Here is a 57671-nt window from a genome sequence, read left to right as displayed (position 1 = left end):
TATCGCGTTGAGGATGCCGGCGTCCCGGTTGAAGATGAGCTTCCACATGATCGCCATGGCCACCACCGGCACCACCGAGGGCAGGAAGAAGATCGTCCGGAACAGACCGACGGCCTTCAGCCGCCGGTTGAGCAGCACGGCCAGGCCCAGCCCGCCGCCCACCATCAACGGCACCGTGATCGCCGTGTACGCCAGCGTGCGGACCAGGCTGGCGATGACGTCCGCGTCGCGTACCAGCTCGGTGTAGTTGCGCAGGCCGACCCAACGCCACCGGCTGTTGCGGCCGTTGAAGTTGGTGAAGCTGACCAGCAGCGCGTACCCGAGCGGCAACGCGGTGAGCAACGCGAAACCGAGGACCCAGGGCGAGACGAACAGGTAGAAGGTCCGGCTGGGATACCGCGACCAGCGCCGCCGCCCGCGTCCCGCCCTTTCCGCTTCCATGGCGACCACTATCCGATCTGATCCTTGCCCTGCTTGAGCAGTTTGTTGATCTCGTCGGTGATCGCCTTGCCGGCGGCGTCGACGGTGATCTCCTTCTTGATCGCGCGGGTGATGTGCTTGTCGAGCACGGGCAACCAGCCGCCCCCCGTTATGTATGGCGAGTCCGGCAGTTGCGCGACGTGCGGCAGTTCGGCCTGCGTGGTCTGGTAGGCCTGCTTCTGATACGGCAGATCCTGCGGCAACAGCGACAGTTGCGACTTCAGGCCCGGCAAGCCCCACCCACTCCCGGCCCGCTCCTCCGACGGTGGCCCGGCCATGAAGTACTCCATGAGCTTCCAGGCCTCGTCCTTGTGCCTGGCCTTGGCCGGGATCATGGCCCCCCAACCGACGTACGTTGGGCTGATCCGCTTGTCGCCCATCACCGGCGCCGGCGCCATCGCCACGCTGTTCTTGATTTCCTCGGACTCCTTGACGAAGTTGCCGCCGTACCAGTAGCCGTCCTGGGTGATCGCCATCCGCTTGGCCAAGAACAGCGACAGGTCGGCGCCGTCCGGGGCCGGGTCGAGGGTGGTCGGCCCGACGCCCGCCTGCCCGAAGTCGACGTACCACTGGATGGCCCGCCTGGCCTCCGGCGTGGTCATGTCGGTCTCGGTCAGGTCGGCGTTGTAGACCTGCCCACCTTGCTGAAGGATCATCATGAAGATCGGTGAGGACAGTCCCCACGCCCACTCCACGCCGAGGCCGTACACCTGGGTCTTGCCGCCGCTCTTCTTGGTCAGCTTCTTGGCGATCTCCAGCAGTTCGTCGTACGAGATGGGCTCGGTGGTGCTCAGCGGCGGGATCTTGGCCTGCTCGAACAGCGCCCGGTTGTACCAGAGCGTCGCGTCCTGGCTCCAGTCCTTGGTGATGCCGTAGTACGGACCCTGGCCGGTGCGCGTGCCGTCCCAGCGGAAGCTCTCGTTGACCGCCATCAGGTTGTCCTTCTTCAGCACCGTGCTCTTGTCCAGGTACGGGTCGAGCGCGGTGGTCAAGCCCTGGGCGTTGCTGGCGGCGCTGCCCACCGCCGGCGCGCGGACGAAGTCCGGCGGCTCGTTGGAAGCCAGCATCGCGTTGAGCCGCGTCTCGTCGTACTCAATGAAGCTGATCTTGATACCGGGGTGCTTCGCCTCGAAATCGGCGATGTGCTCCTTGGTCAGCTCGTTGTTCTTGTACATGACGGTGAGCGTCACGGTCTTGCCGTCACCGGACGAATCACCACCCGAACTCGCGTCACACGCGCCGAGCAGCGGCACACCGAAGGCGCCGCCCGCGACGAGCGCCGAACCGGTGAGGAAGCGGCGCCGGCTGATGTCTCTATCGAGCATGGAGCTCTCCTCCGTTAACCCGGCGGAAATATTTTGTGAGCGTTCACAATGTTCGCCTCACCTCGCGCGTGTGTCAATACGCACACCTGTCGGTCCCGTAAGCGTTGAGTGTTGTGTCATGATGACGGGCATCTCTGTGGGCGCGCAGAACCTGGAGGCCTACGAACGGCGGCACGCGGGCGCTGCCCCGCCTCGGGAAGATCGGGTATGGCGGGACCACAACCCCGAGCAGTGGCCCGAGCCGGTGTGGCGCGAGGACGTGCGGCGACCACCCGGCACTGGTCTTGTGGCACGCGCACAATGAGTACGGCTGAGCCACCTCGTCCTGCTACTGCGAGACCTCGGCAACCGCCTTCCGCCACTGGCTGCGCGCGCGCTCGACGCGCTCAACACCGCGTGGGGCACCACCTTCTGGGGCCAGCGGTACGGCGACTGGACCGAGATCGACCCGCCCCGCCTCGCGCCGCCTGGCGTCAACCCGACCCAGCAGCTCGACTTCCTTCGGTTCTTCTCCGACGAGTTCCTGGCGTGCTTCCGCGCCGAGCGCGACGTGCTGCACCGGATCGCACCGGGCGTACCTGTGACGACCAACTTCATGGTGCCCAACTGCAAGTGGATGGAGTACTGGCGATGGACGGCCGAGGTGGACGTCATCTCCAACGACCACTACCTGCAGGCCGAGCGGTCCGACAACCACATCGAGCTCGCCATGGCGCCGACCTCACCCGGTCCGTGGCCCGGGGCCGGCCGAGGCTGCTCATGGAACACTCGACCGGCGCGGTCAACTGGCAGCCCCGCAACATCGCTAAGGAACCCGGTGAGATGCGCCGCAACAGCTTTGCCCACATCGCCCGCGGCGCCGACTTCGCCCCCTTCTTCCGATGGCGGGCGTCCCGCTTCGGCGCGGAGAAGTCTCACTCCACGATGCTTCCCCACTGCGGCACCAGCGCCCGGATGTGGCGCGACGTCGTGCGCCTGGGCACAGACCCGTCTAATCAGGACGAGCTGGTCGGCACCAGGGTCGTGCCGGACATCACCATCGTCTGTGCGCGGGCACCGCCTGGTATGTATCCACCCGCCTGAACGGCCGCGACCACGACGCCGTGCTGGCCGAGGCCGGGCTGGTCCCCCGTGACGGCGTGCCGGACGACGTGGAGCTGGTCCACCGGGCAGGCGACTCCGCCAGTTACATCATCGCCATCAACCACATCGACCGCGACGTAAAACTGGCCGCGACCGGTAAGGAATTGATCACCGGCGCCCCGTGCCACGAGGACAGTACCGGTACCACCGGAGACGACCGCGTCCTGCGCACTGCTTCGTGAGCTTGGGCCCGCGCGCAGAACGCGCGCGGGGCCCGGACGCGACCGAACCGGCACGACGACCAGGGCAGCCGCGCGGTGAGGACGATGGCCCTGGCTCCGGCGCGGCGGGTGAGCGTTTGCCGAGAAGGGTGCACCTCATCGCCTCCTGCGATGCGGGGGCGGCAGGGCGGATCCCGTGATACGGCTGTCAGAGTCGCCGGAGCGTCCGCGGCGCCGCTTGCCCGGATCCAGCGGTGCCGCGGACGCTCCGGCCTTACCAGTGGATAGGTCGGGTTTCGTTGGCGGTGGTCAGGTCACCGTGCCTGCGGACAGCAGGTCAGGCGGCGCCCACGTGGAGGTGGTCGATGTTGGGCAGTCCGTCGGCAACGGTTGGACTCAGCTGGATGGTGTTGCTGCCGGCGTTGAGCGAGGCGGTCAGCGTCTTGGTAGCCCATGTCGTCCACCCTCCGGTGGTCTCGAACGAGACCGTCGCTACGGTCGAACCGTTGATGATCAGGTTCGCCGTCCGCAGCCCGCTGGCACCGTTGGCGAACCGGACCCCGAGCGTCGCGGTGCCGGCCGCCGCCGCGGTGGCCGTGAATTGCGCGTACGCGCCGATCGCGGCGCTGGCGTTGCAGAATCCGGTGCCGGTGAAGCCGGCATGGTTGGAGTCGATCGTGCCCTGGCACACCGCCGGCGCCGTCTCCGCCTCGTACCGCTGCCCCGGTGTCGGAACGCCGGACGTCCTGACCAGTGCGAGGTCGTCGACGGTGAGGGTTCCGCTGCTGGTGCGGATGGTGACGGTGGCGGCGCCAGCGGCCAGCTGGAATTCCGCGGAGTCGCGCCGGGTCCAGCCGCTGGACGACGGGATGCTCAACGTACGCGTGGCGCCGCTCGCGTCGGTGACCGACAGCTGCGCGCCGCTCACCGAGCCGGAGGTCTTGGCGTACGTGGACAGTCGGTAGGTGCCGGCCGGCACGGTGATTTGTTGCCGGACGCCGGCCGATCCGGAGCCGAGCTGCAGCGCGAAGCGGCTGCCGTTCGCGCCAGGGCTGACGTTGGTCACGCCCCCGCCGGTGTTGGTCCACCCCCGCACCTGCGACACAACAACCCGGTCGGCCTGGAAGTTCGGGTTCAGGATGTAGTTGTTGGCCGGACCGACCCGCCACTCCCCGGTCGTGGCGTTGAACTGCCACTGGCTCACCGAGTGGAACTGCGGCCGCGAGCCGGTCCTGGTGATCGGCACCCACTGGTTGTAGCCGATCCCGTTCCACGCGAAGTCCGCCCACCGGTCACCGGCGTAGATCACCGTCGTCTGCTTGGTGCCCTTGACCGTCACGAAGAACCCGGTCTGGGTCACGTGGCTGTAGTCCATCTCAGTGCCGGCGAGAACGTACTCACCCGAGTAACCGCTCTGGACGCTGCTCGACTCCATCACGTAGTTGACTGAAGTGTTCCAGCCGTGCAGGTCCGACGCCGCGTGGTAGTACTTGCCGTCGAGCTTGAACATGGCGTTGCCCTCGCGTCCGGAGGAGTTGCGACCGATCTCCGCTCCCGGCTCGATCCGCAGCGAGTCGGACTCCCTGAACTTGCTGACAAAGGCGCGAGAACGTCCTTCTCGGTTGGAGAAGATCAGATAGTCCTTGCCGTCCTCGTCGGTGAACACGGTCTGGTCCCCGGTGCCCGTCGTCGGCGAGTTGACGACCTGGGTCTGGAAGTAGGCGTAGTCGAAGGTGTCGGTGGGCGAGTCGCCCTGCAGGAACAGGACCCCGTGCCCGCCTCCGACATAGGCCTGGGTGGCCAGCACGTACTTGCCGGTGTTCTCGTTGTACGAGACCCCAAGCCGCCCGACCCATCCTGCCTGACCAAGGGTGGCGCCGTTGTTGATCGGGGTCGAGCGCGTCGCGACCCGGTTCTCGAACTTCCAGTTCACCAAGTCCCTTGAGGAGTACACGGGGATCGAGACGAACGAGACCTGGTTGTCGTACTTCCTGGTCGGGTTGGCCCGGTAGCTCTCAGCGCCCAGGTAGTGCACGCCGTACCAGTAGTAGGTGTCGCCGAACTTGAAGACGCCCCCGCCTTGCGAATAGATGGGGTTGCCGCTGGTGTCGTTCCAGAAGGTGTTGTTCGTGATGGTCTGGAAGGTGCCCTCGTCGGCCGCCTCCAGCTCGCCGGCGGCGCTCATGAGCGCCGTCTTCGCGGCGGCGATTTCCGGCGCGGTCGCCGATGCGTCGGCGGCGACATCGGTTGCGGTTTTCAACGCCTTGGCGAAGGGCGCCCAGGAGTCGCCGGTGTACCTGCTCGCGGAGCGGGTCTTGTAGTCCGCGACCAGACTCCCCAGGCCCCCCACCTGTTCTGCTGAGACGGCATCGCCGCTGGGCGTGCTCTCCGCGGCGGCGCCGCCAGCTGCCACCGCCACCGCCACCGCCACCGACATGAACAGCATCGCGGCGGCGGCCAGTGCCCCGCGTTTCAATGTCTCGCGCGTGGTATGGATCATGACGCTGCCTTTCACTTGTCGTCGTCTGTGCTGGTCGCCGCGCGCAGGGCGCTGCGGCGTAGCCACGGCCAGCGAGGGCGAACGGTGTCGTCGGCGCGTGCCGTAGGGCACCGTCCGCGGCGGCGTTCGCCTGCCGGGTAGCGAGCAGGGCCACCTTCGCCTCGATGTGCCCGCTGTGTGCCATGTGAGCGCTCCCACATAAATGTATCGATGAGTGTTACCGTCGGACGCACACTTGTCAATCGATAGGCATCAACGTGCAACGTGGTTCTGGCAGCAGAGCCCGCACGGGTTAGGAGAAGGTATGGGGGTCAGGAACCCCGCTCGCACAGCCGTGGCGGTGACCGCATTCGCTGCCCTGGCGAGCGCGGGGATGCTTGCGGCGCCCACTCCGGCGCACGCCGTCTTCGGCACCGCGGACATCAAACCCATCGAAAGCAACATCGCCGCCAAGTCCTGGGCCTCGGCGACGGCCAGCAGCGGCGCGTCCACCGCTCGCCTGGCCACGGATGGCGACCCGATGACGTCCTGGTACGCGGACAGCCCCGGCGCCCACCAGCGGCTGACCGTCGACCTTGGCGGCACCTACGACAACCTCCGCAAGGTCAGGGTGGTCTTCCCGGACCGCGGCGCGGTGTACCGGTACGTCGTCGAGGCCTCGTCCGACGCTCGCCGGTGGAAGACGATCGCCAACCGATCCCGCAACCGAACCGCCTCGCGGGGGGCGGTGCACCTGTTCACCCGGCCGGATACTCGCTTCGTCCGGCTCACCATCACCGGCGCGTCCCGGCACGCCAAGGTCGGCGTCAGCGAGATACAGGTCTTCAACTACCTACGCGACGACCTCACCCTCGGCGCCGACATGTCCTGGGTCGACGACTTCCAGACCCGGCAGTACTGGGTCAGCCCTCTGGCCGCCGACCGGGGCGCCGGGCCCCACCTACTCGACGTGGCCAAAGACCGCGGCATGGAGTACGCCCGGCTGCGGATCTTCAACGAGCCGCGAGACGAGACCACCGGCCAACTAACGCCGATCCCCCGCCAGGGCCCGGAGCGGTCCCTGCAGTCAGCCCAATGGATCAAGGAACGAGACATGGGCCTCGGCATCGACTTCCACTACGCGGACTCCTGGGCGGACCCGAGCAAGCAACCCAAACCACGCGCCTGGGCAGAACTGGACTTCGACGACCTCACCGAGTCCGTGTACGACTTCACCGCCGACTACCTGCGCCGGCTGATCCAACAGGGCACCAGACCGGACAAGGTCGCCGTCGGAAACGAGATCATCAACGGCTTCATGTACGGCAGCGAGGCAGCCCTCATCGGCACCACCAACCCGCCGTACTTCGCCAACGAAGCCGACGTCTACCAGTCCAAGCCCGGCGGTGGCCTGCTGTGGCGGTACTGGCAGTCCACCGACCCGGTCGAGCAGCGGCTCTACAACGAGGCGTGGGACCGGTTCACCACCCTGGCCGCGTCCGGGATCGAGGCCGTCCGCGACGCGTCCCCGAAGTCCAAGGTCGAGATCCACGTGATCGTCGACAGGAACCGCCTCGCCAAGACCATGGAGTTCTGGCACCAATTCCTCACCCGGGTCAAGGCAAAAGGCCAAAACCCCGACGTGCTGGCCATCTCCTACTACCCGGAGTGGCACGGCACACCCGAGGCACTGGACTTCAACCTACACACGATGGCGACCACCTACCCCGACTACGAGATCGACGTCGCCGAGACCTCCTACCCCGCCTCCGGCGGCGACGGCTCACCGCTGCCCAACTCGCCCTACCCGCGCACCGTCCAAGGCCAGGCGGACGCGATCCAGCGGGTCTTCCAGGCCGCCAACGACGTGGTCAACAACCAGGGCAGCGCAGTGCTGGTCTGGGAACCGGCGGGATGGCAGACAATGTTCCGGGCCGTGCCCGAGTTGCCCAACACCTGGGAGCCGCACGCGTCCATCAACGTGTTCAACGCCAGCCGAGCCAAGCACATCCTGGAAGACACCGTCTACACCGCCACCAGGATCGGCACGATTCCGGCGCTACCCACCGCAATCCGCGTACTCACCACCGCGCGGGATACCCTCACCACCGTCCCCGTCCGATGGCAGGCGCTGCCGGCCAGAGCGACCGACGCGCCTGGTGAGGTGCTCGTCACCGGCATGACCAGGTTCGGTGCCGTAACGGCGGTCATCGACGTTGTCGAGCGTCCCGGGGCGCTTCCCTGACATCGGCCCTGTGACCGACTGTAAACGAGCGGGCCGCCGCGCCCAGAGACGCGGCGGCCCGCATGCTGACCGGGTAATACGCGTCAAGGGCATCTGAGCCCGTCCGCCGTCTAGCTGTGGACCGCTCAGTCCGGGCCGTGGCGAACCCCGGCGGCCATGTGCGCGACCGTGTGTGCCTGGATGTCGGGCCAGGGCCCGTCCGCGACACGGGCAACCACCGAGCGGATGTGATCCTGCGCCGGTTCGAGCAGTCCGTCGTAGATCGCGACGAACACTGCCCGGGCACGTCTGCGTGGCCAGTCAGGCGGCATAAGGGCAACCGGCAGCATCGGGTCGAGCACCGGAAAGCGTCGGTAGACGTCCATCACCTCGGTACGCGTCCGGACCGCGGCCGCACCGGTCACCTCGCCGGCGGCTATCCGCGGCAGCAGCGGCCACCATCGATCGATGAACGTCTCGTACGCTTTCGCGATGCCCGGCAGGTCCCAGGCCTCAACCGGACTGCGGTCAGCCTCCGCCTGCAGCTCCTGATGCTGCGCGCGGAACACCGTCACCGAGCCGCGCGCCGCAGCCGCCAGCTCCGCCCGCCCTGCCGGCGGCAACGGATCTGGCGAGATCCACACCCCGTCATACAACGGGGCATAACCATTCCAACGCAAGTGATCCCGTAGCGCACGCCGTCGCGTGCTCTCCTGCTCCGGCACGGAGAAGACCACGACCGTCCATGATCCGTCCCAGGCTTCGGACTCTGCGCCGACAGCGCCGATGGCGGTGCCGCCTTTCGTCAGATCACTGGCGGCGCCCTCGGTCAGGCGGTACGAGCTGTGACGCCCCTGCCGACTGCCCTCCAGGATCCCCCGGCGGGCCAGCCTGCTGATGGCCGTGCGGGCGGCGCCACTGGTCACCCCGAACTCACCCAACAGCGCCACGATCGCCGCTGAAGGCAACCAGGCCCGGGTACGTACGGTGTAGTCGGCGATAAGGGTGACCGCCACGCCCTGGGCCGAGCTGCCCGACTGTCGGCGCCGCCGACGCTGCGATCCAGCGGCGACCTCGGGGAAGACCTCCTCGATATCAAACGGGCGTACCACTACGCGCTCCCGACGCCGGTGGGTGCAAGGGTCGTACCGACTGTATCGGGTGCCGCAGTCCACGCTGGTCAGGCGGCGAGGCTCCGGCCGTGACGGGTACCGGACTCTGCTCGGGTCGGCCAGCGCCATCCATCCGGTCGAGTTGACCCTTATCGATTGACAGTTACAGGTTCGGCCGGGAGACTGTCTGATACATCATCGGCTGGGAGCGCTCACAGGGACCGTGGCCGAGCGGCCGCCCACCGGCCACCGGCTCGATAGTGGCCCCGGGCTGTTGGGCTCCACCGCACCCCCTGCCTGAGGTTGAGTCATGAAGAAAGATCAGGACACGCCGTCAACCGACGCGGCATCTCGGGAGCCACGGGCAACAACTTCATCATGCGCGGGGTCAGTCACGCGCATGTCTGGTTCGCCATCGCCTGGAGCCTCTCCGGCGGCCAGACCCGTCACCCAGGCATGAAGGAGTCCGCAATGATCGGATCTGGAACGCGTGCTACCCGAAGAGCCCTGATTGCGTCCATCCTCGTGGCGGGGCTTGCTATCCCGGTCACCGTCGCAACGGCAAGCAGCGCCCAGACGGCTGCGGCGCCGGCGGTCAACGCGGCAGCGGGGCCGACGGTGACGCGGTTGGCGGACACCGAGCTCGATCCACGGGCGCTGTACTTCGTGTCGTACGACGGCCTCGTGAACAACGCCTCCTACCAGCAGGACGGCATCCTCACCTTCGGCGGCTACCAGTACGCGGCGTGGTACACGTCCAGCCGCCGAGTGGTCGTCGCGCGCCGGCAGCTCCCGAGCGGGGCGTGGCAAACACTGCAGCTGGCCCACTCGTTGACGACGAACGACTCGCACAACTCCATCTCCCTCGGGGTGTCGCCGTCGGACGGGCGGTTGCACGTGGCGATGGATACCCACGACAGCCGGGTCTTCTACGTCAAGTCCGAGGCTGGCCTCCTGACCGACGCCGGCTCCCGCAGCTGGACGGCGACCGCGTTGGGAGCAGTACAGCGCACGCTCGACGGCTTGGAACTGGGCGCCATCACATACCCACAGTTCGCCATCACCCCGGAACGCCGGCTGCAGCTCAGCTACCGCACCGGCGGCTCGGGCAACGGCACAAACGAACTGGTCGAGTACGACGGCTCCACCTGGCGCCGCCTTGGCCGGTGGTCGTCGGCCACGGGCAACTGGACCCAGCACGGCGCGACCAGCACGCGCCGCAACATGTACCTGCACGGCCTCACATATGGCCTGAACGGCCGGCTGCACGCCGCTTTCACCTGGCGGGAGCAGAACGCGGCGGTCATGTGCAACCGCGGCGGGCTCAGCAACCACGACACAGGCTATGTCTACAGCGACGACCGTGGCCGTACCTGGCGCAACAATGCCGGCCAACAGGTCGGCACCACCAACGGCACCCTCGTGTCCGTCACCTCCCCCGGGCACGTCGTCGACGCGCTGAACGCCGACCACGCGCTGATCAACCAGGAGAGCCAGACCGTCGACTCCACCGGCCAGCCGCACGTGATCATCAGCTACGTGCCCGGCCGATTCACCCAGTGCGTCACCAACTTCACCAGCCAGCGCCGCTCGTACGCGCGCGCGTTCCACCTCGTCCGCAACGCGCAGGGTGCCTGGCGCAAAGTCGAAATCCCGGTGGCGTTGAACGCCTTTGGCCGTTCCCAGATCGTCCTCGACCGCGCCGACAACGCCTACGTGGTCCTGCCCTACGGACGCATCGTCACCGCCAGCAAAGCCAGCGGCTGGACCGATTGGACGCTCCGGTTTGACGGGTCCGGCCTGAACGCCTTCGGGGAGGTCGTCGTCGACCGCTCCCGAGTGACCACCGACGGGGTTCTGTCCATCCTGTACCAGCGGCGGTCGAGCGGCACCACACCCTCGTCAATTCGAGTCGTCGACTTCAGCCTTGGCTGACGTCGGCAGCACTGGCTAACAAGAATTCGCTACTCCTCGGCGCGGGCGCTCGGGATCCGCGCGGGTCGCAAGACAACGACGGATCGATGGACGGCAAACGATGAAAGCTTCTCCCCTCCCGGCCCGTAACCGCCGCCAACGCCGCCGCCCGGCTGCGCTGGCGCTGATCGGCGTGGCGATCGTCGCCGGCGCGACTGTGCTGCTCGCGCCGCACGGGGCAAACGCGGCGACCATCGACACGTCGGCACACTACGAGATCGTGTCGCGGCACAGCGGCAAGCTGATCAATATCGCCGGCCAGTCCACCGCGGACGGCGCCACGGTTCAGCAGTGGACCCGCACACAGCAGACCAGCCAACAGTTCCAGTTCGTCGACGCGGGCGGCGGCTACTACAAGATCCGGGCGCGGCACAGCGGCAAAGTGGTCGACGTGGCGAGCGCGTCCACGGCGAACGGTGCGAACGTCCTGCAGTGGGCCGACCACGGCGGGACCAACCAACATTTCCGGGTCGTCGACACCGACAGCGGCTACGTCAAGTTGATCAACCGCAACAGCGGCAAGGCGCTGGACGTGTGGGAGCGGTCCACCGCTGACGGCGCGCGGCTTTCCCAGTACACCGACAACGGTACGACAAACCAGCAGTGGCAACTTGTCCGTGTCGGCACCGACCCCAGTCCGAGCGTGACTCCAACCTCGAGCCCGGGTCCCGGCCAGAAGTACGCCGGCTATCTGTTCACCTACTTCACCGGCGAAAACACCTCCGCCGGTGAGCAGGTCTACTTCGCGCTCAGTCAGGGCAACGACCCGACCCGGTGGCGCCAACTCAACGGTGGACGACCCGTGTTGACCTCAAGCATCGGGACCCGCGGGGTACGGGATCCGTTCATCATCCGCTCCCCGCAGGGCGACAAGTTCTACCAGATCGCCACCGACCTGCGGATCTACGGCAACGGCAACTGGGACGCCGCGCAGCGGACCGGTAGCAAGTCCATCGTGGTCTGGGAATCTACCGACCTGGTGAACTGGAGCACCCCACGGCTGCAGCGGGTCTCCCCCGACACGGCCGGCAACACCTGGGCGCCTGAGGCGTACTACGACGAGGGCCTCGGCCAGTACGTCGTCTTCTGGGCCTCGAAGCTTTACTCCGCCAGCGACCCGAACCACACCGGCACCACCTACAACCGGATGATGTACGCCACGACGAGCGACTTCCGGACCTTCAGCACCGCCCAGGTGTGGGTGGACAAGGGCTACTCGACCATCGATTCGACGCTCACCAAACACAACGGCACGTACTACCGGCTCACCAAAGACGAGCGGAGCAGCTCCCAGTCGGCCTGCGGCAAATTCATCCTCGAGGAGAAGTCCACCACCATCCTCAACCGCGGCTACTCGTTTGTCGCCGAATGCATCGGCCGAGGCACGATCAGCCAGGGCGAGGGCCCAACGGTGTTCAAATCAAACATCGAAGAGCGGTGGTACATGTTCATCGACGAGTACGGCGGCCGCGGATACATTCCCTTCACCACCACCGACCTGAGCTCCGGACAGTGGACCGCGATCTCCAGCTACACGATGCCCGGCCGGCCACGGCATGGCACGGTGCTGCCCATCACCCAGGCGGAGTACGACCGACTGCTCCAACGATGGGGCTGAGGGGCCGGCGCGGCGCGCGGGTTGCGTCCCGCGGGGTGGTGTAGAAGCTGACCTGCTACGGCGTACCGCCGGGATAGAGGTGGGTCATCGCGTGAGTCTCTGTGTGAACGGCCAAGAACACGCAGAGAACGGAGTACGCGATGACCCTGGACCAGTCTGCCTTGTTGGAGGTGCTGGACGCGCTCAAGGCCGCCGAGGTCAATGATCGTGTCCGGCAGGCCGCCGAGACGATCTACCCGGCGTTGATCGAGGCGGAGTTGACCGCGGTGATCGGCGCCGCCCCGCATCAGCGCAGCGAGACCCGGGTGGCGCAGCGCAACGGCCACCGGCCTCGGACGCTGACCACCCGGGGTCCGCGCCGACGGCTGGCGGGAGGTTCTCGGCTTCGCCGTCGGTGACAGCGAAGACGGCGCCTTCTGGACCCCGTTCCTGCGTAGCCTGAAGGCGCGTGGCCTCGGCGGGGTGCAGCTGGTCATCTCCGACGCCCACACCGGCCTCACACAAGCCATCGCCGCGGTGCTGCTCGGCGCCACGTGGCAACGCTGTCGGGTGCACTTCCTGCGCAACGTCCTGGCGCAGGTCCCCAAGGGCAACGCCGAGATGGTCGCCGCCGCGATCCGCACCATCTTCGCCCAACCCAACGCCGGACACGTCCGTGAACAACTCGACGTCATCGCCGGCATGCTCGGACGGCAACCACCCAAGGTCGAAACCATGCTCCGCGACGCCGCGCATGACCTCCTCGCGTTCACCGGGTTCCCGCCCAGCCACTGGAAGAAGATCTGGTCGACCAACCCCCTCGAGCGACTCAACAAGGAGATCAAACGCGCACCGACGTCGTCGGCGTGTTCCCCAACGCCGAAGCCCTGCTCCGCCTCGCCGGCGCCGTCCTCGTCGAAGCCCCGCGACGAATGGCAGACCGGCAACCACCGCTACCTCGCCAAAGGCAGCATGGCCCAAATCACCACCCCCACGAACACCCCCACCAACGAACTCATCGCTGCCTCACCAGACCCATTGTCGACTCGACAACGAACCGGAAAACTGAACAACGCACAGAGCCTCACGCAGGCGATCTACACCACGCCACGGGACGTGACCCCCGTCGCCTGCACGGCCGAACCGCAGCGCTCGGACTTTTTATGCCAAAAGTTCAAGTCGATGTCAACCTTCTAGAAAATCGACTACGGCTCAGAAGGCGGAGTCCGAATCCCTGCGGGCGTGCCCACCTGACGAATCCGCTGCACCGCCACACAATCCAGCAGCTCAGCCGTGCCGGGCGAGTCCACGGACGTGTGCCACAGGCGTGACTCACATGCGACTCACACGACGACAGGGAAGATAGCCGATTGGCCATCTTCCCTGGTCAGATAAGCGCGCCCGAAGTGACTCGAACCCCTAACCTTCTGATCCGTGGCAGCAGTTTGCGTTAACGCCGCGACCGGAATGTGGCAGCGAAGTGATCCTGCAATTCGGCGTGCCGGAACTGATATAGCGGGCCAACCGCGCGCAGCAACCCTAGGCGGTGCATATCATCGAGGAACGGCATCAGATCCCGCGGCAGCACACGCTCGCGCGACAGGCGGGCTACCATCGCAGCGTAGGCCAGCCACGCCCGGTGCGCTCCGCCGAGGAGCCCCTGGCCGATGGCCGCGCCGAGTGCCATGACGACGCCGATCAGCAGTCCCTCGCCGAGGCTCCGGAAATAGGTAACTCCCGCCACGGCGACCAGTCCATAGCCGGCGCCGAAGGCGACGATACGCAGCAAGTTAAGCTTTCGGTCGGCCCGCAAATGCTCGGGAGGACCGCTCGGCCGGTCAGTTGAGGCCGGTTCCTCAGCCCACCGGACGAATCCGGCGACCGCTCCATGCGTCACGAGCGCCACACCAAGAAGCCCTACGACCACACTGATTGGCCTCACCCCAAGGGAAATGAGCACGCACCCGACGACGAGGAGGGCCCAGAACGATTCGACAGCGGCCTTGACTATGGCGCGGATCAGGCCGGGCAGGTCTCCGCGAAGAGTCTGGCGCAGATGTCCGGGCTCGCTCTGTGACCAGCTGCGGACTGCCGCGCCGGCACCGATTCCTGTGGTGATGCCGAACACAAGACCGCCGAGGATGGCGCTACTGGCCCTGCTTATCATTGCCGTCGGCACAGCCAGCATCGCCGTAGCTATGACACTCGTGAGAATACCTACCCAACGACTCAGGGTACGAACTGAGCCTTCTGCTGGCTGGGCCAACTGCCACCAGGCCATGTCGAGAGTACGCGGTGTGCCATCAGAGTTGCGGTCGTGAGTGAGGAGGTGGGCCAGGTAGGCAAGATATCGTTCGGTGTCGGCGGGGTTGCGGCGACGGCGTGGACGAAAGGGCTCATCTGGATCGGGAGACCGACGGCGCCGGAAGTATTGCCGGGCTCTGTTGGCGGGCGGATGGGCGGCGATGGCGGCGGGGACAATGGCGTTGAGCAGGCGGGTGCGCAGATGGTCGGCTGGGCAGGAGTCGGTCAACTCGGTGGGATCGGCAGCAGGGTCCGTGTAGACGGTCCGCAGCAGCCACACCCCCAGGGGCGTGGCGGTGATGGCGGCTAGGGCTGCGATCTGCCCACTAGTCTCGTTTCTCGAGGGCTGTCCGACGGTGCGTAGCTGATCGAGAACCTGCTGCCATCCGGGGTCGGGGTGCCGCACGCACGACTGAAGATAATCGGCCGCCATGGCGGGGAGCAGTGGCCGTGCCTCCAGCGCCGCCGCAGAGTTGACGACATCGCGAGTGGCGTCGACCGCTTGGGCGAACTCGGGTGTACGGCTGGTGAGGATAAGCTGATCACCTTCGCCTAGTGACCGGTTCAACGCCGTCACGACATCAGCTCTAGCTGCAGCCGGCAGTTCGTCCAGACCGTCCAGCACCGGCATGATGCGGCCGCCTGCCGCCAGCGCGTGAAGGGCGTGCGCGAACCTAGCCGAGCGCAAGGCTGGATAGGCACGCGGCAGTTGGTCCTCTACCCATCCATGCAGTGTGGGAAATCGGGCGGTGTCCCAGCTGGCGATAGGCAGCAGCACCGGCACCGGCTCATCCGGGGTCCGGGTCTGCAGCAGCTTCAGCAGTAGTTGCACTGCCAGGGTTGTTTTACCGCTGCCAGCGTCGCCCACGATCACCAAGCGACGCCGCTGCGTATCGCGAAACCGGCGGGCCAGTTCGTCAATGTCACCACTGGAGGCCTCCCATTCCAGCGGTGGCAAGGCCTCCGTCCCGGTGCCCCGCACAGCAGCGCGGTCGATGGTGGCGGGGTGATCGGACAAACTCGCTCGTAGCTCCCAGCGGACGGGAATCGGACGACGGTTGTACAGCAATCGCAGGCGCGCTTCCTCCTCCCACTGCGCTTGAACCATCCTCGCCAGTTCCATAGCCACGTACTGCACGTCTACAAGTCCGGCTGCGGCGACGCCGTGGAGATGGATTTCACCCACGTAGGTTGGCGAATTGATGACGTCACGGCCTGCCGCGATGGAGGCCTCGCCAAAGGCGTGTACCTCCCTGTTGCCGGCCGGCCGGCCACCGCGACGCCGCTTCACTTCCCAGCCTGCTCTTCGCCAGTGACCTCCGTGTGACTACCTTCGACGTCTGAGCCGGCTGCGATCGCTCCGAGTCCGGGAGCGCTGACGCCTTCACGATGAACGCGGCGTGATCGCTGCGAGGAACCCGGCTGAGAGCGAACCACCTTGGTCGAGGAGTCGCGAACTGACCCGCCAGCGACAATCGACCCTTCCCCAGATGCCGACACCGATGATCCTGCGGACGGTTGGACCACGGTCAACCACCACTGCAGGCCCCCGCCAACCATCACAAGCGCCGCTGTCGCCGCCCACCACGCGACCGCCCAATGCTGAGTCAGCATTCCTGCCGTCACGTTCACCGCAGCCGCTGCTACCACGGCTCCTGCAGCGGCAACTCCTCGCTTTACCGCAGTTTCCACACAGCCTCCCACTGTACCAAACCCGGCATACCGGCGCATTCGCTAGTGGATCGTTTCCCCGGTTACCTGAGGAGCGGCTGACGATACCGGAGCAACTGAACAGCCACTATGTCACCAGACATCCGGCGTTCAGTTGTCGGAAGGCCGACATTGCAGTCGGTCCGCAATAGGATTGGGTACATCAACGATCACCGTGGTTCGGGAAAATGGTCGATGAGGGTGCCGACGAACCCGACCGCGAATCCCCGTCGTCGATGCCGGCCAGGAACCGGCGCGCGGTCAGGCGCCTGTCGCCGGTGGCGCGGGCGCCGCTGGTGTCCTGCGCCCACCATTCGGCGGCGGTGCGGCCGGCATCGGTGCCGGCGGCGCGCATCCGCTGCAGCGCGGCGGCCCAACCGGCAGTCTCGCCGACCGGATCGCCGGTGGGCGGCGGGGTGGTGGCGGGTGCGATGCGGTCGCCGTCGTCGAGGCACATCGACAGCGTCGAGCCGCTGTCCCAGGTGACCTCGACAATGTTGCGCCGCTGGTCGTGGCGGCGGACGGTGCCGGTGTCGCCGGGCCGCAACCGGGTGTACGGGTCGCTGGTGTGGACCAGGGCGACGCGCTGGCCGGGCTGGTAGGTCATGGTGCTCTCCGATCGGCCTGTGGATAGGCCGTCGTGGCCGTCGGCGCGGGTCCGCCGCCGGCCACTTCGGGTCAGGTCGAGGGCTGGTCAGCTGCGGTGGTCGCGGGGGCGCCAGGTCCACCTCGCCCGCGACGGCCGCCGCGAGTTCACCCGCGCCGACCCCGGTCCGATGCTCCGGACCCGACAGGGCACCCGCTCACCGTCGGGAGCTACCAGGTGTCCTGGGCGCCCTGCCCGTGCCCGCCCCCGCGCACCCATCGAGGCCACCACACCTGGACCTGCCGGTGCGGCGCACCGGTCTAGGGAGAGTCCTGCGGAGGGCGTCGAGTCGCGCGGCGTGGGCTGTTCGCTGAACGCGAACGCCGCTGCTATCGGTCGGTGGGTAGCAGCTCGACCGCGCGGCGCCGGTCGGCGCTGCCTCCGCGGGCGTTGATCGGGGCGCGGTGCTGGTCACAAGGTCGGTGGCGGACCCGAACTGGCAGCGTACGACGCCGTAGCCTGCGTGATCGTGTGCGGCTGCGGGTGTCCAGGTGACGGCGGGTCGAGGGTGGCATGGTGAACACCGCTGTAGGGCTGCTGGTGCTGGCTGGGGTGCTCGGCTTCGCGGTGGCCCGTCCCCGTGGGCTGCCGGAAGCGGCCGCCGCGCTGCCCGGCGCGGCCGTGGTGGTCGCCGCTGGCCTGGTGCCCTGGCACGAGGTACGGGCGGAGGTGGCGGCGCTCGCACCGACGGTCGGGTTCCTGGCCGCGGTGCTCGTGTTGGCGCACCTGGCCGACGAGCACGGCGTGTTCGCCTACGCCGGGACACTGGTCGGCGCGGCGAGCCGAGGCTCGCCGCAGCGGCTGCTCCGGCTGGTGTTCGTGCTGGCCTCGGTCGTGACCGCGGTGCTCAGCCTGGACGCCACCGTGGTGCTGTTGACCCCGATCGTGCTGGCCACCGCCACCGGAATCGGCGTGCGACCGAAACCGCACCTGTACGCGTGCGGGCACCTGGCCAACACCGGGTCGCTGCTGCTGCCGGTCTCGAACCTGACCAACCTGCTGGCCTTCACCGCCAGCGGCCTGGGCTTCACCCGGTTCGCCGCGCTGATGGTGCTGCCGTGGCTGGCGGTGATCACCGTCGAATACGTCATTTTCCGGCGGATGTTCGCCCTGGACCTCACCGCGACGGCACCGCCGCTGACACCGGCGAGACGGTCAGCGCACCCGCCGTGGTACGCGATCGGCGTACTGGTGGTGACTCTGGCAGGGTTCGCGCTGGCCGAACCCGTCGGGGTGCACCCGGCCTGGGTGGCGGCGGTCGGCGCCGCGGCGTTGGCCGTGCCGCGGCTCGCCCGCAAACCCCTGGGTGAGGCGGGCCGGCTGGTGCGGGCGGCGAACCTGCCGTTCTGCGCGTTCGTGTTCGGGTTGGGGGTGGTCGTGCAAGCGGTCCGCTCCGGCCCGGTCGGCGACCTGGTCGACCACCTCGTACCCGGCGATACCGGGCTGCTCGGCTTGCTCGCGGCGGCGCTGCTTGCCGCCGTGCTGGCGAACCTGGTCAACAACCTGCCCGCCACCCTGATGCTGGTGCCATTGGTGGCGCACTCACCGGGCCTGGTCCTCGCCGTGCTGATCGGGGTGAACATCGGCCCGAACCTGACCTACGTCGGCTCCCTGGCGACGCTGCTGTGGCGGCAGGTCCTGCACACCCGCGACCACTCGCCCGGCATCGGCGAGTTCCTGCGGCTGGGCATCGTGACGGTTCCCGCGTGTCTGCTGGTGGGAGTCGGCACACTGTGGGCAAGCCTGCACCTGGTCGGACTGCCCTAAACCAGCGTTGGGAGGTCGACGATGAAGATCGTCATCTGGGTGACCGAGGGCACCTGGACAGCCTGCGTGGACGCCGCCCGCGACCTGCCCGCCGACCACACCGTGCTGCTGCACGTCATCGACGCGGACAGCATCGAGGCGGCCGAGGGAGCGCGGGCCGGGCTGCTCGGGCGCGGCCTCGCCGACAACACGGCCACCACCGGCACGCTGACAGCGGCGCAGGCCCGGCTGCTCGACGCCGCCGAAGCCCGCCTCGGCCGCCCCACACAGCGCGAGGCCCGCCACGGGCGTCCCGAACGGGAGGTCGTCGCCGCCTGCACCACCGCGGACCTGCTCGTGCTGGCCCGCGACGGCGACCGCGGCCGGCTCGGGCCCCGCAGCATTGGCCCACACACCCGGTTCGTGATCGACCACGCGCCCTGCCGGGTGCTGCTGCTCTGGCCCGAACCGCCACCGGGCTTGGAGACCATGCCGCCGCCCCCGCATCGACCACGGCGAGCGTGAGCGCGCCACGAACGCGAACGCCAATGGGCCTTGGCGTTGTTTCGCTGGAAGCTGCGGGGTGGCCACCTACCTATCACCCGCCGCTGGCTCCGTCGTCGTAGCCCGCTGGACGGTCCGTACTCGGCGGCGAGGTGCGGGTCGAGGCGGTCGCGCCGCCAGCGATCGGGCCCCGGTAGAGCGACACCCCGCGCCAGGCGCGGGGCAGCCACCCGGGGTGGCCGCCGCGTTCACTAAACTCGCCCAAGCGATCTGACCAGAGCCACTGACATGGCTCCACATGCCCACCGATCCGCCAATGCAACAGCAACGATCCGGCGGAGTCTCGCGCCGCCACGACATCTCACGAGCCGCACGGGCATTGCGAGCCAGAGAGAACCCGGCGCGGGTTCGATGTCGGGAAACCGACCTGGCCGCGATCGGGTACGACACGAGCTGGCTATGCCTACACGCATGCGCACCCGGTAGCCGCCGATGACGAGGAAACACCCGACATCGGCGGCACCCACCGTCGCGACCGGCCGTTCCTGCCCTATCTGAACACTTGAAATAGTGATGGTCGAGATCACAGGAGCCGCGATCATGGTGTCGGTCGCCGCGGTCGGGTGGTCACGAACTATGAATCGCTCAACTGCGGCGTGCTGGCCTGTAGAAGAGCGTGCACGGAGATCGCGCCGTTCGAAGTGGCGCGGCCTCCGTGCACGTGTCCGTGCTCAGACGGGCTCGAGCGCCGCCGACGGGGGCGCCACGGAGGGTGACATGGGCTGGGTGCGACGTTCCAATATGGCTAGCGCCGCCGGGAGCAGAACACCGCGCACGATCGTTGCGTCGATGACGACGGCAACTGCCATGCCGACTCCCAGCATCTTGTACTCGATAGCGCTGAGTGTGACGAACACCGTGAATACGGCGGTCATGATGACGGCGGCGCTGGTGACGACGCCGGCGCTGGCGGCGATGCCGTCGACGATGGCGTCGCGGGGGTCGGCGGTGGTTGTCCTGCGTTCGCGGATCCGGCTGAGGATGAAGATGTGGTAGTCCATGCTGAGGCCGAACAGCATGACGAACATGAACAGCGGTAGCCAGCCGACCACACCGCCGTATGGGGTGAACGCGAGCACTGACGAGAAGTGCCCCTGCTGAAATACCCAGGTCAGTACGCCGTAGGCGGCGCCGATCGACAGCAGGTTGAGGACGATCGACGCGGTGGCAATGGCCAGCGAACGGAAGGCTGCTACCAGCAGCGCGAACGCCAGCACGAGCACGAACGCGAAGACGAAAGGAGTCCGGGCGGTCACGACAGACGTGAAGTCGTGGGCGACGGCGGTGCGACCGGCGACGGCGTAGTCGATGCCGTCGACTCCACCGAGAGTGGCGGGCAGCACGTCGCCGCGTAGCTCTTTCAACGCCCGGTTCGATGTGGGGTCGGTGCCCGAGCCGGCCAGCGGTACGCGTACCACCATCGCGTGGTCCACTTTGGTCCACGTGACCGGACCGGCGATGTGGCGCTGCAGGTTGTCGAGTGCGGTCTGCACGTCAGCGTTGTCGACGGCTTCACCGTCGACGTTCCAGATGACGACCCGCGCTGGGCTGGCCACGCCCGGGAACAATTCCTGCATCCGGGCCGCGGCGTCGACGGTGGGGACGCTTCGCGGCAGGCTGTCGGTGACGGAGGCGTCCTGCAACCTCATGCTGAGCGCGGGTAGCGCCACGACGACGAGGGCCAGCATCGCCGTTGCGCCCCAGAGCACAGGCCGGCGGACGACCGCCCGCGCGACCCCCGACCACAGCCGCGACCTGGTCGCTGTGGTGCGACGGCGGCCGAGCCAGGGCAGGCGGCCGGTGTCCACCCGCTTACCGAGCGCGGCTAGTTGCGCTGGCAGCACCGTCACCGACCCGGCCATGGCCAAGCCGACCACGAGCACCGCGCCGATGGTCAGCCCACGGAAGTTGTCGAGGCCGGTGAACAGCAGGCCAGCAAGGCACAGCATCACGGTCAGGCCGGAGACCACGACAGCGTGCCCGGACGTGCGCGCGGTGATGCGCAGCGCCTCGACGGTGTCGCGTCCGGCGGCCAGTTCCTCCCGAAACCGGCGCAGGTAGAACAGCGAATAGTCGATGCCTACCGCGACGCCGATGAGCAGCACCATCGAGGAGGTCGCGCTGTTGATCGGCACCCAGTGACCGACGACCTGCAACAGACCGAAGGTGCCGGCCACGGTGGTCGCCGCGAGCAGTAACGGGATGCCGGCGGCGACCAACGAGCCGAACACCACCAGCAAGATGACCACGGTCAGAGGCAGCGAGATGGCCTCGGAGCGCTTGAAGTCGTCCTGGATTCCCTGATCCACAGCCACCGCGAGGCTCCGGTCGCCCGCCTGCGCCACCAGCACCCGCGAATGGCGTCCGGCCACCTCGTTGACCGTCCGCACGGCGGCGTCGTAGCGAGTCCGCACCTCGCCGGCAACACCGTCGAACTGGAAAGAGACCAGAGCGGAGCGTCCGTCGGCAGAAACCAGTCGATCGCCACCCGGCTCAAAGGGTGAGCGGACGTCGTCGATGACAGTCCGCAACGACGTGACGAGGTCCTCGACCGCCGGACGGAGCAGGGCGTCGTCGTCCGCCTGCACCAGAACGTTCTCGACGATCGGCGGCTGGCCCTGCTGTTGCCTCAGCACGCGCTGCGCCTGGCCGGATTCGCCGGGATCGGTGGAGCGTGCCTCATCGCCCGGTATCAACGCGCCGGCCAAGACGGCCAAGACGACCAGGAGGAACCAGCTGCCAATCGCCATCTTCCTGTGCCGCACCGACCAACCGGCGACCCGTTCGGTCAGCGGACGCCCGGGCGGGTCACCCGAGGACCTGTTCATGCGCAGCATGAGATGCTGTCCTTTCCACGAAGGGGCATTGCGCGAGAAGCTCGCCTGCGGGCGAGGTGATGCTGCTTCCACCTGGGCCGTCGAGTTGGCGCTCGACGGCCCAGGGCCTTCTTCGAGCTACTCGACCTGCTTGAGAATCTGTTCGATCGAGCCCAGCCGGGCCTGCGTCTGCTCGGAACGCTGGACGAGGTCGGCGAGCAGGCGCTCGTTGGTCTCCTGTGTCCGCACCGCGGCCTCAGCGATCTTGCGGTACTCCGCCTCCCGTGAGAGGGCCGCCTTCGCCCGCCAGACGGCCGTCAACTGCGTGACCGCCACAACAATCACCGTGATCACCAGTGCGAACAGGCCGATCGCTCCGACGACCTCCGTCCAGTCCTGGCCGCTCACGACTGCGGTCCTTCGCCGGCACCGTCAGAAGCGGTGAGCGTCTCCGCGGCAGCTGCGAGCGCTTCTGGGGTGACTGTGAACATGAACTGGTTGACCTCGTAGAACTTCATCGCTTTCCCGTCCTCGGACAGTTCCAGGTGCGCCGACACCAGGCCAGCCGCCTCCAACTTGCGCAGGTGGACCTGCAGCAGCGCACGGCTGATACCCAGCTCCCGGGCGAGCTGGCTTACGTAGTTGCGCTCACGCACCAACGCCGCGACGACCCGCACCCGGTGCGGGTTAGCCAACGTGGCCATGACCCGCACCAGCTCGTCTCCGGTCGGAGCATCCGCGCTCATAACCGAACCCTGCACATGCCAATAGAAGCTAGCATGTGCCGCTCAAGGTTGCCATCCGATGGTTAGCATCTCGGGCCTGCCGCACCGATAGGTGACATCTGCGACGGCTTGCCCTGTGGGCGGGCTGGAAGGATGTCGCCGTGCCCAAGCCCTACCCCGTGAGTTTCGTGATGACGTGGTGCGTGTCGCTCGTGACCGCGAGGCGGGAGTGACCATCGAGCAGATCGCGAAGGACTTCGAGGTACACCCGATGACATTGTTCAAGTGGCTGCGCCAGGCCGACGTCGACGCCGGTGCCACGCCCGAGACGGCCAGCAGCGAGTCGGCCGAGCTACGCGAGGCGCGTAAGCGCATCAGGTTGTTGGAGCAGGAGAACGAGGTCCTGCGCCGGGCGGCTGCCTACTTGTCGCAGGCGCATCTGCCGGGAAGAGGCTCTACCCGCTCGTGAGCGAGCTGGCCGCTGACGGGATCCCCGTGGCGGTGACGTGCCGGGTGTGGAACATCGCTCGTCAGCCCTACTACCGGTGGCTGACCCGACCAGTCACGACCGCAGACCTCGTGACGGCGTGGCGACGGATCGGCTACACCCTTGTCGACACCTTCAACCAGAACGGCTCGTCGATCGGGGGCGGCAGCAGCCCGTCCAGTACCTCCGGTGATCGTCTGACCGTGAGCAGGGGGGGGCGGCCATCGCCTCGGCGGCCGCCCCCCTGCTCGTTGTCGACGTCTGTTCTGGGTGCTACGAGACCTGGCCGGCACGGTCGACGATGGTAACGCTCAAGATCACCTGTGAGCGGACTGGCCCACGACTCTCGTCCTTTGGTACGACCTGCCAGCCGAGAAACCGGTACGTCTGTGGCTCGAAGATGAGGTCGTACCGGTCGGTGTTTCCCACGAGGGACACTGCGGTGCCGGAGCGGCCTGCAGCGTCCGTCATGGACCGAGAGGCCACTACTCCGGGGATCTTCGTCGCCGCCTCGTACAGGGCGGCCCGTGACTGTGCGGGCGGGTATCCGCGGATCAGCTCTCCCACGTTGGCGAAGGTCTCTTCGTCGCTCGCCGTGGTGCGGCCATTCATCCGCCGCAGATAGTTGAGCATGCTGGTGGCGTCGGTCGGCAGATTTTTCAGATAGGCCGGGGTTGGCGTGCACGGCCGGGTGGAGTTCAGCAGGCTGCACCCGCTCGTCCCATGTCAGTCCTTCGATACCTGCCGGCTCTCACCCATGTATCGCCACTTAGCCCACTTCGAGTTCACGCCGAAAGTCCCATCACCGAGGCGGCGAGGCACAGCGATCTGGGCGAGCTGGAGGGTCAGGAGAGATACAGCTGTTCCAACCTGCGTTCGTGCAGCTCATCGGGCCGCTCCCCTGATCCAACGAATGTTCTGGGAGTCCAACCACCGAACGACTGGTCGCATCTCATGGGCCGACGCTCCGCCTGGCAGCTACGTCTACCTATCGGTCCTCGGGTCACCGTCCGCTAATCAAAGATCCGCGCAACGACGGCGGCCTGTTCGGCGGGCCGGCGCGGAAGTAGCGGGCGGTCGTGTCGAGAGAGGCATGGCCAAACAGGGCTTGGACCTGGGCGGGGTCGGCGCCTCGCCACCGGACCTACCTCCGGGGGTGCCCACGCTGGTGGGCCCCTGAGGCGATCTCCCGCCTGTACGCACTATGGCGGGCCCTGGGAAACACTGCGGGTGTCCGACCCGCAGACCGGCATGAGCATCTGGTGGCGCGACCACCTCGACCCCCACCTCGCCGCGCTCGCCGCGAGTACGGGCCCTTCAGCCGGTGCAGCCCAGACAAGCAGACAGAACCCAAATCCCTGCCTGTCGAGCCGGCACCGGCAGAAGTCCTCGCCCAGCTCCCCGACGTCGACGCGCTCTGATTCCGTGTCATCACGCGTCCAGGTCGGGGCCACGCATCTGATCGCTGTTCATGAAACACCCGTGATCCCGGCGACGCCCGGCTGATGATCAGAGCGTGTGGGAGCGGGTCGACGTGCCTGCCGTCGGCGGCCCGGTCGACGGCCGGAACCTACTGGTGCCCCTCGACGACGAGGGTGTACCACCCCCGGTGATCAACCAGTCTTGGTTATGGGTCGAGTACGGCGGTGAACTGCTGGACGCCGACGTTGACGGCGCGTACGAGCTGGAACCGGTCGCCGGTGCTGGTCCGCCGTGGCTGTACATCTGGGTTCCCAGCCAGCAGACCAACCCTCGGTGAACAGCACGCCACGACAACCGACTGGACCGGGCGCGCCCATAGGATCAAGTAGTTCGATATTTCGCCGCCGTTCCCGCTGCTACGGGCAGTGCCACATGGGCGGGGACGACCACGAGACAAGGAGTAGCAGATGAAACTCACCGCAGTCGCACGCCGGGCGGCGTTCACCGTGGCCCTCAGCCTACCGCTGCTGGCCGGGCCGGTCCTGGCCGCCAGCCCGGCGACCGCGCAGTCCGCCCCGCAGATCGCGACCGCCCCAGGCCCGGGCGGCAACACGGATGGTACCGCCCCGGCACCACGGATCTCCGCTGGCGACCGAGCCGACACCGGCCCCGCGATGGCACCGCGCTGCGGCTGGCTGCCCGGCGCCTACGAGCCGTACAACGTCGGCTTCTCGGGCGCCGGCATCCGCCTGCGCAGCGGCCCGTCGACGACCTGCACCGTGCTGGGCCTAGGCTACGCGGGCCAAAGCGCGACCCTGCGGTGCGGCGCGGTGGGTGACGACGGGTGGGGCTGGTACTACGTCAGGAACAACAGCACCGGCGTCACCGGCTTCGTCCGGGGTGACGGCCTGACGGGCGTACCGATCTCCACCCTGGCGTGCTGACGCCCAGAGTCGGCCGGCACCAATCTCCGGGCCGCGTCGGGCACCCGTCCGACGCGGCCCGCCGCCCGCCCGAGCCGACGGCTCAAGCAGCTCACGCCGCGCCCAGGCGAACCTGGCCGGCAACCCGGCCACAGTACGGACAGATCAGCACAGACCCGCCCCCAGCGAGGTGGATCCGGGCCCACGAATGGGGCAGATCCAGCCGCCGCCGCGCAGCGTCGGTGTCAGTCCGGGGGTTGACCAGGCGCTTCTCGGAAAACAATCAACCGAGGGTCTACGGCTTCACGCCGAAGAAGTAGACCGCCCGCACGGCGTTGCGTATCACCAGGGATACGTGCGTGTCGTCGTCGTACTCGTGCCTCACTCACTTGTTCGGAGCATCCGACCAATGAGCAAGGCATGGGAGGAGGGACTCGTTAGCTGTTGTGGGGCACAAGGTTGACGACACGCGCCCAGGCGGAACCCGGTTGCGTGGTGACCGGCGGGTTTGAGTAGTGTTTGCGCCATGTCGAGCCCTGAGGCATCCAAGGTGGGGGCTTTCGGTCACGCCGTCAGCCCCCTGAACCACTGAGTTCATAGCCCGCTTCCCAGCAGCCTTCGCTGCATGGGCATTGCGCGCATCCTTGGGCGCTGGCCGCGGTGACGAGACGTCTCCTCGTTCTCTCTCACCTCGGAGTTCTTGATGCCTCTGCCGCTGTACCTGCTTGCCGTGGCGGTCTTCGCCATGGGCACTTCGGAGTTCATGCTTGCCGGCTTGGTGCCGGACATCGCCACTAGCCTCGACGTGTCGGTCGGGGCCGCCGGGCTTCTGACCTCGGCGTTCGCTGTCGGGATGATCTTCGGCGCGCCGCTGATGGCGGCGCTTGCGCGCTGGTGGCCTGTCCGGGCCAGCCTGCTGTGCTTCGTGCTGGTTTTCGCCGTAGCCCACGTCGTAGGCGCTCTCACGATGAGTTTCGCGGTTCTGCTTATTACCCGGGTGATCGCCGCCCTGGCCAACGCGGGCTTCCTTGCTGTGGCACTGAGCACGGCGGCCACGCTCGTCGCATCTGACCAGAAAGGGCGCGCGCTGGCGGTGCTGCTCTCGGGTACGACGGTGGCCACCATCGCTGGAGTTCCCGGCGGCGCAGTCCTCGGCACGGTGCTCAGCTGGCGGGCAACCTTCTGGGCGATCGCACTGCTCTGTCTTCCCGCTGCCTTCGGCGTCATGAAGGGCATCCCGGCCCGTGCCGGAAAGACCCCTCGGGACACTCCGGTTGGCTCGTCTCTTCGCCACGAGATTGCCCAGCTCACGATGCCCAGGCTGGTCCTGGTCATGCTGCTCGGTGCCCTCGTCAACGCTGCCACCTTCGCCACATTCACCTTCCTAGCACCGATCGTGACTGACACCGCCGGCCTGGGCGAGCTGTGGGTCTCGGTCGTGCTGGTGCTCTTTGGTATTGGGTCCTTCCTCGGCGTCACCCTCGCGGGACGGCTCTCCGATCAGCGTCCCGGCATCGTGATCGCAGTCGGTGGCCCGTTGTTGTTGCTCGGCTGGGTCGCGTTGGCGACCCTCGCTGCCCAGCCGGTGGCGCTTCTGCTCCTCGTATTCGTGCAGGGCACGCTTTCCTTCGCGTTGGGCGGCACCCTGATCGCCAGGGTGCTCTACGAGGCAGCAGGCGCCCCCACCATGGGAGGGTCGTATGCGACCGCGGCGCTCAACATCGGTGCCGCTGGCGGCCCCGTCGTTGCAGCAGCGGCCCTCGGGGCCGATGCCGGCGACCTTGGCCCGGTGTGGGTCAGCGGCCTCCTGGTCACGGTCGCACTGCTCATCGCCCTGCCGCTCCGGCGATTCATCGCACCCCGCGTCGGTCAGGCGATTCGATGAGCCACGCGAACGCTCCGTTTTGTGTCGAGGGACGGCGGCGACTCATCGAGCGCTGCCGAACCGCCCAATCGCTCATGTCGCCGCCGAGATGGGGATCTCGCGGGCCTGCGCCAGCAAGTGGGTCAATCGCTGGCGACGCCACAATGAAGTCGGACTCCCATGAACGCGATCTCAGCCAACCTGTACTTCGTGCGCCGCTACCCCGATGGCTGGCGCCTGACGCAGGCGCTCTCGCGCTCCGACGGCTCTCTGGCCGAAGCCGACAACGAAGCGCGGGCCTGGGCCAACGGAGTGATAGTTCGCCCCACTCCGGGTTCGACGTTCGCTGTGCCCGGCGCGACGCGCACGAGCCAGTCACTGACGGGAGCACCCCGTGACCGACGCCGACCACACAGCACCCCACCCCGACCGGTCCATCGGGCGGTTGCGGGCGTTCCTCGGGCAGTTCGGGACGTGGCGAGGCCCCGACCCCTAACACGGGCGGGCCGGGGCCCTGCTATTCAGGTAGGTCAGATGCAGACGTCCGTGCCGTACGTGTAGCAAATCCAATCCTTGTATGCGGCACCGCCGCCCGACGGCACCCTCGTCGACCCGTAGTAGGTGCGCGCCCAACTCGCCGGGCTGCCACCACAGCCGACCGCCACACTCACGCTGGTCGCGCCTGACGGGATCGCCTTCGAATAGTTGGCGATCATCGGGTCGGAGGTCGCCGTCCACGACGCCCAGCCGTTACCGCCCGCGTTGGTGGACACCCACATGCCGACCACCCTGCCCTGCGAGTTCGCGCCGCAGGTGATCCGGCCGCTGATCGTGGTGGCAGCTGCGGCTGGCGACGCTGTCGCGGCGACGGTGCCTGCGGTGGCGAGGAGCATCGCGGCGGCGGCGGTGGCTGGTTTCCACGTGCTGGCTCTGCGCATGGTGCCTCCCGGTGTGTTGGCCGCCTGATGCGGCCCCCGCCTGGGCAAACTACGGGGCGAGTCTCGGGGCCACTGTCGGCGATCCGATATGGGTGTGTAACGGCTCGGCCATCGACGCCCGTTAGTCTGCATACGTCTCACCCCGAACCCGGCCAGCAGGCGTCGTTGCCGTCGCACGTCATGGGAGCTCTCAAGCTGCGGCATCTACGAGGCCGGCTTCGTTCCTGGCTTGTTGGAAGCATTCCTCGATCGCCCACCGGGTGCTGGCGCTGCGGACCAGGTCGACCAGACGGGTGCGGCGGGGTCCGTAGCAGATGTGGTAGGCGATCTCTTTGGTGGTGATGCTGCGCCGGCGAGCAGCCAGTGTTGACGGCTTGTCACCTGCCCCCTGATGCCGCCCGTCGTCGTCGAATCTGGTCGATCTGCTCGGCGGGTGCAGCCGTGGGCGTGTGTGGGGCTTCTTCGCTCCGGCCTGGTCGCGGGTGACGGGCTGTTGTCGCAGCCTGCGGGAGTGCGGGTTGGCGATCTTGCCGTCGGCGTCCGGGACGCACGTCTCGTCCCAGGACTCGGGCACGAACAGCCGCCAGTTCAGCACCGCTGACGCTGTGTCAGTCGCGGCGTGGACACTGACGCCGATCTGGCAGTTGGCGACCTTGCCGAGGGTGCCGGAGTACTGCCGGGCCACACACGCCGAGGCCTTGCCGTCCTTGGGGAACCCGGTGTCGTCGACCACCCACACCTGCGGACCCACTGCCCCAACAGCAGCTACCGCCACCCGTCGCCGCACACCGGCCACATTTCAGGTCGACGAAGTCAGGAACCGCTGCAACTGCTGGTGATCCACCCCGAGACGCTGCGCCATCGGCTGCATCGACTTACGCCGGCCATCCAGCATCAACCCGCGCAGATACCGCGGACCAGTCACCCGCTGATCCGACCGCGGCAACCCCGCGAACTCCTCCAGCCGCACCCGCACCCGGGCAGCCCTTCTCGTCCATGCCCTCTGGGCTGGTCCTTCGCCTTCGACGGTCGCCTCGTGGTGACCCTCGGCGGCCGGGTGGTCACCCCGTAACCGCGGACCGACCACGTGTCGACCCACCCCGGTCAGGGCGGCTCCGGCGTGACCAGGAAACAGCCGGAGACGCCCTGACTCGGCCGGCAGGCCGGCGACCACCACCCCGCCGCCGACGGGCCCTCAGATGGCGGACGCCGCACTGACCTTCCAGGCGCCCCCGTCGGGCACCAGCGTGAGCAGCACCCGGTTCTGGTCCACCTTCTCGCCGGCGGTGTTGACGTTGCGCCGGTACTGGTTCATGTAGACCAGCAGCTCCACCCGGTCCGCCGTGGCGCTCACCACCCCCGTCGCGGAGACCTCCGCCAGCACCACCGCCTGCTGCTTGACGGCGGTCTGCTTGAGCGTCGCCGTGGTCTGGGCGTACTCCCGGGCGAAGGGCCCGGTGACGAAGCTGCGGCCGTTCGCGACGCTGTCGTCGAAGGTGCGGTGGTCGTAGGAGAAGATCGCCTTGGCGGCGGCGGGGGCGGTAGCCAGCACCTGCCGGACGGCGGCGTCCCGCCGCTCGGCGCCGCGGTCGCCGTGCCAGCCCAGGCCGGCGACGGCCGCCGCCAGCAGGATCGCCGTGACCAACGCCGGGATCGGCCGGACGCGGCGGAGGTCGGGCCGCCAGCGGGCCGGGTCGAGAGTACGCATCGATTCTCCTTGATCGAAGGTGGGCGTCAACCGACGAACTGCAGGCGGGACACCAGCCACTGACCCGACTCCGGTTCATGGACCAGGTCCATCTGGATCCGGTAGTGCGACGGCCGCCCCTCCGGGGCCTTGACGTTTCTCACCGTCGCGTCCACGGCGACCAGGACCACAGCCCGGCGGCGGTCTCCGGAGACCATTCCCGCCCGCAGTACCGACCCCTGTGACTCCACCTTGTTCTCCACCACGGCCGCCCGGACCTGCGACTGGCCCCGGGCGAACTCCTCCTTGAAGTCGCCCGTCGCCCCGGCGGAGATCCGTTGCAGGTCCCGGTCGACGCTCGCCGCGCTGACCGAGACGAAGTTGACGGCGACCTGCTTGGCCGCGGCGAGCGCCCCCTGGCGCGCCTCCTCCACCGCCCGGTCGGCGTACCAGCGGTGGCCGTACACGACAGCGGCGGCCAGGGTGGCGGCGAGCGCGACCGCCAGCATGCCCACCAGCGCCCGGCCGGCCGGCGACCCGGCTCGACGCCCGTCGCCGGTGGCGGTGTCCGGATCGGCGGCAGGCTTGACGACACCGGGACGGCGGCCGTCACGCGGCAGGCCATCGACCGGTTCCCGGTCCTCGACACGGCCGCCATCACACGGCAGATCCTCAACCGGTTCCCGGTCCTCGACCTCGATGGGCGCCTCGACCGGTTCCCGGTCGAGGCGCCGCAGCACGTCCTCGATGGCCGTCGCCCGGTTCACCGGCCGGCTGACGAGCCGCCGGCGGGCCGGCCTGCCGGGCACCGCGAGCTTCGCACCCCTGATCACCTTCAGCCTGCCGTCCCTGGGTGTCTGCACGACATCCTCCTCCCCACCACCGGTCACGGGGTCACCCCGGCCAGCAGCAACTGCTTCCACGACTGGTCCCCGGCGGTCCGGTACTGGCCGCCCGTCCCGCCGAACTGCAGGGGCCGGCCGTCGCTGCCGAGCACCAGCCCGGTCACCGGGTCGTAGCCGGCCGTGCCGGCCCCCGCCCGGGACGCGCCGCCCGTGAAGGCCGGCTCGGCCCCCGAGGGCCGCGGCGCGTTCGCGGCGCCGCGTACGCCGGCGCCGGCCGCGCGGTCCGCCGCGCTGCACCCCCGTTCGGGGCTCCGGTACACGCACGCCGGCGGGTCGTTGGCGTTCAGGACCAGGCCCAGGTGTGCCGTACCGTCGCCCGGGGTGACCGTGAACCCGCCGGCGACGGTGATCGGGTAGACCACCAGCAACTGTTCGATGCCGGGCAGCCGCCGGGCGGCGATGCCGTTGACGGTGATCAGGTTGCCGAGCAGGGTGCCCACGGTCGGTTCCAGCCCGCGCAGCAGCGCCACCAGTTCCTGCCCGGCTGGCGGACCGGCGGCGAGCAGGCGGCGCAGGTCGGGGTCGGCGGCCCGGACGGCGGCGGCGAGCTGGGCCAGCCCGGCCGCCCACCGCCGCAGCGCCTCCGCCGACTCGGCCTGGGTGGCGAGGACGGTCCGGGCGTCCTCGATCAGTGTGAGGGTCTCGGGCAGAGCCTCGGTCGCGTCGGCGAGCAGCGCGTCACCGGCATCGAGGATCCGCGCCAGCGCCTGCTCGTTGCCGGCGAAGGCGGTGCCCAGCTCGGTGACCAGCACCGCCAGATCGTCCGGCCCGACCGACCGGACCAGCGCGTCCAGGTTGGACAGCAGCACCTCGGGGGCGAGCGGGACGCCCGTGCGGTCGGCCGGGATCACCGCACCGGCGCGCAGGTACGGCCCGACGTCGCGGTCCGGGCGCAGATCCACGTACTGCTCCCCGACGGCGGAACGCTGGGCGATCACGGCGCGCAACTGCGCCGGCACCCGTACGCCCCGCTGGATCCGCAGGTCGGCGCGGACGCCGTCGCCGCGCAGGGTGACCGCGGTGACCCGGCCGACGGGCACGCCGCGGTAGGTGACCGGGGCGTGCGGGAAGATGCCGCCGGCGCGGGCCAGGTCGAGGTGGACGACGTACCCGCCGCCGAGCAGCCGGTCGCCGAGACCGACGTATCGCACCCCCACGTAGGTGACGCCGAGCAGGCTCACCACGACGAAGACGAAAACCTTGAGTTTCGTGCCACGCCCGATCACGGCAGCAAGCCCCCTTTCAGGACGTCGGTCAGGTCACCGGTCTGGCCGGTGATCGCCCCGGTCACCGGCAGCACGCACTGCCCCGACAGCACCGTGCCGGACGGCAGCTCGGTTCCGGCGGGGAACGCGGTGCCGGGGGGCACCAGCCCCTTCGGCAGGATCAGGCCGTCCACCGGCACCGGCGAGCCGGGCTTGAGCAGCACGCATCCCTCGGGCAGCCGGCAGTCCTTCGGTGGCGTCCAGGTCGCCGGGAAATTCTTCGGATCGGGCAGGCACCCGGTCAGTGGCAGGTCGGGCAGGGGCAGCGGGCCGGCGTCCGGCCGGGGCCCGCCCGGGCCACCCGGCCGGGACGCGCCGGACTTGGGCGGGCGTGCCGTGGCGGGCGGTGCGGGCGCCGCAGCGACCAGGTTGGCCAGGATGCCGGCGGCGTCGAGGTCGGCGGTGACGGAGAGGTTGACGAAGTCGCCGACGATCGCCCCGGTCACGTTCGGCGGGAACGGGAAGGACAGCATGAAGTCCAGGGACTTCGGCAGGTCGTCGCCGGCGCGGACGAGCTGCTCCAGGATCGGTTGCAGCGCCCGTACGCTGGCCAGGGTGTCGTCGCGGCTGCGCTCCACGACGCGGGTGCCGACCCGGCCGAGCTCACCGAGCGCGGTCAGCGCGCTGGTCAGCTGGGCGCGCTGGCTGGCCAGCACGGTCATCCCGGGGGCGAGGGAGTCGACCGCGTCGCCGACCACCTGCCGTTGCCGGGCCAGCCGGCCGGTGAGCCGGTCGAGCGCCTCGACGGCCCGGACGATGTCGCTCTTCTGCCGCTCCAGCCCGCCGATGAAGGTGTCGAGCTGGCGCAGCGCGTCGCGGACCGCGGGCTCGCGGCCGTCCAGTGCCGCCGCCAGTTCCTGGTTGATGGTGCGCAGCTGCGCCAGTCCACCGCCGTTGAGCAGCAGCCCGAGGGCGGCGAGCACCTCCTCGACCTCCGCCCCGCGACTGGTACGGACCAGCGGGATGACGTCACCGTCGGCGAGCCGGCCGCGCGCCGGTTCGGTGGGCGGCGCGGCCACCGTCACGTACTTCTCGCCGAGCAGGCTGCTCTGCCGGACGGCGGCGGTGGCGTTGGCCGGCAGACGGACCTCGCGGTCGATGCGCAGGGTCACCCGCGCCGTCCAGCCGGCCAGCGAGATCCTCTCGACGCTGCCCACGGTCACGTCGTCGACCTTGACGGCGGCCTGCGGCACCAGGTCGAGTACGTCGCTGAACTCGACGGTGACCCGGTATCCGGCGCCGGCCGGCTCGCCACCGGGCAGTGGCAGGTCGGTCACCTCCGGCAGGCCGCACCCGGCGGGCAGTAGCGCCGCGACCAGGACGCCGGCCGCCAGCTGGCGCATCCGGGCGATCATGCCGGCCCCCGCAGGATGCCGCCGAGGGTGAGGTCGGGGGCGATGTCGGGGCCGCCCGACGCCGCATCGGCGGCCGGCCCTCCGGGAGAGGGGGCTCCCGGTGGGACCGGACCGGTCGCCGGGGCGCCGGGCGGCAGCTTGAGCAGCCTCCGCAGCTGATCGGTCATGGGCAGGCCGCGTGCGTGCAGGGTCTGCGCGAGCGCGCGGCACGTCTCGGGCACCCGTGTCGCCGGCAGCTGGTCCACCATCAGAGAGCAGACGAACCCGGCCGGGTCGTACGGGCCGGTCGCGTTGTTTCGGGTGTCGAGCGTGCCGGAGCGGGGGTTGTAGGCCAGGGCGAGGTTGCTCACGGTCAGCGGCGCGACGTCGAGGATCTCGATGACCGCCCGCTGCTGGCGGACCAGCACCCCGGTGATGTCGGCGAGCGCCGCGACGTCGGCGGTGAGCACCTCGCGGTTCTGGCGCACGAACGCGGTGACGTCGGCCAGGGCGACCGAGAGGTTGCGCAACGCGGCGGTCAGTTCGTCGCCCTCGCCGGCGAGCTGCTGCGCCACGTCGGCCAGTTGCTGGTTGAACGCGCGGACCTGCTGGTCACTGCGGGCCAGGGTGGTGGTGAACCGTTGCAGGTTGGCGACCGAACCGAACAGGTCCTGCCGGCCGTCGGCGACGGTGGCGAGCGCCCGGGACAGCCCGTCGAGGGCGTCGCGAAGATTGTCGCCGTTGCCCTCCAGGTTGGCTCGTCCCGTGGCGACCAGGTCGGACAGGGCGCCGTCGGCGTTGGCCCCCTTCGGCCCGAGCGCCCGGTTGAACTCGTCCAACGCCCGGTAGATGTCGTCGATCTCCATCGGAACGGCGGTCCGGGAGACCGGAATCTCCGCTCCGTCGGCCAGCGCCGGCCCGCCGGAGTACGCGGGGGTCAGCTGCACGTAACGGTCGCTGACCACGCTGGGCGGAACGATCAGCGCCTGCGCGTCGGCGGGCACGCCCACCTCCGGGTCGTAGCGCATGGTGACCCGCACGGTGGCGCCCTGCGGCGTCACGGCGGTCACCTCCCCGACGCGGACGCCGAGCACCCGCACGTCGGATCCGGGGTACACGCCGACGGCGCGGGTGAAGTGGGCGACCAGCTGCCGTTGCGGGGTCTCGGGGCGGAGGACCACCACCGTGGCGGCGACGGCGGTCAACAGGACGGTCGCGGCGGCGACCGGACGCCGCCACCGCAGGATCCGGCCGGGCATCATCGTCCTCCCGTCGTTGGCTGGAACGGCTGCACCATCCCGTGCACGTACGAGTCGAACCACCGGCCGTTGCCGACCACGTTGGCGAACGCGGTCACGAACGGCGCCATCCGTTCGATGGTCAGCTCCAGGTCGTCCCGGTTGCGTTGCAACACGGCGATCACCTCACGCAGCTTGTTCAGGGCAGGGGTGAGCGTGGCGCGGTTGTCAGCGACCAGGCCGGACAGCTGGGTGGCGAGGTCGCTGGTGCCGACGAGCAGCTTGTGGATGGCGTCCCGGCGGCGGCTCACCTCGGCCAGCAGCGCCTCGCCGTCGGTGACCAGCCTGCGGAACTCCTCGTCGCGGGTGGCGAGCACCCCGGTGACCTTCCGGGCCCGGGCCAGCAGGGACCGCAGTTCGGCGTCGCGCTCGGCGACGGTCCGGGACAGCCGGGACAGCCCGCCCAGCGCGGAGCCGACGCTGGCCGGGGTGTCGGCGAACGTCTCGGACAGGGTGGCGAACGCGGCGGCGAGCTGCTCGGTGTCGACCCGGTCGAGGGTGTCGGCGAGCCCGGTGACGGCCTGCAACACGTCGAACGGGGCGGCGGTGCGCTCCAGCGGGATCAGCGCGCCCTCGGGCAGCCGTCCCCCGCCGGAGGGAGACAGGGCGAGGTACTTCTGGCCGAGCACGGTTTTGATCCGGATGGTCGCACCGGTCTGGTCGCCGAGGCGTACGCCGTCGTCGTCGACCCGGAAGCGGACCCGCACGAACGTGCCGCCGTCGCGGGCGAGTTCCACGGTGGTCACCTTGCCGACCCGTACGCCGGCGACCCGCACCTCGTTGCCGACGGCCAAACCGCTGGCGTCGTGGAAGGCAGCCTGGTACGCGCGACCGGTCAGCCCCGCGAGCCGGTCGAGCTGAAAGGCGCCGAGCAGCACGGCGACGATCACGGTCAGCCCGACGGCGCCGGTGACCACGGGATTGCGTTCGCTGAACGGTTTCATCGGCTGCCTCCGCCGGCGCAGCGGGCGGCCGGTGCGCTGAACGTCACGGGGTTGAGCGTCTGGCCGGCGGCCGTCACCTGGCCGTCGAAGTCGCAGAGGTAGAAGTTGAACCAGGATCCGTAGGAGGCGACCCGGGTCAGCGCCTCGTACCGCTGCGGTAGCCGGCCGAGGGTGCCCTCGATGACCGCCGAGTTGCGGTCGAGGGTGCCGGCGAGCTGGTCCAGGGCCCGCACGTCCGCGGCCAGTGGCGGCCGCACCTCCGCCAGCAGTGACGAGGTCGCGGCGGTGAGGTCGCCGATGTTGACCAGCGCCTGGCCGATGGCCTTCCGGTCGGCGGCCAGCCCGGAGACGAACTCCTGCAACTGCCGGATCGTCCGGTCGAGGTCACGGTCGCGCGTGGCCAGGGTCGCCAGGACGTCGTTGAGGTTGGTGATCACCCGGCCGATGACGGCGTCCCGGTCGGCGAGGGTGTTGGTCAGCGACGCCGTGCGGCTCAGCAGGCTGCTGACCGTGCCGCCCTCGCCCTGGAGCACCTGGATGATCTCGTAGGCGAGCTTGTTGACGTCGTCCGGGTCGAGCGCGGCGAACAGTGGCCGGAATCCGTTGAACAGCGCGGTCAGGTCCAGCGCCGGGGTGGTCTGGCCGACCGGAATGAGCCCGTCCGGCCGCAGCGGGCGCCGGTCTCCCGGTCCCTCGCTCAGCGCCAGGTAGCGCTGGCCGACGAGGTTCCGGTAGCGGATCTTGGCGCGGACGCTGGTGACCAGGGGCACCTCGTCGCGGACGGTGAAGGCCACCTCGGCGACCGTGTTGTCGACCACCCGGATGTCGCTGACCTGGCCGACCCGCACCCCGGCGATGCGCACGTCGTCGCCGGGCAGCAGCCCGGTGACGTCGGTGAACCGGGCCCGGTAGGTGACACCGCCGGCAGGAAAGGCGCCGAGGGTCTGCGCGAGCAGCCCGGTCAGCAGCAGCGTCACGGCGGCGAAGATGGCCAGCTTGACCAGCGGCGCGATCGTCTTCTGGCTCATCGCGCGTGCACCACCGCGCCGCGCAGCAGCGGCCCCCACAGCAGCACCGCGATGTCGGGCACCTCCGCCGGCGGGGTGCCGGTGAGGGCACCCACGAGGGGCTTGACCAGGGCCCGTTCCTCGCTGGTGGCGGCCCGGCCCATCTCCGGGGAGGCGCCGACGGGCGCGGCCGGCACGCCGACGGGCAGCCTCGGGCGGTGACGCTCGCCGGAGTAGTCGTAGCCGTCGTCGACCGGAACCTCCGGGGCCGTTCCGGCGGGCCGGGGGAGGCCACGGCAGTTCGGCCCGTCGTCGGCGCCGTAGACCGGCTCGTCGCGGCCCCGCTCGTACCTGCCACCGTCGCGGGTGACCTCCAGGGTGATGTGCATCCGGCCGCCGGCGAACACCTCCTCCACCCGGGGTTGCAGGGCGACCAGGCCGCTCATCAGGCACGGGTACTCGGGGGCGTAGACGGCGAGCAGTTCGAGCACCGGCCGGCTCACCGCGCCCAGCCGGATGAGCTGGTCGCCGTGCCGGTCGAGGAAACCCCGGGTGACGTCGGCCGCTCCGGTGGTCGTGGCGAGGAACGCCGCCAGTTGGGTGCGCTGGTCGGCGACGGTGCGGGCGGTGACCGTGACGTCGCGCAGCAACGCCAGCAGGTCGGGCAGCGCCGCGTCGTAGCTGTCCAGCACTATCGCCAGCGTGCGGATGTCCTCGGCGATCGCCGGCATCGCCGGGTTGAGTTGCTTGAGGTACGCGTCGAGTGCGGCCAGGTTCGCGCCGAGCTGGTCGCCCCGCCCTTCCAGGGCGGTCGCCAGGGCGGCCAGCGTGGTGGCCAGCTGATCGGGGCGGATGGCCTGCAGCAGGGGCAGCGCCTCGTCGAGTACCCGTTCCAGCTCGACGGCGGTGCGGCTGCGGTCCTGGGTGATCACGGCGCCGTCGCGGATCGGCCCGGCGGTGCTGGCCGGCGGCGGGACGAGCTCGACGTAGCGTTCGCCGAAGAGCGTCTTGGGTAGCAGCTGGGCGGTCGTGTCGGCGGGGATCCGGGCGGTCGACGCCGGGTCGATGGCGAGCCGGAGGACAACCCCGGCACCGTCGCTGCGCACCGAACGGACGTCGCCGACGCGCACGCCGCGTACCTTGACGTCGGCGCCGTCGCTGAGCTGCAGCCCGGCGCGGTCGGCGTGCAGGGTGACCCAGGCGACCGGGGTGAACGCCCGTTGGTACTGCAGCACGGAGGCGGTCAGCGCCGCGGTCAGCACGACGATGAAGACGACACCGAGGACCCGATTTTTCATGTCACCCCGCGATCCGGACGGTGGTGGTCGCTCCCCAGATGGCCAGCGACAGGAAGAAGTCGACGATGTTGACGGCCACGATGGCCAGCCGGACGGCCCGCCCGACCGCGACGCCGACGCCCGCGGGCCCGCCGCTGGCGGTGTAGCCGTAGTAGCAGTGGACGAGCACCACGATCAGACTGAAGACCAGCACCTTGCCGAAGGACCAGAGAACGTCGCCGGGCGGTAGGAAGAGGTGGAAGTAGTAGTCGTAGGTGCCGGCCGACTGCCCGAAGTAGCCGACGGCGATGGTGCGGGTGGCCAGGTAGCTGGAGAGCAGGCCGATCACGTACAGCGGGATCACCGCGATGAACCCGGCGATCATCCGGGTGGTGACCAGGAACGGTAGCGATGGCACGGCCATCACCTCCAGGGCGTCCACCTCCTCGGAGATGCGCATCGCACCGAGCTGCGCGGTGAACCCACAGCCGACGGTGGCCGACAGCGCCAACGCGGCCACCAGCGGCGAGATCTCCCGGGTGTTGAAGTACGCCGAGATGAAGCCGGTGAACGCGCTGCTGCCGATCTGGTTGAGCGCCTGGTAGCCCTGTAGGCCGACCTCGGTGCCGGTGAAGAAGGTCAGGAAGCAGATGACGCCGACGGTGCCGCCGAGCACCGCGAGGGCGCCCGTGCCGAAGCTGACCTCGGCCAGCAGCCGCACCACCTCCCGCCGGTAGCGGCGGACCGTGCGCGGCGCCCAGGCGAACGCCCGCAGGTAGAACGCGAGCTGGCCGCCGAGGTCGTCGAGTTGTCGCAGCACCGGCACGTCACGTCCCCTTCTGCGGTACGACCTGGAAGTACACGGCGGTGACGACGAAGTTCAGCGCGAACAGCAGCATGAACGTGATCACCACGCTCTGGTTGACCGCGTCGCCGACGCCCTTCGGGCCGCCCCGGGCGGTCATCCCCTTGTACGAGGCGACGAGCCCGGCGGTGGCACCGAACAACAGCGCCTTGATCTCACCGACCACCAGGTCGGGCAGTTGCCCGAGGGCCTGGAAGCTGGCCAGGTACGCGCCGGGGGTGCCGCCCTGCATGACCACGTTGAACAGGTATCCGCCGGTGACGCCGACGACGCTGACCAGACCGTTGAGCAGGACCGCCACCAGCATCGAGGCGAGCACCCGGGGCACCACGAGTCGCTGGACGGGATCGATGCCCAGCACCCGCATCGCGTCCAGCTCCTCGCGGATTTTCCGGGAGCCGAGGTCCGCGCAGATCGCCGAGCCGCCCGCGCCGGCGATGATCAGGGCGGTCACGATCGGCCCGGCCTCGCGGACAACGGCGAGCACCGAGGCCGCCCCGGTGAACGACTGCGCGCCGAGCTGCCGCACCAGCGAGCCGAGCTGCAACGCGATGACCGCGCCGAACGGGATCGCCACCAGCGCGGCCGGCAGGATCGAGACCGAGCTGATGAACCACGCCTGCTGGACGAACTCACGGACCTGCACCGGCCGCCGCCCGAGCCCGCGCAGGGTGTCCAGGCAGAACGCGAGGAACTGGCCCACCTCGCGGACGGGGGCTCGGGTGTCGCTCATCCGGAACCCTCTCGGCGAGGCTGCACCGGGATCTCCCCCCCGGTGGGACGTTCGGCGGCCGGTGTGCCCGTGAAGGAACCGGGCGGTGGCGTGATGCCGTGTTCCCGGCACCACTGCCCGGCGGGTCGCTCGGCGCGACGGGGCAGACCGTCGGTGGGCCGCAACTGCGGCGGGATGGGCGGCAGCGGCGGCAGCTCCGCTCCGGCCTGCGCCTCGGCCTGCAACTCCTCGGCGTCCTTCTCCTCGGCCATCCCGATCGGTCCGATCCGCTGGGCGTTGAGGAACTGCCGCACGACCGGTTCGGTGCTGGACAACAGCATCTCCCTGGGCCCGAACATGGCCAGGTGCCCGTGGTAGATCAGCCCGATGTTGTCCGGCACGGTCCGGGCGGTGTTGATGTCGTGCGTGACGATCAGGAACGTCGCCTCGGTGCGCTGGTTGAGGTCGATGATGAGCTGGTTGAGGTACGCGGTGCGCACCGGGTCGAGTCCGGAGTCCGGCTCGTCGAACAGGATGATCCGCGGGTCGAGGACGAGCGCCCGGGCGAGCCCGGCACGTTTCCGCATGCCGCCCGATATCTCACCCGGCAGTTTCCGCTCGGCGCCGGTCAGCCCGACCATGTCCAGCTTCTCGTCGACCACCGCCCGGATCTCGGCCTCGGTCTTGCGGGTGTGCTCGCGCAACGGGAAGGCGACGTTGTCGTAGATGGTCATCGAACCGAACAGCGCGCCGTCCTGAAACAGCACGCCGAACAGCTTGCGGACCTCGTAGAGGCCACGCTCGGAGAGCGCGGGAAGATTCTTGTCCTCGATCCAGATCTCACCCCGGTCCGGCCGCAGCAGCCCGACCAGGGTCTTGAGGAACACCGACTTGCCGGTGCCGGAGGGGCCGAGCAGCACCGAGATCTCACCAGCCGGCAGGGTCAGGCTGATGTCGGACCAGACCGGCTGGCCACCGAAGGACTTGGTCAGCCCGCGCACCGCCACCTCGACGCCCACGCGCCCCTCCCCTCTCGCTACTGGGACATCGCGGCGGCCCGCTCGGGCGTAACAACTACTTTGGGTGATGGCCGCGCACCGACCGTGAGCTATGCAAGAAGGGCAGGGCTCGATACCGTGCCCCGTAACCCGCTGGTAACGAAGGTGCCCCCGACGCGATGACCACCACGACCGAGCCCGAGCTCGTGCACCGGGCCGCCCGCGGCGACCAGACGGCCCTCGCGGCCCTGCTCGCCGAGGTCCGGCCCGGGCTCGTGCGCTACTGCCGGGCGCGGCTGGGTCGCATCGGCGGCGGGTACACCACCGCGGACGACGTCGCCCAGGAGATCTGCCTCGCGGTGCTTCGCGCCCTGCCGCGATACCGCGACCAGGGCACGCCGTTCTCGGCGTTCGTCTACGCAATCGCCGGGCACAAGGTGGCCGACGCGCAGCGGGCGGCGGTACGTGCCGCCACCGTCTCCGCCGCCGAACCGCCGCTGGAGACACCGGACACGCAGCCGGGGCCGGAGCAGCGAGCCGTCGCCACCGACCTCGCCCGCCGACTGACGGTGCTGCTCAACCGCCTGCCGGAGGCGCAGCGGGAGATCGTCGTCCTGCGGGTGGCGGTCGGCCTGTCCGCCGAGGAGGTGGGCACGATCGTGGGCATGACCGCGGCCGCGGTCCGGGTGGCCCAGTCCCGGGCGCTCGCCCGCCTCCGTACGCTGGCAGGCGACACACTCGGCGAGGTGGCGGCATGAGGGAGCACAGGCCCGACGGCGGCGAGGAGCTGGACCTGGCGACGATCGCCCGGGACGACCGGCTGCTCGACGCGCTCGGCCGCGGCGAGCCGGTCCCGGCCGGCGACGACCTCGCCTCGATGCTGGCTGCCTGGCACGCCGATCTCGGCGCTGATCCGCAGGAGGCCCCGCCCGCCGTCGATCCGTGGGCCGCCACGCCTGCGGCCACGCCGGCGCGGCTCGGGGGCCGGTTCCTGCGGGTCGCCGCAGCCGTGGTCGCCCTCGCCGCCCTCGCCGTCGGGCTGGGCGTGGCCAGCCGTACGGCCGGGCCGGGCAGCCCGCTGTGGTCGCTGACCCGCGTGTTGTATCCGGGGCAGGCCGAGGTACGCAGCGTCGAGGACAGCCTCGTCCGCGCCCGCGCCGCCGTCGACTCGGGTCAGCTCGACAATGCGCGGCAGCTGGTGGACCGGGCGCGCGGCGACCTCCCGGCGATCGACGATCCCGCCACCACCGCCCGCCTGGGCGCCGAACTCGACGCGGTGCACCGTGACCTGCTCGAGGCGCTGTCGACGCGATCGCCCGGCGTGCCCTCCGCGGGCATCCCGACGCCCGGCCCCACCCTGACCCGGGAACCTGCCCCCGGCGGCACGACCCCCAAGCTCACCTCGCCGGCGCCCTCGCCGACGCCGGGTGGTCGCACCCCTCTCCCAGACGGCGGCTCGCTGCCCCTGCCCACCCTGCTGCCGCCGTCGGGCGCACCGACGCTGCTGCCGGTGCTGCCCGGGCTGCCGCCGTCCGCCGGCGACCTGCCGGGCTGAGCCGGGCTGCGCACCCCCCGGCCGGGCCGGTTCCGGCACCCCGGCCCAAGCCATTCCAATCTGCCGATTGGTGGGCGCCGGTTACCCGGGGTCGAGCATCACCTTTCGCCGGGGCCGCGCCGACACTGTCCGGTCTGACCGTCCAGGCGGCCAGCAATCCGCTCGGCGTCTGCCTGGCCGGCGACTTTACGGTTCTTCGACCAGCCGACCGCCCCGTACACCGGGTGGGGACAGGTCCTGCCCCGGCACGTGTCGGCCGGTGCGGACCGCGTCGGCCTTCCGCAGCAACCTCACCTCCACGGTCGGTCAGGTGCGGGACAGGGGCGGCGTGCCGGTTCTGGTCACCCCACCGGTGCGGCGGCTGTTCAACGGCAGCCAGCTCACCGACACCGCGTTGCACGTCAACAGCGTCGGGGTCAACCTGCCGGCCGGCTTCGCCCCGTCGGCGGCCGGTACGGCGGTGTTGGGGGTTCGGTTCGCCAATGGTGCCAGTTGACAGCCCGCTCCCAGGAGCGGAGTGACAGAGCGAAGCGTCCCCCACCTAGCAGGAGCTACGTGGGGGACGCTCTGATCAGGCACGTGGGACGACACTCGCCGGGCCAAGAAGCTGACCAACCCGGCCGGCGACCGGCGTACGGCTAACGGAACCTGACCTGCACGGCGTCGCGTGCCGTCTCGATGTCCCGCTCGACCAAGCGGACCAGGATCATCTTCGGGCCGGAGTCGTACCTGTGGGTGTCGACGTTGAAGGTCCAGTCCGTCAGACCCTCGACTGCCCGCCACCCGGTGTGGTCGGCCGCGCCGTTGCGGTCCACCACCTGCCACTGCACCACCGCGTTCGGTGCCACCCTGAACGTGCTCGCCGTAACCGCCGACGTGGTGCTGTCCACACGCGCCCGGGCGTAGATGGTGTGCTCACCAACCGGCAGCCTGCCGAGCGACAGCGACCAGGTGCCGGTCGCCGGGTCGAGCACCGCCTTCACCGGGTTGCCGAACGACGCGTCGTCGACGGATACCTCGACCCGGCGCTGGCTCGGGTGGTCGCCCGCGCCGGTCGGGTCCTCGCCCAGGTCAGGGACCGCGTACCTCCCGCCGGCCAACACCGTCTCGTCCTCGGACACCGCACTCCCGCCCGCCGGCGAGTCGACCGTCACCCCGAAATCCAGCCCGGCCGGGGGCAGCGGCGCGGGCGTGATCTGTACGCGGGAAGCGTGCTGGCCTTCGAACCCGAATGCCCACGACCGCGCTCCGAGCAGTTGCACCTGGAACGTGAGCTGCTCCCCGGTGAACGCCGGCCGGGTGGTGCGGTACGAGAAGGCGTACCGGGTCCAGCAGGTCTCGCCGAGGGTGGCGCAGGCCGCGCCGCCCGGCCCGCTGCCGAGCACCGGCTGGGCCAGCCCTTCGCCGGTGCCGATCTCGCGGTCGGTGGCCATGAGTACGCCGACCGGCCGGATCACGGTGGGTGTCTCACCGGCGATGTACAGCTCCACGTTGACCGTCGACCCGGCGGGCAGCGGTGCGTCGAGGGTGTCCGTACCGGCGAAGATGCCCACCGGCCGGAACGCCGCGACCACCGACGTGACCCGGGACTCGAAGCAGGGTTCCAGGTCGCCCGGGCGGTTGGCGCGGTCCATGTACTGCTCGTTGTTCGTCGCCGCGCAGCCCGTCACGCCGGGTGTCGACGCGACACGGCGGTGCAGCCAGTACGACAGGGTGTTGTCACCGAGCGGCTGGAGCCTGGATTGTGCCGCGGGCGACGTGGCCGCCGCGACCTTCTGCAGTACGGACAGCGCGCCGGCGGACGTGGCCACGTCGGCGAGGTCCACGCCGAGCCCGCTGGCGAGCGCCGAGGAGTCGGCCTTGCCGTCGCCGTCGCGGTCGAAGCCACCCCACAGCGTGTCCCGCACGGCCCGGTCGTACGCGAAGAACTGGTCCTCGAACGGCCGCTCGGGCAGTTGCGTCTCGCCGAGCAGGACGGCGATCGCCCGCTGGGCGGCTGCCGGGGTGGCGGCACCGTACCCCTCGAAGAGCACGTTCGGCTCGCCCGTGTACGGCGCGGTCAGCGGGTACGCGTACGGCGCCCCGGTGTTGTCCCGCCCGAGCGGCAGCGCGCTCTTGAGTACGGCTTGCCGCAGCTCGTCGCGGGTCAGCTTGCCGTCGGCGAGGTAGACGCTCTCCGTGCGGGGCACGCCCACCGCCACCGCCTGTCCGGGGCGCTGCCCCGCGGCGCCGTCGCCGAGAGCGGCGCGAACCTGGCCGAGCACCGCGCCGAAAACCCCTGCGGTGTACGGCGTGGCGGCGGAGGTGCCGCCGAAGGCGCACTGACCGACGGTGCCGGACCGGCAGGCTGAGGGCAGGTTGCCGTCACCCCAGGACGACAGGTGTACCGGGATGCCGTCACCGACGATCGCCCGCTGGTTGTCGCGTCGGATCGCGCCCACGGTGATGTTCCAGTCCGGGCCGGTCTGGTCGGAGTGCCAGGTGCTCACCGGAACGTCGAACGCGTTGCCGACCCCGTTGCCGGCGGCGAACAGGGTGGTCTGGCCGCGTTCCGCCGCCCGCTTGGTCACCTCCTGGCCGTTGGAGACCGGACCGACGGGCGCGCCGCCGACGTAGCCGAACGAGTTGCTGGAGATGTCGACCCAGGGCAGTTGGGCCACGACGGATTCGTCCAGTGCCTCGACCACGACCAGCAGGCAGGTCGGACAGTAGCCGTACCGGTTGCCCGCGGAGACCGAGGCCGACCCGGAGCCGTGCCCGTTGTCGTCCAGGATCGGATGCGGGTCGTCGGATGAGGTGACCCCGGTCGAGCCGCCGGAGTCCACCGCTCCGATGATCTTCGTGCCGGGGATCCAGTACATCGAGCCCGGCTGGATCGTGGTGTTGCCCGACCAGAGCTTCGTGTCCTCCGGCGGGAAGTAGCCTCGGCCGAGCGTGATGTCCAGCGCCTTGGCGTCCTTCGGATAGCCGGGGATGTAGTCGCTGGGGTGCCGGGTGAAGTTCTTGGTCAGCGCGAGAACGTCCGGGTCCGGGTAGGTCTGCGCGGAGAATTCGAGGTGGTACGGGTTGATGCCGGTGTCGGCGATGCCGATCACGGTCAGCGGTGTGGTCTTCGAAGCGATCACCGCCGGGTCGGCCACCAGGACGCTGGTGGTCTCGCGCCGTTCGAGTCCCGCCGCGTCGGTGGCCTTCAGCGTCACGAGGTGCCGCCCCTCGGGCAGGTGTGCGGTAACCGAGCCGCCAGCGCTCTCGAACACCCCGTCGCCGTCGAGGTCCCAGCCCGCGACGACCGGCGCTGCTCCGCCGCGGACCGTGCCGCGCAGCGCCTGCTCGGCACCGGTCGCGAACGCGTAGGGCCCGCCGGACACCACCTCGGGCCGCGGGTCGGTGGCACCGGTCTCGCCGGTCACCACGACCCGTACCTGCTCCGGCGGCACGGTGGCGAACTTGACCGCGACCGCCCGCCAGGCACCGGGCGAGGGCGAGGAAACCACCGCCTCCTCCGGCTGTCCGGCAGACGCGCCGGACGACGCCACCCGGACGCCTGTCGGGTCGTACACCTCCAGGTCGTAGTCGTTGGCGGCGTTGGTGAAGGAGAGCTTGACGGTGATCCGCCGGGTCCCGGTCGGCACCGTGAAGCCGAACTCCAGCCGCTCCCCGGTCGCGACGGTTCCCGGGGTGAGGTCGCTGTCGGTCCGGTCCAGCAGCGTGGTCTGGCCGGACCGGAAGACCACCACGCGTACGCTGTCCGAACTGGACTTCCCGGCTGCGTCGCGCACGGTCAGGGTCACCGGGTAGCTGCCCGCGGCCAGGCCGGCGGTGTCCAGCTCGGTGCTGGACGCGTCGGGGCTGACGAGTTTGCCGTTCGGGCTGGACCAGGTGAACTGGTAGGGGGCGGTGCCGCCGTACGCCGAGCCGAGCAGGACGGCACGCTCGCCGGCGGCGACGAACGCGCTGTCACCGGCGTCGGCGACCAGCGGCGTCGGCGAGGGGGCGGGGATCGTGGCGGAGGGGTTGGCCCTCCCGGCGACCGCGACCGTACCCGACAACGGTGCCGACACCCTGCCGTTCTTCACGGGATTGCCGCCGACGGTGGCGACCGTCACCGTTGCCGAGGTCACCGCGCCGGCGGTGCCCGGTGGGGTGGCGACGATCAGGGCGAGTGTCACGACACCGGCCGTGACGAGGGCGCCTCGTGTCTTGATGGACACGCGGGTTCCCCTTTCTTTGGAGGGAAGACCGACGAAAGTCTGTCTGCCGCTTATATCGGCCGGGCCGGCGGTTGCGTTACAGCCGCCCAGCGACAGCAGCTCCTGACAGCGCGGCGGTAGCTGCGCGAAGCCCTCCCGCAGCGCCTGCCGCCGCTCCGCGCGCAGCAGTTCCTCGTCCGGGCCCGCCGCGTCCGGGGCGCGGGAGCTGACGGCCGACCCGCCGCCGAGCTACCGGGAGATCGCCGAACGGCTGGGCATGCCGGTCGGCAGCATCGGGCCACCCAGGCCCGCTGCCTGCGCCGGCTGCGCGAGTGCCCGGCGCTGGCCCCGTTCCTCGGAGCGGCGGCGACCCGCACGAACGGAGGTGACCGTGGTGGAGCCGTGGCCGCCGGCCGATGACGACGCCCTGACCGCCGAGCTGATGTTCGACTCGGCGTGCGACGCGGAGCCGGCGGGGCGTGCTGATGCTCCGTGACCGTTTCCGTCCGTTGGATGAAGTCGCACTTCTCCGGAAGTCTCAGCGAAAACTCAGCGGTCCTGGATAACCCTGGTAGGAGACGTGTCGACCGGTGCGGGCCGGTGACGGCCGGGCGGCCGGAGGAGGTACGGAGTGCGCGTGCTGGTGGTCGAGGACGAGACGAGCCTCGCCGAGATCGTCCGGAGCGGCCTGGTCGACGAGGGATTCGCCGTCGACGTCGAGCACAGCGGAGTGGACGGGCTCTGGGCGGCCACCGAGAACCCGTACGACGTGATCATCCTGGACGTCATGCTGCCCGGTATGAGCGGTTACGAGGTCTGCCGGCAGCTGCGCGAACGCGACGTCTGGACTCCCGTCCTGATGCTCACCGCGAAGGACGGAGAGTACGACCAGGTCGACGCCCTCGATCTCGGTGCGGACGACTACCTCACCAAACCGTTCTCCTTCCTGGTGCTGGTGGCCCGGCTACGGGCACTGGTCCGGCGGGGCGCCCCGGTACGTCCGGTCGTGCTGGTCGCCGGGGACCTGAGCGTCGATCCCGCCCGGCGCCAGGTGGCCAGGGGCTCGACGCAGATCAAGGTCACCGCCCGGGAGTTCGCGCTGCTCGAGTTCCTGATGCGGCACCGGGGGGACGTGGTCTCGAAGCGGGCGATCATCAACAACGTCTGGGACGCGAACTTCGACGGCGACCCGAACATCGTCGAGGTGTACGTCGGCTACCTACGGAAGAAGATCGACCAGCCGTTCGGTCGTACCGCGATCCAGACCGAGCGCGGCGTGGGATACCGCCTGGCGGCCGACGGTGGCTGACCGCCGCTGGCGCCGAACGGCCCTGGCCGCTGCCGGGTGGGTCCGGCGGTGGATGGGCGTACGCCTGCGCCTGGCGCTGGCCGCCGCCGTGGTGGTGGCCGTCGCGTTGGCGGTCAGCGCCGCGATCTTCATCTTCGTCGCCCGCCTGGCCCTGATCGGCAACGTCGACGACGCGGCGAGCCAGCGGGCCGCTGATGTGGCGGCGGCCGTCGCTGGCGGCGACCAGCAGCAGGTCACGCAGTTGCTCCGGTCGGGCCCGGGTGATCAGACCGTGGTGCAGGTCCTCGACCCGGCCGGCCGGGTGGAGGCCGCCTCGCCGGTGCTGACCGGCGAGGCCCCGCTGTCACCGCTGCGCCCGGCCACCGGGCGGAGTCTGCGGGAGCAGCGGGTGCTTCCGGTGGCCGGCGAAGACCCGTTCCGGATCGTCGCCACGGCAGTGGCGACCGCCGCCGGCCCCCGTACGGTGCTCGTCGGCCAGTCCCTGCGACCGGTCAACGAGAGCGTGGAGGTGGTCACCGCCGTCCTCGTCACCGGAATGCCGATCCTGCTGGTGGTCGTCGGCGTGGCGACGTTCTGGTTCGTCGGGCGGTCCCTGCGCCCGGTCGAGGCCATTCGTAGCCGGGTCGCCGGCATCACCGCGCGTGACCTGCACGCCCGGGTGCCGGTGCCGGGCACCCACGACGAGGTGGCAGCGCTTGCCGAGACGATGAACGGCATGCTCGACCGCTTGGAGGTCGCCGCCCGCAGCCAGCGGCGGTTCGTCGCCGACGCCAGTCACGAGCTGCGCAGTCCGCTCGCCACCATCCAGGCCGGTCTGGAGCGCCTCGCCCTGACCGAGTTGCCCGGTTCGACCGGCCACCACGTACAACTCATGCGGCGGGAGACCGAACGGCTCGGTCGGTTGGTCTCGGACCTGTTGCTGCTGGCCCGGGTCGACGAGCACGGCCTGTCGCCGCGCCGGGAGGATGTCGACCTGGACGACCTGGCGTACACCGAGCGGAACGGTCTCGCCGTACGCCACCCCGACCTGCTGGTACGTACGCAGATCAGCCCGGCCCGCGTCACCGGCGACGCGCACGACCTCGGACGGGCACTGCGCAATCTCACCGACAACGCCGCCCGCCACGCGCGCGCCGAGGTGGTCCTGCGGGTCTGGGCCGAAGGCCCCGACGGCTACCTCGATGTCGGGGACGACGGCCCCGGCGTACCAGCCGACGAGCGTCACCGGATCTTCGAGCGGTTTGTCCGACTCGACGACAGCAGGTCGCGGGCCGACGGCGGCAGCGGCCTCGGGCTGGCCATCACGCGGGAGATCGTCGCCGCGCACGGCGGAACCGTAACCGCACTCCCCGCCGGACCCGGCGGAGGCGGGCTGACCGTACGGATCCGCCTGCCGCTGGCCACGCATGACCGGGGCGGGCAGCCCTGACCCCTGTTTCACTCAGCGTCCTCTCAGCCGAGTCGGGGAAAGCTATGACGAGCGCATCCCGTCAGGGGATGGCGGGACGAGTCGCGACGATGGGGGTGACGGGGTTGAACTACCACCTGTTCGCGGTGGTCAACGGATGGGCGGGCAGTCATGGCCTGGTCGACGACGTGTTCGAGTGGGCCGCGACCTGGCTGATCTTCGTGATGGCGGCGCTCACGGTGGTGCCCGGGCGCGCGCTGGTCCGGTCCGGTGCCTGGACCGTCCCGCTCCGGGTCGGGGCGTCGCTCGCCCTCGCCCTCGGGATCGGGCAGGTGGTGGGCCGGCTCGCCCACGAGCCACGGCCGTTCCAGACCCACGTGGTGCACCAGCTCATCCCGCACGCGGCGGACGCCTCCCTGCCCAGCGATCACGCCACCGTGGCCTTCGCGCTGGCGTTCGCGATCTGGGTGTTCCTCTCCCGGCCCTGGGGAATCGCGCTCACGGTGCTGGCTACGGTGATCGGGTTCGCCCGGGTCTGGGTCGGCGTGCACTACCCGGGCGACATCGCCGCCGGTGCGTTGATCGGCGCGGCGGCCGTCACGCTGGTTGTCGCCGGTGAACGACTCATGCGCCGGGCACGGGAGTCGCGGCGGCCGGCCAGTCCATGACCGCTGACCGTCCCCGCCCTCGACCGCACAGCAACTCGACCGCACCGGAAGGCGACCTGTGGTGACAGAGACCCCGCTGGCGCTGGGCCCCAGTTTCCTGGATCCCGAGCACCTGATCTCCACGTTCGGACTGCTCGGCATCCTGACCGTCGTCTTCGCCGAGTCCGGCCTGCTGGTCGGCTTCTTCCTGCCGGGCGACTCGCTGCTGTTCACCACCGGGCTGCTGATCGCCGGCGACAGGTATCTCCATCTCCCGTTGTGGCCGGTGTGCCTGCTGGTGTCGGTGGCGGCGGTCCTCGGTGACCAGGTCGGTTACCTGTTCGGCAAGCGGGTGGGCGCGACACTGTTCCGCCGGCCCGACGCCAGGCTGTTCACACAGAGCAACCTGACCAGGGCCCGGGAATTCTTCCAGGCGTACGGCGCCCGCTCGATCGTGCTGGCCCGGTTCGTGCCGGTGGTACGGACGTTCACACCGATCGTCGCCGGCACCGGCCACATGCACTACCGGACCTTCCTGACCTACAACATCGTCGGTGGCGTCCTCTGGGGCAGCGGTGTCACCGTACTCGGCTTCCTCCTCGGCCAGATCGCGTTCGTCCGGGACAACATCGAACTGATCCTCGTAGCGATCGTCGTCGTCTCCGTGCTGCCGATCGCGATCGAGCTGTTGCGTGCCCGGCGTCGCCGTCCGGGCGTTACCCGCTAACCCGAGGGCGCTATCGGCGCAGCATCCCTCGGGCGACCGTCGTGCCGATGGCGACCGCCTCGACCGCGAGCAGCGCCACAAGGATGAGCAGCTGGGTCGCCGCGGAGACCGCACCGAGCTGCAGGACCGCCCGTGCCGCCGCGCGTAGCACGGCCTTGCCGGAGCCGAGCCCGGCCAAGCGGAACACGGCTGCCGCCAGCAGGGTCAACGCGGCCAGGCTCACGAACAGGACGGGGCCGACGCTGATCGTGGTACCGCTCATCCGAGCATTGTCGTCGAGGGCCCTGTCAGGCGGGCACCGATCAGCTCAGACTGCCTGGGCTCAGCCGTTTCGCGTGCGTGCGGACCCGCCGCACGGCCGACGGATCAAGCCGTTCGATGACCGGAACCCATTGCTGCCAGTCCGACTCGGCAACCGCGCGGGCAAGGAGACGGCGAGCACGTGGAACATCGTCGCGGGTCGCCGCGCTCGCGGCGATGGTGCCGTAGAGGTGTGCGGAGCCAACCTCGTCCGCGAGCGCCTCGGCGCGTTCCAGACTGCCGCGTGCTGCCTGTGCCTCGGCAACGGCGGCGAGAGCGTACCGCGGCGACAGTCGCCTGGCGAATTCCTCAGCCGGCTCGAACGCGTCCAGCGAGGCGAGCGCTTCCACTGTGGCCAGCTCTGATGTGAGCTCGTCGGATCGTCCTGCCACCTGCCGGGCGAAGCGTTCGAGGATGTCGGCGTCACCGGCCTCACACATCGCCTCGATAGCCGCCAAGATGGTATCGACCTGGGCGTGGGAGCCATCGAGGGATCGAATGTGCTCGACCATTCCGTCAGGATCGCCGACGAGGGCAGCCGGGCATCCGGTTCCGGACGACGGTCGACGGTCCCGCCTGGGCGGAGATGAGATGATGCGGTGGTCGGTGGCCGCGTCATGACGCTGGCGAGCAGCCCTTTCGACGCGTACGGCCAGCTCCGTCGCATCCTCGTCGCGGCCCGCAGCTGCCAGCCGCCGCCCGACGGCGACCAAGGTCTCCGGCGTGTGGCTGACGGCATCCGCAGCGGCGGCCCGCGGCGCGATGCGGGCGACGACGTCCACAGCCTCGGCGCGTTCCTTGTCGTTGACGACGAGCCGGGCGATTCGCATCGCGTCGGCGTACCGGCCGGTCCGGGCGATCTCGTTGGCGAGTCGCATGAGGTTCGAGTTGAGCCATGCGCTGTCCGCATCCTCGCTGAGCAGTTGGGCGGCGTCTTCGACAATCCGTCCGCCCGGTGCGAGCAACTCGGCTGTCTCCTCCACAATCGCCGGCCGCGGGTGTTCGGCGGCGACCCGCTCGGCCAAGTCGGCGACGCGTTCCGGAGCGGTGGTGACGGCATGGACGAGCCGGCCACCGGCGATGTGGATCGCGAGCATCGGCCAGAGCGCCTCATCCAGGCGGCGTCCGTACGCGATCGCAGCCTCCAAGTACCCGATCCCGGCCAGCCGCCGAGCCACCGAGATCAGCGCGTTGCGGTGGCCGTAGGAAGATGGCACCAATTCCGCGATGGCGGCGGCACGGTCGACGTTCCCAGTTCCGGCGACGGCGCGAGCCACGCCGTGTAGAGCACGGGCTCGGACCCGTGGGCTGACGACGGCACGAGCCATCGCCTCTGCGTCGTCGATCCGGCCAGCGGCCGCGAGCGCCGGCGCGAGCGCCTCCACCGCATCACCGGGGTGCAGGTTGAGGAGGGCCTCGGCGCCCGCGAGGTCGCCGGCCTCGACGGCCGTCCGCGTGACCCTCTGCAGCACGGTCGAAGGGGCAGGCAGCGCCTCGACCAGCCGTACGACCAACGAGCGTGCCTCGGCGGTCCACGCCGTCTCGGCCATCCGCCGCAGCAGCTCACGGCGGTCATCATCGTGCGTCGCCGCCCAAGCCTCGGCCCCGGCCAGGTCGCCGGCACGGACAAGGGCTGCCCCGATCTCGACCCGTGCCGTACGACGGACATCGTCGCGGAGACTGTCGGCGAGCGCCACGGCCCGGTCCAGCTGCCCCACGGCGGCCCACAACGCAGGCAGCCCGACCGGCACGTGGACATTGCGGCCGATGAGCCGCTGCTGATGCAGGCGCAGCAGGCAGGCGGCGCCAGGATCGGACCGCTCGACGGCAAGCCGGAGCGCGGACGCGACGTCGCGTAGGGCGGTCGCATCGCCCCCAGTGGCCTTGAGCATACGGTCGTAGCGGGTGCTGTCGGTGGTGAGCGCCACCATCGTGTCGAGGTCGCGGATGGCGTCGAGCATCGGCACGTACTCATGTAGCAGATATTCGGGGGTGTCGGCGGGCCAGCCGGCGTCGCGGTAGCGGCTTGCCCACTCGAACAGGCATCCACGGTGCTCGTCGAGGTTCCGAACGCCCAGGAACCGCGTCGCCTGGGTGACCAACTCCTCGTGCGCGAGCTGGTAGGCGCCGCGGTATGAGCGTTGGTAGACACGACCGGACGTCAGGTGGTCGTCAACCACCCACGGGTCGAGGCGGGTGAGGTCGACAAGATCCTCGGTGGTGAGGCCGCCGCCGGCGGCGGTGACCAGGCCAAGGATCCGCCGGCCTGCGTCGGGGCCCCGCAGGATGCGCATGAGATCACGTTCCGCCTCCTCCTTGACAGCCGTGGCGGCGGTCACCGCCGGAAGGGGCCGGATGATGGTGGGGTCGCGGAGTGGGTGGTGCGCCGGCACGTCGCCGGGTATGGGCGGGTGCCCGCGTCCGGCGACCACGACTCGCAGCCCGGACTTGGGGCGGATAGGCAGAAGCGCGGCGATCGAGTGGCCGTCGTCGCGGCGTTCCTCGTCGAGTCCGTCGACGAGGAGGACGAGTCGGTCCTTGCAGCGGCGGGCCGCCTCGTCCAGCATGCGCAGCAGGTGTGGCTCGCGGGTCGCCTCGGGCAGGTCGCGGAGCGCTGGCTCGTTGAGGATCACGGCCAGTTGCTCAGTCACCACCTCGACGAATGCGGCACGGGTGTTCTGGCCTGCGAGGCGGGCGGTGACGAAGAACGACAGGATCCGCACGCCCGCTGGTGGATGCAGCACGAACCAGGCCATGAGCGACGTCTTGCCGGACCAGGCCGGCGCCTGCCACCAGGTGTAGTCGGCGACGCCGGCGCCCTGGCAGAACTCGGCCAGCTCGCGCAGTTCCTCGGCGCGGTCCAGCAGCTTGGGCGGGACAATCCTCTCGACCTGTTCGAGGTACGGAAACGGACGCAATCCGGCCCGGCGGGCCGGGCGGTCCCTCTTGGCCAGTTCGGCGTACCGTCCAGCCTTCTCCTGCCTGTCCGGCTTCGCGTCGAGGGCCGCCGCCAGCGCCCTGGCGACCTCCGGGGTCGGCAGCTTCGTACCGTTCAGCACGTTACTGACCGTCGAAACCGCGACGTTGGACCGTCTGGCGAGGTCGCGGTAGGACGGGTTACCGGCCCCAGCACGCAGCAGCAGAAGGAGGTCAACGAGCTCCCGGTGGAAGCCGGACAGTGCTGGCGTGTTCACTCGGCGAGAATATCGATCCTGCGCCGTTCACCGCGTCCACCGCCCGCGTTCGGGGACGCGGTCGTCAGTCCAGGTCGTGACCGCCCAGACGCACTCGCTGTGCACCGTTCGGCGGTGAACACCGCCGAACGGGTTCTCCTGAAGCCACTACACCGCTTCTGGAGGACACTATGACCGCCGATCGAATCGCCATCCTGTGCGCGTCGCTGGCCGGCTGCGGCCTGGCCGTCACCGTGGTGCTTGCGGTGCTCGGCGCACCAGCAGCCGCATACACCGCGGTGGGTGGTATCGGCACGACCACCGCAGCGGCCGCCGCAGCCTACCTGCGTCACGCAGGACGGCGGTCAGGAATCAAGGGGCGCGGCCGAGGCTCCGGCCCAGTTGCTAGATCCTGAGGAGGTCGAGCGCCCGCTGTGGACCGCTGACACCCGCCCCCGGATCCGGCCCGGCGACAGGTGGTGGATGACGGGGTTCACCGCGTGGTGTAGCGCACCTCGTGCAGGGTGATCGTGCCGCCCAGCGCTTGCAGGCCGATCACCCGGCCGATGAACCCGCTCGCCATCTCGGTCGACAGGTAGCGGCGGCCGTCAACACATCGCCAGCAGAGTAAGGCGGGCCTCATCACGGGCCAGTCGGCTCAGCCAGACACAGCACAGGCAGGCCGGTGAGCCCCTCCTCGTCATCCACCTCGGCGATCAGCTTGCCCACCGGAACCGAGCCATCCGTGAAAGCAACGATCGCCGAGGTGTCCAGAACCAGGCGCGCCGCTCCTTGCCTTCCTCAGTCACCGCGATGCCGACCGAGGCGAGCTGCGCCGTCGTGTCGTCATGCCCGCCGGAGGGCTCGGAGTTCGTCTTGCAGTCATGATACGGCTCACCCTGCATACGGGTAGGCAGCACGGCGCCCACCTGGTGCCAGCAGGAGGTCAGCCCCCTTCCCTCAATCAGCTGTGGCATATCCTCGACGCCCCGTCATCCGCGTCGCTCAAGAAGCCGGAGCCAATGAACCCCTGCTCCAGACAGCTGGACGCGCCGTCGAAGAGTGGACCGCCCATGGCTTGAGGTGCGTGATCATGACTGGGGTTCGCAGGATCCGGGGCGCGGCGGCTCTGGCGGTCGTCAGGCGGCCGACGATGCCATGGCTTCGCGTACCTTGGCGGTGTCGACGAATTGTTCGAAGCGGACGATGAGCCCGCCACGCACCACGAAGTGGTGGGCGACGCGGACGTGGATGGGTTCGCCGGTGGCCTTGTTGGTGGCGGTGTACCGGGCGAGGACGACGACGTTCTCACCGTCGACGATGTAGGAGTCGTCGTGGGCGGTCCAGTCGTCCCAGTCGGCGGCGAGCCGCTCCATCACGTTGGATGTGACCCCTTCCGGGGTGCGGTAGGTGCCGGCGAGCGGGAAGCCGGCCATCTCGGTCCATTCCACGTCGGGGGCGAGGGTGGCGCGTAGGGCTTCCAGGTCACCGGCGGCGGAGGCGAGGTACTGCCGGCGTACCACGTCGGCGGGGGCGCTGGAGGTGGCGAAGTCGGTCATCGCTCAGCCCCAGCTCATCTCGCCCTTGGCCACCTTGGCACCGATCTGGGCGGCGATCAGCATGCCGTGGTCGGGGTACCGGGTGGTGAGGGCGTGGGTGAGCGCGGCGCCGTCGTCGGCCTTGCCCAGCTCTTCCTCGAAGGCGTTCAGGTAGTCGCGGGTGCCGGTGATGGCGCTGGCGTCGGCGGGCGTGTCGGGTAGCCGGTGGCCGGGCACGACCAACTGCGGTTCGAGGGCGGCCATCTCGTCCAGCAGGGCGATCCACGCTGCGCGCTGCTCCAGGTTGGGGGTGTCGGCGACCCACACGTGCTCGCGCTGGAAGAGCAGAACGCCGCCGAGGATGGCGCGGTGCTGCCCCTGCCACAGGTAGTGCCGGTCGGGCAGCACGGCCGGTCCGCCGCGGAGCTGGAACAGGTGGTCTTCCAGCGTCAGGTCGCCGGTGAGCGGGGTGAGGTCGACCAGCCGGGTGGGAAGGTTCGCGCCGAGCGCGGCCCAGGCCTTGAGCTTGCTCTCGTACGAGTGGTGGATGTGCGCGATGGTCTGCGGGGTGGCGACGAAGGCCGCGTCGGGGAAGGCGTCGGCGACGGCCTCGGCCCCGAAGTAGAAGTCCGGGTCACCGTGGCTGATGAACACGGTGGTCAGCCGCTTGCCGGAGTCCAGAATGTGGGCGACCAGTCGGTGGCCGTCGGCGCGGGTGAACCCGGCGTCGACCAGCAGCGCGTCGTTGTGGCCGGTGACGAGGGCGGCGGTCTTGTTCTTGCTGCCGGCGGGGAAGTCCAGGTCGAAGATGGTGAAGTCGAGCGTGTGCACTGGGTGCTCCTCGGGATGTGCGGACTTGTGGTCAGGATGTGGTGGTCGCTGTGATGGTGGCCAGGCGTTGGTCGATCTGGTCGGCGGTGGCGTGTCCGAAGGCGAGCGGGACGACTCGTTGACCTGCGGCGGCCAGCAGGGTCGGGTACGCGTCGATGCCCAGGTCGACGGCGCGGCGGAAGTCGGCCTCGGCGGCGGCCTGCGCGGCGGGCTCCTGGAAGGCGGCGACGACCGCATCGGCGTCGAGCCCGGCCGCTTCGGCGACCGTGCGGTAGGTCTCCGGTGCGGAGAGGCTGTGCCCATCGATGTAGAAGGCACGCTGGAGCGCCCCGGCCAGCTCGACCGCTCGGTCGGGGGCGGCCTGACGCAGGGCGGCCACGCCGCGGGCAGCAGCTTCGGAGTCCATCACGAATGAGCCGTCGGCGATCAGGCGGTGGTAGCCGTCCCCGAAATCGGCTCCGGTCAGTTCGCTGATCTTGGCGTTTGCGGCCGGTACGTACCCGAAGTTTCCGATGGGCTGCCGGCGTTCCCCGATGAAGAGACCGCCGGACACCACCTCGACGGGCAGCTCGGGGTGCCTGGCCGCGACCTGCGACATGGTGCGGGAGAACCCGTGTGACCAGCCGCAGTACGCGTCGAAAACGTAAACGAGCTTCATGGCTTTCCCAGCTTGTGCGGCGCTCGCCCGGCGCGAGCGGTTCACCTGATTCAACAGAATCTGACGCGTCAGGTATTTCCATCCAGCGGGGGGCCTGAAAGGTGATGCGGGTCACAGCATGGTCAGCGCAGGCGCGGCAGCACGTCTCGCGCCGAGTGGCTGAGGATCCGCAGATCCTCCGTGAAGCGCTCGCGGTGGGAGGCCGGCAGCGGTTGCAGGAAGTACTGCTTGATGTTCTCCACGTGCACCCGGGAGGCGCGGACCACCGTCTCCTCGCCCAGCGGGGTCAGCCGCACCAGCCGGCCCCGTCGGTCGCCGGGATCCGCGACACGCTCCACCAACCCGGCCATCTCCATCCGGTCCACAAGCCGGGTCACGCCACCTGTGGTGAGCACCTGCTCCC

At 69.7% G+C, this 57671-nt stretch carries 47 protein-coding genes and 5 pseudogenes (1 of these 52 running past the window's edge); 22 read left to right on the top strand and 30 right to left on the bottom strand.

The window, feature by feature from the left end; translation table 11 throughout:
* Together E1165_RS05875 and E1165_RS05870 are read right to left on the bottom strand one after the other, a co-directional pair.
* A protein-coding gene (locus E1165_RS05875) for a carbohydrate ABC transporter permease (protein WP_132388482.1) crosses the window boundary here: on the bottom strand, positions 1-441 show its 5' end (the start). It extends 504 nt beyond the left edge of the window; the window shows 441 of its 945 coding nt (coding positions 1-441); the start codon lies at positions 439-441; its stop codon lies beyond the left edge, outside the window.
* Positions 442-449: 8 nt separating this feature from the next.
* On the bottom strand, positions 450-1805 hold the full coding sequence (locus tag E1165_RS05870; protein WP_132388480.1) for a sugar ABC transporter substrate-binding protein: 1356 nt from the start codon (positions 1803-1805) through the stop codon (positions 450-452).
* A gap of 310 nt (positions 1806-2115) precedes the next feature.
* Here E1165_RS05870 and E1165_RS30640 point away from each other — a divergent pair.
* Both E1165_RS30640 and E1165_RS05860 read left to right on the top strand, forming a co-directional pair.
* Positions 2116-2888: pseudogene (locus E1165_RS30640) on the top strand (beta-galactosidase).
* A gap of 20 nt (positions 2889-2908) precedes the next feature.
* Positions 2909-3130, top strand: coding sequence for a Beta-galactosidase C-terminal domain (locus E1165_RS05860; protein WP_165945153.1), 222 nt, complete (start codon positions 2909-2911; stop codon positions 3128-3130).
* Between the two features lie 316 nt (positions 3131-3446).
* Here the strand turns inward: E1165_RS05860 and E1165_RS05855 are convergent, their stop codons facing one another.
* Positions 3447-5609, bottom strand: coding sequence for a carbohydrate-binding protein (locus E1165_RS05855; RefSeq protein ID WP_207916633.1), 2163 nt, complete (start codon positions 5607-5609; stop codon positions 3447-3449).
* 340 nt (positions 5610-5949) lie between these two features.
* Here E1165_RS05855 and E1165_RS05850 point away from each other — a divergent pair, with 340 nt between their 5' ends.
* A complete protein-coding gene (locus tag E1165_RS05850) occupies positions 5950-7833 on the top strand; it encodes a glycosyl hydrolase 53 family protein (protein ID WP_165945152.1) in 1884 nt (627 codons plus the stop codon).
* 125 nt (positions 7834-7958) lie between these two features.
* Here the strand turns inward: E1165_RS05850 and E1165_RS05845 are convergent, their stop codons facing one another.
* Positions 7959-8924, bottom strand: a complete 966-nt coding sequence (locus E1165_RS05845) for a PaaX family transcriptional regulator C-terminal domain-containing protein (RefSeq protein WP_132388474.1) — start codon at positions 8922-8924, stop codon at positions 7959-7961.
* Positions 8925-9302: 378 nt separating this feature from the next.
* On the opposite strand from E1165_RS05845, the gene E1165_RS05840 reads away from it, so the two are divergent.
* The 3 genes and pseudogenes from E1165_RS05840 to E1165_RS05830 all read left to right on the top strand — a co-directional run.
* A complete protein-coding gene (locus E1165_RS05840) occupies positions 9303-10859 on the top strand; it encodes a BNR repeat-containing protein (RefSeq protein WP_207916630.1) in 1557 nt (518 codons plus the stop codon).
* Between the two features lie 100 nt (positions 10860-10959).
* On the top strand, positions 10960-12516 hold the full coding sequence (locus tag E1165_RS29465) for an RICIN domain-containing protein (RefSeq protein ID WP_132388472.1): 1557 nt from the start codon (positions 10960-10962) through the stop codon (positions 12514-12516).
* Positions 12517-12656: 140 nt separating this feature from the next.
* Positions 12657-13473: pseudogene (locus E1165_RS05830) on the top strand (IS256 family transposase); the annotation flags it as partial.
* A gap of 472 nt (positions 13474-13945) precedes the next feature.
* On the opposite strand, the gene E1165_RS05825 reads toward E1165_RS05830, so the two are convergent.
* A complete protein-coding gene (locus E1165_RS05825) occupies positions 13946-16090 on the bottom strand; it encodes an NACHT domain-containing protein (protein WP_132388470.1) in 2145 nt (714 codons plus the stop codon).
* A 582-nt stretch (positions 16091-16672) separates the two neighbouring features.
* Complete coding sequence (locus E1165_RS05820; protein WP_243704601.1) at positions 16673-17116, bottom strand: DUF4314 domain-containing protein; 444 nt, start codon at positions 17114-17116, stop codon at positions 16673-16675.
* A gap of 555 nt (positions 17117-17671) precedes the next feature.
* Here E1165_RS05820 and E1165_RS05815 point away from each other — a divergent pair.
* Positions 17672-18922, top strand: a complete 1251-nt coding sequence (locus tag E1165_RS05815) for an ArsB/NhaD family transporter (RefSeq protein ID WP_132388468.1) — start codon at positions 17672-17674, stop codon at positions 18920-18922.
* A 21-nt stretch (positions 18923-18943) separates the two neighbouring features.
* Positions 18944-19426, top strand: coding sequence for a universal stress protein (locus E1165_RS05810; protein WP_132388466.1), 483 nt, complete (start codon positions 18944-18946; stop codon positions 19424-19426).
* Positions 19427-20136: 710 nt separating this feature from the next.
* On the opposite strand, the gene E1165_RS05805 is transcribed toward E1165_RS05810, so the two are convergent.
* The 3 genes from E1165_RS05805 to E1165_RS05795 form a co-directional block, all read right to left on the bottom strand.
* Positions 20137-22302, bottom strand: a complete 2166-nt coding sequence (locus E1165_RS05805; RefSeq protein WP_207916627.1) for an MMPL family transporter — start codon at positions 22300-22302, stop codon at positions 20137-20139.
* Positions 22303-22419: 117 nt separating this feature from the next.
* Positions 22420-22689: a hypothetical protein gene (locus tag E1165_RS05800; RefSeq protein ID WP_132388464.1), complete on the bottom strand. Its 270-nt coding sequence runs from the start codon at positions 22687-22689 to the stop codon at positions 22420-22422.
* On the bottom strand, positions 22686-23027 hold the full coding sequence (locus tag E1165_RS05795) for an ArsR family transcriptional regulator (protein WP_132388462.1): 342 nt from the start codon (positions 23025-23027) through the stop codon (positions 22686-22688). The genes E1165_RS05800 and E1165_RS05795 overlap by 4 nt, the downstream gene beginning before the upstream one ends.
* Positions 23028-23118: 91 nt before the next feature.
* Between E1165_RS05795 and E1165_RS29460 the strand changes: the two genes are divergently transcribed.
* Positions 23119-23475, top strand: a complete 357-nt coding sequence (locus E1165_RS29460; RefSeq protein ID WP_371687304.1) for a transposase — start codon at positions 23119-23121, stop codon at positions 23473-23475.
* Between the two features lie 291 nt (positions 23476-23766).
* On the opposite strand, the gene E1165_RS05780 is transcribed toward E1165_RS29460, so the two are convergent.
* Positions 23767-24126: a hypothetical protein gene (locus E1165_RS05780; protein WP_207916617.1), complete on the bottom strand. Its 360-nt coding sequence runs from the start codon at positions 24124-24126 to the stop codon at positions 23767-23769.
* A gap of 446 nt (positions 24127-24572) precedes the next feature.
* On the opposite strand from E1165_RS05780, the pseudogene E1165_RS30635 reads away from it, so the two are divergent.
* From E1165_RS30635 to E1165_RS05755, 6 genes and pseudogenes are all read left to right on the top strand, one after another.
* A pseudogene (locus tag E1165_RS30635) lies at positions 24573-24812 on the top strand (hypothetical protein); the annotation flags it as partial.
* On the top strand, positions 24745-24999 hold the full coding sequence (locus tag E1165_RS29740; RefSeq protein ID WP_243704603.1) for a DUF4913 domain-containing protein: 255 nt from the start codon (positions 24745-24747) through the stop codon (positions 24997-24999). The pseudogene E1165_RS30635 and the gene E1165_RS29740, both read left to right, overlap by 68 nt.
* 10 nt (positions 25000-25009) lie before the next feature.
* The gene (locus tag E1165_RS05770) at positions 25010-25252 is read left to right on the top strand and encodes a hypothetical protein (protein WP_132388456.1); all 243 of its coding nucleotides are present in this window, start codon (positions 25010-25012) and stop codon (positions 25250-25252) included.
* Between the two features lie 130 nt (positions 25253-25382).
* Positions 25383-25859, top strand: coding sequence for an SH3 domain-containing protein (locus E1165_RS05765; RefSeq protein ID WP_132388454.1), 477 nt, complete (start codon positions 25383-25385; stop codon positions 25857-25859).
* Positions 25860-26541: 682 nt separating this feature from the next.
* Positions 26542-27723, top strand: coding sequence for a Cmx/CmrA family chloramphenicol efflux MFS transporter (locus E1165_RS05760; protein WP_132388452.1), 1182 nt, complete (start codon positions 26542-26544; stop codon positions 27721-27723).
* Positions 27720-27880, top strand: a pseudogene (locus tag E1165_RS05755) (helix-turn-helix domain-containing protein); the annotation flags it as partial. The gene E1165_RS05760 and the pseudogene E1165_RS05755, both read left to right, overlap by 4 nt.
* Before the next feature lie 352 nt (positions 27881-28232).
* On the opposite strand, the gene E1165_RS05750 reads toward E1165_RS05755, so the two are convergent.
* The 13 genes and pseudogenes from E1165_RS05750 to E1165_RS05690 all read right to left on the bottom strand — a co-directional run bounded on the left by E1165_RS05750 (position 28233) and on the right by E1165_RS05690 (position 40953).
* Positions 28233-28640, bottom strand: coding sequence for a hypothetical protein (locus E1165_RS05750; protein ID WP_132388450.1), 408 nt, complete (start codon positions 28638-28640; stop codon positions 28233-28235).
* Between the two features lie 496 nt (positions 28641-29136).
* Positions 29137-29616, bottom strand: a pseudogene (locus E1165_RS05745) (transposase); the annotation flags it as partial.
* 219 nt (positions 29617-29835) lie between these two features.
* Positions 29836-30348: a hypothetical protein gene (locus E1165_RS05740; protein ID WP_132388448.1), complete on the bottom strand. Its 513-nt coding sequence runs from the start codon at positions 30346-30348 to the stop codon at positions 29836-29838.
* Positions 30349-30374: 26 nt separating this feature from the next.
* Positions 30375-31190 carry a hypothetical protein gene (locus E1165_RS05735; protein WP_132388446.1) on the bottom strand — a complete coding sequence of 272 codons (816 nt, stop codon included), beginning with the start codon at positions 31188-31190 and terminating at the stop codon, positions 30375-30377.
* 23 nt (positions 31191-31213) lie between these two features.
* Positions 31214-32458: an MCE family protein gene (locus tag E1165_RS05730; RefSeq protein WP_132388444.1), complete on the bottom strand. Its 1245-nt coding sequence runs from the start codon at positions 32456-32458 to the stop codon at positions 31214-31216.
* On the bottom strand, positions 32455-33840 hold the full coding sequence (locus E1165_RS05725; RefSeq protein ID WP_132388442.1) for an MCE family protein: 1386 nt from the start codon (positions 33838-33840) through the stop codon (positions 32455-32457). Before E1165_RS05725 ends, E1165_RS05730 begins: the two co-directional genes overlap by 4 nt.
* Positions 33841-33848: 8 nt before the next feature.
* Positions 33849-35090, bottom strand: coding sequence for an MCE family protein (locus E1165_RS05720; RefSeq protein ID WP_165945151.1), 1242 nt, complete (start codon positions 35088-35090; stop codon positions 33849-33851).
* Positions 35090-36073 (bottom strand): MCE family protein, encoded by a 984-nt coding sequence (locus tag E1165_RS05715; RefSeq protein WP_132388438.1) that lies wholly within the window; start codon positions 36071-36073, stop codon positions 35090-35092. Before E1165_RS05715 ends, E1165_RS05720 begins: the two co-directional genes overlap by 1 nt.
* Positions 36070-37101 carry an MCE family protein gene (locus E1165_RS05710; RefSeq protein ID WP_132388436.1) on the bottom strand — a complete coding sequence of 344 codons (1032 nt, stop codon included), beginning with the start codon at positions 37099-37101 and terminating at the stop codon, positions 36070-36072. Before E1165_RS05710 ends, E1165_RS05715 begins: the two co-directional genes overlap by 4 nt.
* Positions 37098-38378 carry an MCE family protein gene (locus E1165_RS05705; protein ID WP_132388434.1) on the bottom strand — a complete coding sequence of 427 codons (1281 nt, stop codon included), beginning with the start codon at positions 38376-38378 and terminating at the stop codon, positions 37098-37100. Before E1165_RS05705 ends, E1165_RS05710 begins: the two co-directional genes overlap by 4 nt.
* A 1-nt stretch (position 38379) precedes the next feature.
* Positions 38380-39183: an ABC transporter permease gene (locus tag E1165_RS05700; RefSeq protein WP_132179223.1), complete on the bottom strand. Its 804-nt coding sequence runs from the start codon at positions 39181-39183 to the stop codon at positions 38380-38382.
* Between the two features lies 1 nt (position 39184).
* On the bottom strand, positions 39185-39955 hold the full coding sequence (locus E1165_RS05695) for an ABC transporter permease (protein ID WP_132179225.1): 771 nt from the start codon (positions 39953-39955) through the stop codon (positions 39185-39187).
* Positions 39952-40953 (bottom strand): ABC transporter ATP-binding protein, encoded by a 1002-nt coding sequence (locus E1165_RS05690; protein ID WP_132388432.1) that lies wholly within the window; start codon positions 40951-40953, stop codon positions 39952-39954. The genes E1165_RS05695 and E1165_RS05690 overlap by 4 nt, the downstream gene beginning before the upstream one ends.
* 158 nt (positions 40954-41111) lie before the next feature.
* Between E1165_RS05690 and shbA the strand changes: the two genes are divergently transcribed.
* The 3 genes from shbA to E1165_RS29455 all read left to right on the top strand — a co-directional run bounded on the left by shbA (position 41112) and on the right by E1165_RS29455 (position 42983).
* A complete protein-coding gene (gene shbA / locus E1165_RS05685) occupies positions 41112-41690 on the top strand; it encodes an RNA polymerase sigma factor ShbA (RefSeq protein WP_132179229.1) in 579 nt (192 codons plus the stop codon).
* Complete coding sequence (locus E1165_RS05680) at positions 41687-42487, top strand: anti-sigma-D factor RsdA (protein WP_132388430.1); 801 nt, start codon at positions 41687-41689, stop codon at positions 42485-42487. Before shbA ends, E1165_RS05680 begins: the two co-directional genes overlap by 4 nt.
* A gap of 259 nt (positions 42488-42746) precedes the next feature.
* The gene (locus E1165_RS29455) at positions 42747-42983 is read left to right on the top strand and encodes a hypothetical protein (protein WP_207916615.1); all 237 of its coding nucleotides are present in this window, start codon (positions 42747-42749) and stop codon (positions 42981-42983) included.
* A 142-nt stretch (positions 42984-43125) separates the two neighbouring features.
* Here the strand turns inward: E1165_RS29455 and E1165_RS05670 are convergent, their stop codons facing one another.
* Complete coding sequence (locus E1165_RS05670; protein ID WP_132388428.1) at positions 43126-46698, bottom strand: S8 family serine peptidase; 3573 nt, start codon at positions 46696-46698, stop codon at positions 43126-43128.
* Between the two features lie 610 nt (positions 46699-47308).
* Here E1165_RS05670 and E1165_RS05655 point away from each other — a divergent pair.
* The 4 genes from E1165_RS05655 to E1165_RS05640 all read left to right on the top strand — a co-directional run bounded on the left by E1165_RS05655 (position 47309) and on the right by E1165_RS05640 (position 50768).
* Positions 47309-47986, top strand: a complete 678-nt coding sequence (locus E1165_RS05655) for a response regulator transcription factor (RefSeq protein ID WP_132388426.1) — start codon at positions 47309-47311, stop codon at positions 47984-47986.
* A gap of 52 nt (positions 47987-48038) precedes the next feature.
* Positions 48039-49415: a cell wall metabolism sensor histidine kinase WalK gene (locus E1165_RS05650; RefSeq protein WP_132388424.1), complete on the top strand. Its 1377-nt coding sequence runs from the start codon at positions 48039-48041 to the stop codon at positions 49413-49415.
* A 68-nt stretch (positions 49416-49483) separates the two neighbouring features.
* Positions 49484-50062, top strand: coding sequence for a phosphatase PAP2 family protein (locus tag E1165_RS05645; RefSeq protein ID WP_165945150.1), 579 nt, complete (start codon positions 49484-49486; stop codon positions 50060-50062).
* A 61-nt stretch (positions 50063-50123) separates the two neighbouring features.
* Positions 50124-50768, top strand: coding sequence for a DedA family protein (locus E1165_RS05640; RefSeq protein ID WP_132388420.1), 645 nt, complete (start codon positions 50124-50126; stop codon positions 50766-50768).
* Between the two features lie 10 nt (positions 50769-50778).
* On the opposite strand, the gene E1165_RS29735 is transcribed toward E1165_RS05640, so the two are convergent.
* The 6 genes from E1165_RS29735 to E1165_RS05610 all read right to left on the bottom strand — a co-directional run.
* Complete coding sequence (locus tag E1165_RS29735; protein ID WP_243704600.1) at positions 50779-51030, bottom strand: hypothetical protein; 252 nt, start codon at positions 51028-51030, stop codon at positions 50779-50781.
* 40 nt (positions 51031-51070) lie between these two features.
* The gene (locus E1165_RS05630) at positions 51071-54262 is read right to left on the bottom strand and encodes a helix-turn-helix domain-containing protein (RefSeq protein ID WP_132388418.1); all 3192 of its coding nucleotides are present in this window, start codon (positions 54260-54262) and stop codon (positions 51071-51073) included.
* Between the two features lie 1118 nt (positions 54263-55380).
* Entirely contained in the window at positions 55381-55800 is a 420-nt protein-coding gene (locus E1165_RS05625; RefSeq protein WP_132388416.1) for a nuclear transport factor 2 family protein, read from the bottom strand.
* A 3-nt stretch (positions 55801-55803) separates the two neighbouring features.
* A complete protein-coding gene (locus E1165_RS05620) occupies positions 55804-56610 on the bottom strand; it encodes an MBL fold metallo-hydrolase (RefSeq protein ID WP_132388414.1) in 807 nt (268 codons plus the stop codon).
* Positions 56611-56641: 31 nt separating this feature from the next.
* Positions 56642-57268 carry a DsbA family protein gene (locus tag E1165_RS05615; RefSeq protein ID WP_132388412.1) on the bottom strand — a complete coding sequence of 209 codons (627 nt, stop codon included), beginning with the start codon at positions 57266-57268 and terminating at the stop codon, positions 56642-56644.
* Between the two features lie 122 nt (positions 57269-57390).
* The coding region (locus E1165_RS05610) for a MarR family winged helix-turn-helix transcriptional regulator (RefSeq protein ID WP_132388410.1) at positions 57391-57671 on the bottom strand (281 nt) is incomplete at its 5' end.

The sequence above is a fragment of the Micromonospora sp. KC723 genome (genome assembly GCF_004348595.1).
Lineage (GTDB): Bacteria > Actinomycetota > Actinomycetes > Mycobacteriales > Micromonosporaceae > Micromonospora.
This window is presented reverse-complemented; position numbering and strand designations above follow the sequence as displayed.

Bases quoted from the DNA above. Each gene is read 5' to 3' on its own strand.
- E1165_RS05650 (WP_132388424.1), top strand. From the start codon at position 48,039: ATGGGCGTACGCCTGCGCCTGGCGCTGGCCGCCGCCGTGGTGGTGGCC.
- E1165_RS05710 (WP_132388436.1), bottom strand. From the start codon at position 37,101: ATGAGCCAGAAGACGATCGCGCCGCTGGTCAAGCTGGCCATCTTCGCC.
- E1165_RS05645 (WP_165945150.1), top strand. From the start codon at position 49,484: ATGGCGGGACGAGTCGCGACGATGGGGGTGACGGGGTTGAACTACCAC.
- E1165_RS05780 (WP_207916617.1), bottom strand. From the start codon at position 24,126: ATGCTCAACTATCTGCGGCGGATGAATGGCCGCACCACGGCGAGCGAC.
- E1165_RS05720 (WP_165945151.1), bottom strand. From the start codon at position 35,090: ATGCCCGGCCGGATCCTGCGGTGGCGGCGTCCGGTCGCCGCCGCGACC.
- E1165_RS05725 (WP_132388442.1), bottom strand. From the start codon at position 33,840: ATGCGCCAGCTGGCGGCCGGCGTCCTGGTCGCGGCGCTACTGCCCGCC.
- E1165_RS05740 (WP_132388448.1), bottom strand. From the start codon at position 30,348: ATGCGTACTCTCGACCCGGCCCGCTGGCGGCCCGACCTCCGCCGCGTC.
- E1165_RS05760 (WP_132388452.1), top strand. From the start codon at position 26,542: ATGCCTCTGCCGCTGTACCTGCTTGCCGTGGCGGTCTTCGCCATGGGC.
- shbA (WP_132179229.1), top strand. From the start codon at position 41,112: ATGACCACCACGACCGAGCCCGAGCTCGTGCACCGGGCCGCCCGCGGC.
- E1165_RS05840 (WP_207916630.1), top strand. From the start codon at position 9,303: ATGCGCGGGGTCAGTCACGCGCATGTCTGGTTCGCCATCGCCTGGAGC.
- E1165_RS29465 (WP_132388472.1), top strand. From the start codon at position 10,960: ATGAAAGCTTCTCCCCTCCCGGCCCGTAACCGCCGCCAACGCCGCCGC.
- E1165_RS05615 (WP_132388412.1), bottom strand. From the start codon at position 57,268: ATGAAGCTCGTTTACGTTTTCGACGCGTACTGCGGCTGGTCACACGGG.
- E1165_RS05805 (WP_207916627.1), bottom strand. From the start codon at position 22,302: ATGCTGCGCATGAACAGGTCCTCGGGTGACCCGCCCGGGCGTCCGCTG.
- E1165_RS05810 (WP_132388466.1), top strand. From the start codon at position 18,944: ATGAAGATCGTCATCTGGGTGACCGAGGGCACCTGGACAGCCTGCGTG.
- E1165_RS05625 (WP_132388416.1), bottom strand. From the start codon at position 55,800: ATGACCGACTTCGCCACCTCCAGCGCCCCCGCCGACGTGGTACGCCGG.
- E1165_RS29735 (WP_243704600.1), bottom strand. From the start codon at position 51,030: ATGAGCGGTACCACGATCAGCGTCGGCCCCGTCCTGTTCGTGAGCCTG.
- E1165_RS05705 (WP_132388434.1), bottom strand. From the start codon at position 38,378: ATGAAAAATCGGGTCCTCGGTGTCGTCTTCATCGTCGTGCTGACCGCG.
- E1165_RS05870 (WP_132388480.1), bottom strand. From the start codon at position 1,805: ATGCTCGATAGAGACATCAGCCGGCGCCGCTTCCTCACCGGTTCGGCG.
- E1165_RS05820 (WP_243704601.1), bottom strand. From the start codon at position 17,116: ATGACCTACCAGCCCGGCCAGCGCGTCGCCCTGGTCCACACCAGCGAC.
- E1165_RS05715 (WP_132388438.1), bottom strand. From the start codon at position 36,073: ATGAAACCGTTCAGCGAACGCAATCCCGTGGTCACCGGCGCCGTCGGG.
- E1165_RS05750 (WP_132388450.1), bottom strand. From the start codon at position 28,640: ATGCGCAGAGCCAGCACGTGGAAACCAGCCACCGCCGCCGCCGCGATG.
- E1165_RS05680 (WP_132388430.1), top strand. From the start codon at position 41,687: ATGAGGGAGCACAGGCCCGACGGCGGCGAGGAGCTGGACCTGGCGACG.
- E1165_RS29740 (WP_243704603.1), top strand. From the start codon at position 24,745: ATGAGCATCTGGTGGCGCGACCACCTCGACCCCCACCTCGCCGCGCTC.
- E1165_RS05795 (WP_132388462.1), bottom strand. From the start codon at position 23,027: ATGAGCGCGGATGCTCCGACCGGAGACGAGCTGGTGCGGGTCATGGCC.
- E1165_RS05855 (WP_207916633.1), bottom strand. From the start codon at position 5,609: ATGATCCATACCACGCGCGAGACATTGAAACGCGGGGCACTGGCCGCC.
- E1165_RS05765 (WP_132388454.1), top strand. From the start codon at position 25,383: ATGAAACTCACCGCAGTCGCACGCCGGGCGGCGTTCACCGTGGCCCTC.
- E1165_RS05695 (WP_132179225.1), bottom strand. From the start codon at position 39,955: ATGAGCGACACCCGAGCCCCCGTCCGCGAGGTGGGCCAGTTCCTCGCG.